The following is a 56,342-nucleotide window of genomic DNA, read 5'->3' as shown; positions in this document are numbered from 1 at the left end:
CGGCGAGGCGGGGCTCGAGGCCCTGCTGGGCCAGGTGATGAGCCTGGTGCTGCTGCTGCCGGATACCCCGGCCACCCAGCGTCTGATCGATGCCCGGGCCCTGGCGTGCCTGCCGGCGGGAGCCAGCCTGATCAATCCCGGCCGCGGCAGCCTGATCGACGAGGCGGCGCTGCTCGACGCCCTGGGTCCCGGCGACGCCGAGGGGCGGCTGCGCGGCGCCCTGCTCGATGCCTTCCCGAAGGAGCCGCTGCCCGCGGATAGCCCGTTCTGGACGCATCCGCGGGTCTGGGTGACCCCGCATATGGCCGGCCCCACCCCCCTGGGCGCGGCCCTGGACCAGGTCGTCGAGAGCCTCGAGGCCTTCGAGGCGGGAAAGCCACAGGCGACGATCGACCCCGACGCCGGCTATTGATATCCCTTTTGCCCCTGGGCCCCTTCTGATCTCGAGGCCCGGGGCTAACCTGGGGGTAGGCACTTCGCGGAGACGCTGTGAACCCATCCATGGGCGCTCGGCATTCTCGTCCCTGATAATGACGCTCCGCTCCGGCCTACCCCCAGCGCCCCTTAGCAATTCCAGCAAGGCTGCCTCGCTTCGCCCACATCCCAAGTCGTCGCCAAAGCCCCTACACAGCCTCACCGACGCGGCGTAGGCTGATAGGTACACGCTCGGAGACTCGGGAGGCTTCCCATGACCCGCGTGACCTATGGCCCCGACAGCGCCCTGCTGGTAGTGGATATGCAGAACGACTTCTGCGAGGGCGGCGCCCTGGCCGTCGCCGGCGGCCGGGCCCTGGTGCCGACCATCAATGCCGAGATCAGCCTCGCCGCCGCGGCCGGCGCCCTGGTGGTGGCCAGCCGTGACTGGCATCCGGTGGAGCACGTCAGCTTCCGGGAGCAGGGCGGCCCCTGGCCGCCCCACTGCGTCCAGGACACCGTCGGCGCCGCCTTCCATCCCGACCTGGCCCTGCCCGAGGAGACGGTGCGGGTCAGCAAGGCCTGCGCCTTCGATGCCGACGCCTACTCCGCCTTCGACGGCACCGGCCTGGCCGGCTTCCTGCGGCGTCATGGCATTCGCCGGGTGGTGGTCTGCGGCCTGGCCCTGGATGTCTGCGTCCGCGCCACCGCCCTGGACGCCGTAGCGGCGGGCTTCGCCACCCTGCTACTGGCAGAGGCCAGCGCGGCGGTGGCGCCCACGGGCCGCCAGGCCTGCCTCGATGAGCTGCGCCAGGCCGGCGTCGAGGTGCTCGAATGAGCACGCCCCTGACGGTCTCGGAGGACGAACTGGTCCTGCTCACCGACCTCTACCAGTTGACCATGACCCAGGCCTACTGGAAGGAGGCGATGGCCGAGCGGGCCACCTTCAGCCTCTTCTTTCGCCGCCTGCCGCCGACCCGGCGCTTTATGCTGGCCTGCGGTCAGCAACACGCGGCGGCCCTGATCCCCCGGCTGCGTTTCGGCGAGGCCGAGTTGGCCCAACTGGCCGCCACCGGCCTGTTCGAGGCGGCCTTCCTCGACTGGCTCGGGGAGTGGCGCTTTTCCGGCGAGATCCGAACCCTGCCGGAGGGCACCCCGGTATTCGCCGACGAACCCCTGCTGGAAGTGGACGCCCCCATCGCCGAGGCCCAGTTGCTGGAGAGCCTGCTGATGAACCTGGTGCAGTTGGAAACGCTGCTGGCCTCCAAGGCGGTGCGCCTGGTGATCGCCGCCCGGGGTCGCCCGGTGGTGGACTTCGGCCTGCGCCGCATGCACGGCATCGATGCCGCCGTGCGCGGGGTGCGCGCCTATCGCAGCGCCGGCCTGGAAGGCACCAGCAATGTGCTGGGCGGCCTGCGCCACGACCTGCCGCTGCGCGGCACCATGGCGCACAGCTATATCCTCGCCCACGACGCCGAGGCCGAGGCCTTCGCCGCCTTCGCCCGCCACTACCCGAACACCACCCTGCTGGTGGACACCCATGACACCCTGGCCGGGGTCGACCAGGTAATCGCCCTGCTCGCGGCCGAGCCCGAGCTCTCGGTGGCGGCCATCCGCCTCGACTCCGGCGACCTGGGGGCCCTGGCCCGGGGCGCCCGGCGGCGGCTCGACGCGGCCGGCCACGGAGATGTGAAGATCATCGCCGGCAGCGGCCTGGACGAGTGGCAAATCGCCGACTTGGTGGCCGAGGGCGCGCCCATCGATGGCTTCGGCGTCGGCACCCAGCTGGGCGTCAGCGCCGATGCCCCGGTGATCGACCTCTCCTACAAGCTGGTGGCCTATGCCGGCCGGCCGCGGGTCAAGCACTCCCCCGGCAAGATCAACCTGCCCGGCCCCAAGCAGGTCTATCGACGCCGGGATGCCGAGGGCCGCCCGATCGGCGATACCCTGGCCCGCCATGACGAGACGGGCATCGAGGGCGAGCCCCTGCTGGTGCCCCTGGTGAGGGACGGGCGAATCGACGACGCCCTGATGACCCTCGCCGACTCCGCCCGGGAACGGGTCACCGCGGCGCTGGCGGCCCTGCCCGGCCCCCTCCGACGCCTCGAGCCCCGGGCGGGGCCGGAGGACGACTACCCGGTGACCCTGAGCCCCGGCCTGGCGCGGCTGCGGCGCAAGGTCGGTTGACGCTAAAAGCGTGCCGAGCGTGCGCAAGAGGGAGAGGCATGGGAACCCCGTGCCGCCGAGGGTATCTCATCATGGCCCCCATCGGCCGGGATAAGGAGTCACCATGCTATTGCTGCCACGCTATCGTCCCGCCATCTGGCTTATCTCGGCGCTACTCGCCTCGCTGGTATTGGCCCTGCTGGCTCCCGACTCGGCCCGGGCAGACCCTCGGGAGACGCCACCGCGGCCTCGCCCCTTCGTCGCCGACTATGCGCTGGAGATCAGCGGCTGGCCCGACGCCCGGGTCAGCCACCGGCTTAGCCGTCATGGCGACTGGTGGGAGAGCGAGATGCGCGCCGCCATTCGCCTGGCCTCCGGCCATGAGCGCAGCCGCTTTCGCCTAGACGATGGCGGCCCGAGCACCAGCGCCTACAGCAGCGGCTACCGCCTGCTGGGCATCGGCGGCAGCTATCGCCTGGGCCACGACGAGCTGCGCGAGTTGCCCGACCGCCAGGCGGCGCTGTTCGAACTCTCCCGCCGTGCCGCGAACGGCGACTGTCGAGCGACCCCGCCCTGCCGGCTCCGCTTCGTCGATCACAAGGGGCGCGAGGAGCGCCTCGACTATCGCCCCCTGGCGCCCATCGCCCGACGCCTGCCCGACGGCGAGTCGATCCAGGCGACTCGCCTGGAGGCCTGGGAGCCCGACAAGCCCGAGCGGCGCCTGGTCTTCGCCTTCCACCCCGAGCTGCCGGGCCTGCTGCTCGGCGTGGAGTATCGCCGCGACGGCGAGCCGACCAACCGCTTGACCCTCCAGGCCCTGACCCTGACGGAGTAGCCGGGCAGTAGCCTGGCTTATCAGGCATCAGGGGAAATCATTTCTCTTTATTTCCGCCCATCGCTAAAGTAGGCCCCCTTTTACGGATGTCACTGCGATGGAGATACCATGCTCACCGGCCTGCTGATCGTGCTGCTGCCCCTGCTGCTGGGCTACCTGGTCCCGGTACACCATGCCGGGCTGCTGAGCGGGATCAACCGCGGCGTCAATGCCTCGGTCTACGTGATCCTGCTGCTGATGGGGGTCGGCCTGGCGGGCCTGGACGACCTGGCCGGCCAGCTATCGCGGATGGGCGGCCAGGCCCTGGCGCTCTTCACGGTCACCGCCCTATGCAACCTGCCGGCCCTGTGGTGGCTCTCCCGCCGCCTGGGGCTGAGCGCCGGCAACTCCACGGTGGTGGCCGGCGCCCCCACCAGCAAGCTGGCCGCCCTCGGCGGCTCCCTGGCCCTAGTGGGCGTGGTGATCCTCGGCGTGGTGGCGGGCCTGGTGGGCGGCGCCTGGCTAGGCGAGGCGCTGTTTCTCCACGCCGAGACCCTGGCGGAGTGGGTGCTCTATGCCTTGCTGGCGTTGATCGGCTGCCAGCTCAGGAACTCCGGCATGCCGCTCAAACAGATTCTCCTCAACCGCTTCGGCCTGGCCATCGCCACCACCCTGGCGGCGAGCTCCCTGCTGGCGGGCCTGCTGGCCGCGCCCCTGCTGGGCCTGAGTTGGAGCGAGGGCCTGGCCATGACCGCCGGCTTCGGCTGGTACTCCCTCTCCGCCATCCTGATCGGCGACCAGCTCGGCCCCTTGCTCGGCGGCGTGGCCTTCTTCAACGACCTGGCCCGGGAGCTGCTGGCCTTCCTGCTGATTCCGCTGCTGATCCGCCGCCATGCGGCCCTGGCCATCGGCTATGGCGGCGCCACCTCCATGGACTTCACCCTGCCGGTGATCCAACAGCATGGCGGCGTGGCCTGCGTGCCCATCGCCGTGGTCAGCGGTTTTATCCTCTCCCTGCTCTCGCCACCGCTGATCCTGTTCTTCTTGTCGCTGTAGCCAAGCCATAATCGGCGGAAACTCCTCCGCCCGGAACGAGAAAAGCCCGCGTCCGGGGACGCGGGCAAGCTCGAAACGGTAAGCCGTGAGTCCGGCGGGCTCCCGGCCTAGAACCAGACCTCGGTCTGCACGCCAAAGCTCCACTGGCCACCGGTGAAGCCCTCGTCACCGAAGCTGCCACCGAACTCGTTCAACTCCTCGTTCCAGTCGGTGTAGGAGGCGAAGGCCCGGATCTCCGGACGCTGCCAGAAGCCACCCACCTGGGGCTTGAAGGTGGGCGCGATGGTCAGCTTGCCCCAGTGGCCGCTGACGGCGTTGCCGCCCGCGCCCTGGTCGAGATCCATGTACTGATAGCTGCCCTCGTACTGCAACTCGAAGTTCTCGGTGATCTCGTTGGCCAGGCGCAGGTTGAGGGTGGCCCACTCGTAGCGGTCGCCGGAAGCGAGGCGATCCTCGCTGGTCTCGGCCAGCAGCGCCGGGGCGATGCGCCAGTTGGAGCTCAGGTAGGTGGTGCCATAGACACCGACCCGGGTGGCAGTGGCATCCTCGGTCAGCCCACCGTTGCTGCCCAGCCCCTTGACCTCGGCCCCCAGCCCCTGGCCATGCAGCAGCGCCACCTTGAAGTTGCCCTCCCCCAGGCCGAAGAAGCTGTCGCCGTGATAGGCGATCATGGTCTGGAAGCCGCCGTCGGCCGCCGTATTGCCCTCTCCCTCCAAGACCCGCTCGTCGTTGTCGGCGGCCGAGATGCCGTTGACCATCCACTGCCAGTTACCGAAATAGTTATTGGCGGTGAGGATCAGGCTATCGGTGTCGTCGGTCAGGCCGGGGTTCTCGCGGCTGACCGGGAAGTCGCTGAAGCTGCGCCCGTAGAGCGAGAAGTTGGCGCGCCAGCTGTCGGCCAGCTGGACATCGTAGATACCCGCCCCGGTACCGGCCAGGAAGACGAAGTCGCTGTCGAGCCAGTGAATGTCGAAGTTGTCGCGATCGAAGCGCTTGCCGGCCCAGATGGAGGCGTTCTCGAAGGCGCCGGTGAAGCTCGGCAGGTCGCTGAACTCGGCATAGACCTGGCGCACGTTGAGGTTGGAGTCGCCGTTCCAGTCGTTGCTGGTGGTGGTACCGTCGGCCAGCATGGTGCGGTAGTGAGCACGGGCGCCATTATCGAAGCGCATGCGGTAGTTGAAGATCGCTTCGGCATAGGTGTCGGGCTCGTTGCCTAGCCGACCCACGGCGCCCCCCACGGAGCCCGCCGGCGTCACATAGGGCCCGCCGGGAAGGCTCTTGCGATCCTCGCCCAACAGTAGCCCGGAGCGGGCATAGACATTGAAGGAGAAGCCCTCCTCCCCGCTGGCCTGGCGCTCGACCCGGGCCAGGCGCTCCTCCACCTCCTCGGTGGTAAGACGGCCCTCGGCCTGGGCCTCGGCGAGCGTGGCACGCCGTTCGGCGGCCTCGGCCCGCTGCTCGGCGGCGGCGATACGCGCTTCCAGCTCGGCCAGGCGCCGTTCCAGGTCAGCGTCCTGGGCGGCGGCGGTTCCGGCCAGGGCGACCCCGGCGGCGGCGATGGCGATGGCGAGTGGAGCCTTGAAGGTGGCGACATTCATGTTCGTTGCTTCCCCTATTGTTATCTGTCTGGGTTCTGGGCGTACCGGGGACACGCCCCGGCGCCGGGGCCCCTGTCCGCTCCGCTCGGCGCCTGAGTCGTCTCAGCACACAAGTCGCCTCAGCGCCGAATCATCTCAGCGCCGAATCATCTCAGCGCCTGCCACTGTATCGTTTAAGTTTTGCGGCACGATCCGGCCCGCGGGCAGGCAAGGACACGGCCAAAACTTAATCGTTTAAGCTTTCTTGCTCAACGCGGCTCGAAGAAATTACGACCAATGTCTAGGAGTCGTCGCCAAATGGTGTGCCGGCACCATTCCCTAGACAAAAGTCTAGGTTGATGGGGCCGCGTTCGATGGTCTTTACTGAGCCCACGAGCTTAATCGTTTAAGACGAGCGTCCCGCACGCCCCATAACAATCCACAAGACACGCCGACGAGGACTCCAGCATATGTCGAAGCAGTCATTGATCACCGCCATCGCCCTGGGCACCGCGGCCCTGGCCGGCGGCGGCCAGGCCCTGGCGGCCGACCTGACCATCTCCTGCGGTGCGGTGGGCGTCGAACTCGAGCTCTGCGAGCAAGGCGTCAACCAGTGGGAGGAGCAGACCGGCCATAGCGTCGATATCGTCTCCACCCCCAACTCCTCCACCGAGCGCCTGTCGCTCTACCAGCAGATCCTCTCCGCCAACTCCAGCGACATCGACGTGCTGCAAATCGATGTGGTGTGGCCGGGCCTGCTGGCCAACCACCTGCTCGACCTCGGCGAGACGCTGGGCGAGGACGCCGCCGCGGGCCACTTCCCGGCCATCGTCGAGAACAACACCGTCGACGGTCGCCTGGTGGCCATGCCGTGGTTCACCGATGCCGGGGTGCTCTACTACCGCAAGGATCTCCTCGAGGAGTACGGCTTCGAGCCCCCCGAGACCTGGGAGGAGCTCACCGCGATCGCCCGCGAGATCCAGGCCGGCGAACAGGCCGCCGGCGACCGCATCTGGGGCTATGTATTCCAGGGCCGCGCCTACGAGGGCCTGACCTGCAACGCCCTGGAGTGGGTGGCCAGCCACGGCGGCGGCACCATCGTCGATGCCGAGGGCAACCTCACCGTCAACAACGCCGACGCCGCCTCGGCCCTGGACCTGGCCGCCAGTTGGATCGGCGATATCACCCCCGAGGGCGTGCTCAACTACACCGAGGAGGAGGCCCGCGGCCTGTTCCAGTCCGGCAACGCCGTGTTCATGCGCAATTGGCCCTACGCCTGGTCGCTGGCCCAGGGCGAGGAGAGCGAGGTCCGCGGCCGGGTGGGCGTGGTCAAGCTGCCCCATGGCGAAGGGGGCAATAGCGCGGCGACGCTAGGCGGCTGGAACCTGGCGGTCTCCCGCTACAGCGAGAACCCCGAGCTCGCCGCCGACCTGGTGGCCTTCCTGACCGGCGAGGCCGAGCAGAAGCGCCGCGCCATCGAGGGTTCCTACAATCCGACCCTCGAGCGCCTCTACGCGGACGAGGAGGTGCTCGCGGCGGTGCCCTTCTTCGGCACCCTCTACGATACCTTCGCCAACGCCGTGGCACGCCCCTCGGCGGCGACCGGCGAGAGCTACGGCCGCGTCTCCAACGCCTTCTTCGACACCACCCATAGCGTGCTCTCCGGCGAGATGTCGGCCACCGACGCCCTGCCCCAACTGGAAGGCCAGCTGCGTCGCCTCGAGCGTCGCTGGAAATGATCCAGGAGCCCGACATGACCACCACGACTCCCAGCGCGCCCACGAGGGCGCGCCCCTATCGCGGCACCAAGGTCCGCCGGCAGCGGGTACGCGCCGCCTGGACCTTCCTCGCCCCCATGCTCGTCGCCCTGGCCCTGGTGGCCGGCTGGCCGCTGCTGCGCACCTTCTACTTCAGCCTCACCGACGGCACCCTCTCGACACTGGGCGACGCCAGCTTCATCGGCCTGGAGAACTACCTGGTCTACGACGACGGTGCCTGGTACGGCCTGCTCACCGACCCCATGTGGTGGCGCTCGGTGTGGAATACCCTGTTCTTCGCCGTGGTCTCGGTGTCCCTGGAGGTGGTGTTCGGCGTTATCGTCGCGCTGATCCTCAACGTCGAGTTCCGGGGGCGCATGCTGGTGCGTGCCGCGGTGCTGATCCCCTGGGCGATCCCCACCATCGTCTCGGCCAAGATGTGGGCCTGGATGCTCAACGACCAGTTCGGGATCATCAACCACCTGCTGATGACGCTGGGCATCATCGACGCCCCCATCGCCTGGACCGCCAGCGCCACCTACTCCATGTGGGCGGTGATCCTGGTCGACGTCTGGAAGACCATCCCCTTCGTCGCCCTGCTCGCCCTGGCCGCCCTGCAGATGCTGCCCAAGGACTGCTATGAGGCGGCCGAAGTCGACGGCATCCATCCGGTCAGAGTGTTCTTCAAGGTGACACTGCCGTTGATCACTCCGGCGCTGATGGTGGCGGTGATCTTCCGCCTGCTCGACGCCCTGCGCGTGTTCGACGTCATCTACGTGCTGACCTCCAATGCCTCCAGCACCATGACCATGTCGATCTACGCCCGCCAGCAGTTGGTGGAGTTCCAAGACGTGGGCTACGGCAGCGCCGCCTCGACCCTGCTGTTCCTGATCATCGCCCTGGCCACGGTGGCCTACCTCTACCTGGGCCGCAACCGCCTGCAACTGGGAGGCGACTGACATGACCTCACGCCGACTCACCAAGCTCGTCGCCCGCCTCGGTTTCTGGGTGCTGGTGGCCGTGGTACTGCTCTACGCCGTTTTCCCCTTCTACTACGCCGTGATCACCTCGCTGAAGCCCTCCGGTGAGCTGTTCACCGTGAGCTACTGGGTGGATTCGCTGGACGTCTCCAACTATGTGGCGATCTTCAGCCAGAGCAGCTTCGTGCGCGCCATTTTCAACTCCCTCTTGGTATCGATCAGCGTGGTCTTCATCGCCCTGCTGCTGGGCATCACCGCCTCCTATGCCCTGGGGCGGGTACGCTTCCGCGGCCGCACCACGGTGATGCTGGTGATCCTCGGGGTGTCGATGTTCCCTCAGGTGGCGGTGCTCTCCGGCCTGTTCGAGGTGATCCGCGCGCTCAATCTCTACAACAACCCGGCCGGCCTGATCCTCAGCTACACCATCTTCACCCTGCCCTTCACCGTCTGGGTGCTGACCACCTTTATGAAGCAGTTGCCCCAGGAGCTCGAGGAGGCGGCGATCATGGACGGCGCCACCCCCTGGGTGACCATTACCCGGGTGTTCCTGCCGCTGATGTGGCCGGCCATGGCGACCACCGGACTGCTGGCCTTTATCGCCGCCTGGAACGAGTTCCTCTTCGCCCTGACCTTCACCCTCTCCGACGACCAGCGCACCGTGCCGGTGGCCATCGCCCTGATCTCCGGTGGCAGCCAGCACGAGCTGCCCTGGGGGCCGATCATGGCCGCCTCGGTGACCGTCACCGTGCCCCTGGTGGTGCTGGTGATGATCTTCCAGAAACGCATCGTCTCCGGCCTCACCGCCGGCGCCGTCAAGGGCTAACCCCATGCGATGCCACCCCAGGTGGAAAGACCAAGGGGCGCTGGGGGCAGGCCAGAGCGAAGCGTCTTTTTCAAGGATGAAAAAGTCGAGCGCCCAGGGAAGGGTTTACAGCGTCTTCGCGAGGCCTGAGCCCAGGTTAGCCCCGTCTTTCATAAGAGCACTCAGCTAGCACTGTTTTATGTCTCTCAAGGATCCCAAGATGCAAGACAACCTGACCTGGTGGCGCGGTGGCGTCATCTACCAGATCTATCCGCGCAGCTTTATGGACGCCAACGGCGACGGCATCGGCGACCTCGAGGGCATCACCGAGAAGCTCGACTACGTGGCGAGCCTCGGCGTGGACGGCATCTGGCTGTCGCCCTTCTTCACCTCGCCGATGCTCGACTTCGGCTACGACGTCAGCGACTACCGCGATGTCGACCCGATGTTCGGCACCCTGGACGACTTCAAGGCGCTGCTGGCCCGCGCCCACGAACTGGGCCTCAAGGTGATGATCGACCAGGTGATCAGCCATACCGCGGAGGCGCACCCCTGGTTCCAGGAGAGCCGCGCCGACCGCACCAATGCCAAGGCGGACTGGTACGTCTGGGCCGACCCAAAGCCGGATGGCACGCCGCCCAACAACTGGCTGTCGATCTTCGGCGGCTCGGCCTGGACCTTCGACTCCCGGCGCCGCCAGTACTACCTGCACAACTTCCTGACCAGCCAGCCGGACCTCAACTTCCACCACCCCGAGGTGCGTGCCGCCCAGCTCGACAATATGCGCTTCTGGCTGGAACTCGGCGTCGACGGCTTCCGCCTGGACACCGTCAACTTCTACTTCCACGACCCGGCGCTCACCGACAACCCCCCGGTGCCCGCCGGCGAGGCCAAGACCCTCGGCGCCCCGGACGCCAACCCCTATACCTGGCAGCGCCACGTCTATGACCTGAGCCGCCCGGAGAACCTCGACTTCCTGCGCGAGCTGCGCGCCCTGATGGACGACTTCCCCGGCACCACCACGGTGGGCGAGATTGGCGACGACAACCCGCTGGAACGCATGGCCGAGTACACCGCGGGCGGCGACAAGCTGCACATGGCCTACACCTTCGACCTGCTCAACGCGCCCCGCTCGGCGGCCTATCTCCGCGAGGTGATCGAGCGCTTCCAGCGCCTGGCCGGCGACGCCTGGCCGTGCTGGGCGCTCTCCAACCACGACGTGGTGAGAAGCGCCACGCGCTGGGGCGCGGACGAGGACCCACTCGCCTATCCCAAGGTGACCCTCGCCCTGCTCTTCTCGCTGCGCGGCAGCGTCTGTCTCTACCAGGGGGAGGAGCTCGGCCTGCCGGAAGCCGAGGTGCCCTTCGAGCGACTCCAGGACCCCTACGGCAAGGTGCTGTGGCCGGAGTTCAAGGGCCGCGACGGCTGCCGCACGCCCATGCCCTGGGAGCCTAGCGGGAATGGCGGCTTCACCGCCGAGGGCGTCGAGCCCTGGCTGCCGGTGGAGGCCCGCCAGCTGCCGCTGGCCGTCGCCCGCCAGCAGGACGACGCGGCCTCGGTACTCAACGCCACCCGTCGCCTGCTGGCCTTCCGCACCGCCCACCCGGCGCTGGTCGATGGCGACCTGAGTCTGGTCGACGTCGGCGCGGACCTGCTCGGCTTCGTTCGCGAGAAGGGCGACGAGCGGCTGCTCTGCGTCTTCAACCTGACCGGCCAGGCCCGCGAGACCCGGCTGCCGATGGCGGTCGGCGACGCGCTGGCGGGGCACGGTTTCCATGCCGAGCGGGACGGCGAGACCCTGCGCCTGCCCCCCTACCAGGCCGCCTGGTTCACCCTCTGAGCCACACTCATAACAACAGGCCGGCCCGGACGAGGCCTCCCGCTACCGGGCCGGCAAGGAGACACCCCATGGCAAGCGTCACCCTCGACAAGGTCAACAAGGTCTTCGGCCACACCCCTATCATCAAGGACGTCGACCTCGATATCGGCGACGGCGAATTCGTGGTCTTCGTCGGCCCCTCCGGCTGCGGCAAGTCGACCCTGCTGCGGCTGATCGCCGGGTTGGAATCGATCAGCGACGGCGAGCTCTCCATCGCTGGACAGGTGGTCAACGACCTGCCGCCCCGCGAGCGCGGCGTGGGCATGGTCTTCCAGTCCTATGCGCTCTATCCGCATATGACCGTCTACGAGAACATGGCCTTCGGCCTCAAGCTCGCCAAGACCGCCAAGGAGACGATCCACGAGCGGGTCATGGCCACCGCCCGCATCCTGCAACTCGAGGAACTCCTCGAGCGTAAGCCCAAGGCGCTCTCCGGCGGCCAGCGTCAGCGCGTGGCCATGGGTCGCGCCATGGCCCGAGAACCGCGCATATTGCTGTTCGACGAGCCGCTCTCCAACCTCGACGCCTCGCTGCGCGTGCAGATGCGCAACGAGATCGCCCGCCTCCATCAGCGCCTGGGCTCCACCATGATCTACGTCACCCACGACCAGGTGGAGGCCATGACCCTGGCCGACAAGATCGTGGTGCTCAACGCCGGCCGGGTCGAGCAGGTAGGCACGCCCCACGAGCTCTACCAGCGTCCGGCGACCCGCTTCGTGGCCGGCTTTATCGGCTCGCCGACCATGAACTTCCTGCCGGCGACGCTGGTGACCGGAAACGACGCGGGCTGCCGGGTGCGTGCCGCGGGTATCGGTGAGCTGGCCCTGCCCCAGGACACCGCCCAGCAGGTGGCCGGCGAGGCGCTGACCCTGGGCGTGCGCCCCGAGCACCTGCGGCTGGCCGAGGCCGCCGGCGACAACGCCTTCGAGATCGTCAACGTCGAGTACCTGGGCAACGAGGTCTATGTCTACCTGGAGCCCAAGGCCGGCGAGACCCTGCTGATCCACCGCAGCGAGGCGCCCAGCCCCTGGCGGGTCGGCCAGAAGGTGGCCCTCGTGCCCGACCCCGAGCAGGTGCACCTGTTCGACGCCGGCGACCGGGCGCTGGGCGTGGCCACCGCCCGGGCGGTGGCCTGAGGCTGGAGGTGGCGCCTCGCCGACGCGGCGCCACCCGGGGTCGCGGTGGCCAAGGGCCGGGATTGCGCCTATGATAGCGAGCTAACTGAATCGATCCAGATGGCGAAGGAAGCCCACGTGTCTACCCCCCGTCGCATGACCCTCAAGGACCTGGCCCGGGAGCTCGGTGTCTCCACCGCGACCATCTCCAACGCCTTCAATCGCCCGGACCAGCTCTCTCCCGCCCTGCGCGAGCGCATCCTCGGCGAGGCCAAGCGCCTGGGCTATCGCGGCCCCGATGCCAAGGCCCGCAGCCTGCGCACCGGGCGCTCGCGGATCATCGCGGTGGTGCTCGCCGAGAGCCTGACCTACAGCATCAACGATGCGGTAGCCAGCGAGCTGCTCTCCGGCATCGCCGAGGTCCTCGATGCCCACGGCCATACCCTGCTGCTGCTCTCCGCCCGGCAGATGCGCAGCGAACTGCCCGGCGCCGCCAGCATGGCGGATGGGTATATCGTCTATGGCCTGATGCCCAGCCAGGACCTGCTGGAGCCCCTGCCGCCCCAGTCGCCGCTGGTGGCGGTGGACTTCGATGTGGAGGGCCGCCCCTCGATTCATGTGGACGACGAGCCGGCCTGCTACGCCATCGCCCGCCACGCCCTGAGCCGCAGGGCACGCCGCCCCGCCATCATCAACCTGCGCCTTACCGCCGAGCCCTGCAACGGCCCCATCGGCGCCGACCGGCGGCTGCTCAGCGCCGACCAGACCATCACCCGCTCGCGGCTCTCCGGCTTCTATCGGGCCCTGGCCGAGGCGGGGCATGATCCCGCCGGCGTGCCCATGTGGAACGTCGAGGAGAACACCTTCGAGGTATGCGCCCCGGTGCTCGAGGCGCTCCTCGACCTGCCCGAGGACGAGCGTCCCGACCTGCTGCTGTGTATGTCCGACCGCATCGCCCTGACCGCCCTGACCCTGGCCGAGCGGCGTGGCCTGCGCGTCCCCGAGGACCTGCGCCTGACCGGCTTCGACGGCATCGCCGAGGGCCAGTACCGGGCCCCGCGGCTGACCACGGTGCGTCAGGACAGCGTCGAGAAGGGGCGCATGGCGGCGCGTATGATCCTCGGCCTGATCGAGCCCCGCTCGCATACCCTCACCACCGATCTCTGGCTCGGCGACAGCTGTCCCTGAAGGGCTTGCACATTCCCTGCATAATGGCTGACCAAAGCCTGCACCCCGGCGAGCCAGACTGGGGTGTTTCCCGCTCTCGTGTGGAGAGATCAAGATGCGGCTGCCCCGCTACCTGCTATCGCGCCTCGGCTTCAAGCTCTTCGCCGTGATCCTGGTGGTCAACGTGGCCACCTCGGCGCTGCTCTTCGTGGGCGTTTCGCGCAGCCTCGACCAGGGCTTTATCGACTACCTGGAGACCACCCAGGCCAACCGCGCCCGCCAGCTCGCCGAGGCCCTGGGCGAGGAGTGGCGCCGACGCGGCGACTGGCAGTGGCTGCGCGAGACCCACCGCGCCTGGTATCGCCTGGTGCGCCAGCAGCTATTGGCCGGTCGCGAGGACCCCCGGGGCCTGGAGCCGCCGCTCGGCAATGCGCGGGACTTCGTGCTCAACGATGCCCAGGGGCTGCCGGTGATCGGCCTGGAGCGCCGCCACGACGAGGAGGAGGCCCCGGAGCTGGTCTGGCTGCCCATCGAGAGTGACGGCGAGAAGGTCGGCTCCCTGGGCTATCGGCGTCCCGAATCGCTGATGGCGCGCATGGACCGGGTCTTCCTGGAGCGCCAGCAGCGCAACCTGAGCATCATCGTCGCCTCCCTGGTGGTGGCCTCGCTGCTGCTGGCCGGCGGCCTCTCCTGGTGGCTGGGGCGACGCACCGGCGGCATGGCCCTGGCCACCCGGCGCCTCACCGAGGGTGACTACAGCATGCGCCTGACCGAGCGCGGCCACGACGAGCTGTCGCGCCTGGCCCACGACTTCAATGTGCTGGCGGCGACCCTGGAGGCCAATCGCCAGGCCCGCAGTCGCTGGGTCGCGGATATCGCCCATGAGCTGCGCACCCCCCTGGCGGTGCTGCATGGCGAGATCGAGGCGATGCAGGACGGTATCCGTCCCCTCAACGAGACCAGCCTGCACTCCCTCGCCCAGGAGGTGGCCCAGTTGGAGCGCCTGGTGGCCGACCTGCGCCTGCTGGCGCAGAGCGATGCCGGCGCCCTGGAGGCCTCCCTGGCGCCCCTCGACCTGAGCGAGGCCCTGGCCACCCGGCTGGAGGAGGCCCGGGGCTGGCTGGAGGACCGCGGCCTGACCCTGGAAACCCATATCCAGGGCCCGGCACCGATACGCGGCGATATGCAGCGCCTGCGCCAGCTGTGGAATAACCTGCTCGACAATAGCTGCGCCTACACCGAGGCCCCGGGGCACCTGAGGGTGACCCTGAGCCACGACGCCGAGCGGGTGCGGGTGACCTGGGAAGACAGCGCCCCCGAGGTGCCCGCGGCGGCCCTGCCGCGGCTCACCGAGCGCCTCTACCGGGTCGAGGGCTCCCGCAACCGCGCCAGCGGCGGCAGCGGCCTGGGACTGGCCATCGCCAAGGCGCTGGTCACCACCCATGGCGGGCGCATGCACGCCTCCCCCTCACCGCTGGGCGGGTTATGCTGGACCCTCGAGTTCCCGCGCCTGCTGGAAGACACCCGCTAACGGAGACCACGCCATGCCCCCCGATGACACCATCCTGGTGGTGGAAGACGAGCCCAAGATCGCCCAACTGGTGGGCGACTACCTGGCGGGCAACGGCTTCGCCTGGCACCACCTCGCCCATGGCGATACGGTGATTCCCTGGCTCGGCGAGCAGACCCCGAGCCTGGTACTGCTCGACCTGATGCTGCCCGGTACCGACGGCCTGACCCTGTGCCGGGAGATCCGCGCCCGCTGGCCGGCACTGCCGGTGATCATGCTCACCGCCCGGGTCGAGGAGGTGGACCGCCTGCTGGGCCTGGAGCTGGGCGCGGACGACTATATCTGCAAGCCCTTCAGCCCCCGGGAGGTGGTGGCGCGGATCAAGGCGGTGCTGCGCCGCAGCCGCGCCCAGGATGCCCCCGTGGTGGAGAACGGCCTGAGCCTCGATGACGAGGGCTGGCGGGCCCTGGCCGACGGCCATGACCTGGAGCTGACCGCGGTGGAATTCCAACTGCTCAGGGTGATGATGCAGGCCCCGGGGCGCATCTTCTCCCGGGATCAGTTGATGGATCATATGTACCGGGATCACCGGGTGGTCTCAGAGCGCACCGTGGACAGTCATATCAAGAAGCTGCGCAAGAAGATCGCCGAGGTCTGGCCGGAGCGCGAGATCATCCGCTCGGTCTATGGGGTCGGCTATAAATACCAGCCCGAGGAATGAGCCGCATATCGGCAAGCGATGAAATAATATCCGCGCTTCCCCGAAGCTTGCACCCTCCCTGCACAAGCGGCGACGACACTGAAGGCATCGACACACCGCAAAGGAGACGTTCGATGCCGATCACCCGCAAGCTGCTGATGCCCGCCCTGCTGACCCTGGCCATCGCCCCCCTGTCGCTGACGGCCCTGGCCGATGGCCAGCGCGGCGGCCACCCCGGGGGGCACCATGACGCCGGCCCCCACCACGAGGCACTGCTCGAGCGCCTCGACCTGGATGCCGAGACCCGTGCCGCCATCGACGAGGCCCGCCGCGCGCACCAGGCGGCGCTGCGCGAGCTGCACGCCGAGCACCGCGCCGAGTTGGAGGCGCTGCTGAGTGACGAGCAGCGCCAGGCCCTCGCCGAGGCTCGTCAGGAGCAGCGCGAGCAGCGCCGTGCCGCCATGCAGGCGCGCCTGGATGCCCTGATCGACGGCTGGGAGCTCTCCGAGGAACAGCGTGAGGCCCTGACGGCCACCCGCGCCACCATCGCCGGCGACCTGGCCGAGCTCCGCGAGCGCGAGTTCGGCGACCGGGAGACCCGTCGCGACGCGCTGCGCGAGCTGCGCGCGTCGCACCACGCCGCCCTCGCCGAGATCCTCGACGAGGCCCAGCTCGCCGAGCTCCAGGAGGCCATGCGCCCCGAGCGTGGTGAGCGTCACGGCAAGGATCGCGGTCACCGCCACCACGACGCCTAACCCGCGCTTCCCTCCCCCCACGACGCCCGGCCCCTGCCGGGCGTCGTCGTTTCACGCCCTCTCCCGCCCTCTCCACCCCCCGGGTTGAAGATCCGTCGAGAAGCGCGTATTTTATTTGAACGGGCAATCAATAAAAATCCATTATGCATTAGCGATTGCCGGTCGCCTCGCCGACCGTGCCGGGGAAGCCCATCGGCTCCCCACTTGCCCCGACGCGACGCTTATCGCGTGTCTCGTATCCCGTTGCGACCTTGGCCGGCCCATAAGCAGGCAGGGCGATGAGATCACCGCTATTTTAATTGTGCGTTCAATCAAAATAACGACGATCCCAACCCCAGCACCCGGCCTCCTCGGTGCGAGACACAATATCAATAACTAGGGAGTCCCCCATGAACCAAGACAACCCGCGACGCGACCGGCTAAACCCCGCCGTCTTCCACGGCTCGGTGGCCGGTATCCTGGTCTTCCTCGTCCTGACCATGACCTTCACCGACCAGGCCGGCGCCTTCTTCGATGCCGCCCTGGCCTGGGTCAACCAGACCTTCGGCTGGTACTACATGCTGGCGGTGGTGGCCTACCTGGTCTTCGTGATTCTGATCGGCTGCTCGCGCTTCGGCAGCATCCGCCTTGGCCCCGACCATGCCCGGCCGGAATTCTCGCTGCTCTCCTGGTCGGCGATGCTGTTCGCCGCCGGTATCGGCATCGACCTGCTGTTCTTCAGCGTCGCCGAGCCGGTGGCCCACTACCTGGCGCCGCCGGACCTGACTCCGGAGAGCCAGGAGGCGATGCGCGCCGCCGTGGTGCAGACCTTTATGCACTGGGGCCTCTCCGGCTGGGGCCTCTATGTGCTGATGGGCATGGCCCTGGCCTACTTCAGCTATCGCCATCGCCTGCCGCTGGCGATCCGCAGCGCCCTCTACCCGCTGCTGGGCAAGCGCATCCATGGCCCCATCGGTCATGCGGTGGATATCACCGCGGTGATCTCCACGGTGTTCGGCATCGCCACCAGCCTGGGCATCGGGGTGATGCAGCTCAACTACGGCCTCAACTACATGTTCGACGTGCCGGAGAGCCTCTCGGTGCAGGTAATCCTGATCGTCCTGGTGGTGATCATGGCCACCATCTCGGTGGTCAGCGGCGTGGAGAAGGGCATCCGTCGCCTCTCCGAGTTCAATATGCTGCTGGCGCTGGCCCTGCTGCTGTTCGTGCTCTTCCAGGGCCACACCCTGCAACTGCTCGACAAGCTGGTGAACAACGCCGGCGACTACTTCGCCGGCTTCGTGGCCAAGAGCTTCGACACCTACGCCTTCACCGGCGAGGGCGCCAACCAGTGGAAGATGTGGTGGACCATCTTCTTCTGGGGCTGGTGGATCGCCTGGACGCCCTTCGTCGGCCTCTTCCTGGCGCGCATCTCCCGCGGGCGCACCATTCGCGAGTTCGTCGCCGGGGCCCTGGGCATCCCGCTGGCCTTTATGATGGTGTGGATGTCGGTGTTCGGTAACAGCGGCATCGAGCTGGTGGCTCAGGGCGCCGTGGAACTGGGCGAACAGGCCCTCAACACCCCCCAGACCACCATGTACACCCTGCTGGAGTCCTACCCCTGGGTGGGCCTGACCGCCGCCGTGGTGACCATCCTGGGCATCGTCTTCTTCGTCACCTCGGCGGACTCCGGGGCCCTGGTGCTGGCCAACTTCACCTCCATCCTCTCCGACGTCAACCACGACGCCCCGGTGCGCCTGCGCATCTTCTGGTCGGCGGTGATCGGCCTGGTCACCGTGGCCCTGCTGATGGCCGGCGGCCTGGCGGCCCTGCAGAGCGCCGTGGTGGTCACGGCGCTGCCCTTCTCGGTGGTGATCTTCGCCATCATGGCGGGCCTCTACCGGGCCCTGCGCATGGAGGGCGACAAGGCCGAGGCGCGGCGCCGCATCGCCGGCACCGCCCCCGGCGGCGACTGGCGCGAGCGTCTCGACCGCGCCCTGGACACCTCCACCCGGGCCGGCGCCGCCGCCACCATCGAACACGCCATTCGCCCGGCTTTGACCCAGTTCGCCGAGGAACTGGAGGGCCGCGGTCAGAGCGCCAGCGTCAGCGAGGAGCGCCTCGAGGACGAGCCCCTGCCGCGACTCACCCTGCAGGTGGACTTCGAGGAGGCCCAGAGCTTCGTCTACCAGGTGCGTCCTCATCGCCTGCGGGCACCGAGCTTCCTGCCGGCGGATGATGACTACTACCTGCGCCTGGACGTCTACCTGGCCGAGGGCGGCCTGGGGCAGGACCTCAATGGCTATACCCGCGGCCAGGTGATCGGCGACGTCCTGGCGGAGTATGAGCGTCACCTGGAGTTCCTGGCCCTGTCCCGCGCCGATAGCGCCAAGGTGCATGCCATGCCCGGCTCCATCGGCGAGCTGAGCTAACCACCACGCGCCATGCCAGCAGAACGACGGCGGCCCTTCGGGGCCGCCGTCGTCGTATGGTCCCCCCGCCCCCTCAGCGGGTATGATGGCGCTTCCCCTAGCCGAGGTACGTGATGATGTTGGATACCGCTCGCCGGCAACGCCCCTGGTCCTCCCTCCTGGCCCTGCTGCTGCTGGCCCTGCCCGGCGCCGCCCTGGCCGACGACGACTGGCCCCGGGGCCACTACCCGCTGCCGGAGCACGGCAGCCTGGTCGGCGCGCCCTATACGGTCGCGGCGAGCCACGAGCAGACCCTGCTGGATATCGCCCGGGAGCATGCCGTGGGCTACGAGGAGATCCGCAACGCCAACCCGGAGGTCAGCCTGTGGCTGCCCGGCGAGGGCACCGAGGTGGTGATCCCCGCCCAGCACCTGCTGCCGGACGCGCCCCGGGAGGGCATCGTCATCAATATCGCCGAGCTGCGACTCTACTATTATCCCGAGGTGGGCGACGGCGAGACGCCACGGGTCGAGACCTACCCCATCGGCATCGGCCGCGAGGGCTTCGATACCCCGCTCGGCACCACACGCACCACCATGAAGCTGGAAGACCCGGCCTGGTACCCTCCCGAATCGGTGCGCCAGGAAGCCGCCGCCCGGGGCGAGGAGGCTCCCGCCGTGGTGCCGCCGGGGCCGGACAACCCCCTGGGACGCCACGCCATCCTGCTGGAGATTCCCGGCTACCTGATTCATGGCACCAACCGCCCCGACGGCATCGGCATGCGTGCCAGCCGCGGCTGCATCCGCATGTTCCCGGAAGACGTGGAGGCGCTGTTCCGCTCGGTGCCGGTGGATACCCCGGTCAACCTGATCGACCAGCCCTTCAAGGCCGCCTGGCAGGACGGCACCCTCTACGCCCAGTCCTTCGCCACCCCCGAGGTGGAGGAGCGGGCCCTGAGCCACCGCCTCGAGGCCCTGGCTACGCTGGAAGCGCTCAAGGCCGAGGCGCAGGTCGCCATCGACTATGCCGTGCTAAGCGAGGCCCTGGATGCCGCCCCGGGACGGATCGTCGGCCTCTCCCCCGGCGCCTGATTGCTTCCCGGAGCTATCCAGCTCGGAGCCATCCAGCCCGGAGCTATCCTCATAAGAAACCCAGGAGGATAGCCCCATGACGCCGTCTCCCGAGTGGCAGGTCTCACGATGGCTGAATAGCGAGCGCCCCCTGACCCTCGCCGGGCTCAGGGGGCGGGTGGTCCTGCTCCACGCCTTCCAGATGCTGTGCCCCGGCTGCGTGCTGCATGGCCTGCCCCAGACCCAGCGGGTGGCGCGGCTGCTGGCCGGCACGCCGCTGACGGTGGTGGGTCTGCATACCGTCTTCGAGCATCACGCGGTGATGGGGCCCGAGGCCCTGGCGGTGTTTCTCGCCGAGCATCGCTACGACTTTCCGGTGGGCATCGACGCCCCCGGCCCCGCCGGCGCCCCCCTGCCTCGCACCATGCGAGCCTATGGCCTGGAGGGCACCCCCAGCACCCTGCTCTTCGATGCCCGGGGGCGACTACGCTATCGCCACTTCGGCGTCGAGGAGGACCTGCGGCTGGGTGCCCAGCTAGGGCTGCTGCTGCAGGAGGCGGAGACCCCCTAACGACGGCGGGGGCGCCATGGCGCCCCCGCGGCTGTCGCTCCCCGAAGGGATCAGAAGAAACCCAGCGGGTTGATGTCGTAGCTGACCAGCAGGTTCTTGGTCTGCTGGTAGTGCTCGAGGGCCACCTTGTGGGTCTCGCGGCCGACGCCAGACTTCTTGTAGCCGCCGAAGGCGGCATGCGCCGGATACTGGTGGTAGCAGTTGGTCCAGACGCGACCGGCCTGGATGCCGCGCCCCATGCGGAAGGCGACGTTGATATCGCGGCTCCAGACCCCGGCGCCCAGGCCGAACTCGGTGTCGTTGGCGATGGCCAGCGCCTCGGCCTCGTCCTTGAAGGTGGTCACCGCCACCACCGGGCCGAAGATCTCCTCCTGGAAGACGCGCATCTTGTTATGGCCCTTCACCAGGGTCGGCTGGATGTAGTAGCCCTGGTCGATGCCCGCCTCGAGGCTCTCCTTGTCGCCACCGGTGAGGAACTCGGCGCCCTCCTCCCTGGCGATCTCCATATAGGACAGGATCTTGTCGAACTGCTCCTGGGAGGCCTGAGCGCCCACCTGCACCTCGGTGTCCAGGGGGTTGCCGCGCTTGATCTGGCTGACCTTGTCCATGACCCGGGCCATGAAAGCGTCGTACATGGACTCCTGGATCAGCGCCCGGGACGGGCAGGTACACACCTCGCCCTGATTGAAGAAGGCCAGCACCAGCCCCTCGGCGGCCTTGTCGATGAATGCCGGCTCGGCGTTCATGATGTCGGCGAAGTAGATGTTCGGCGACTTGCCGCCCAGCTCCACGGTGGAGGGGATGATGTTGTCGGCGGCGCACTTGAGGATATGCGCGCCCACCGGGGTGGAGCCGGTAAAGGCGATCTTGGCGATGCGCTTGCTGGTGGCCAGCGCCTGGCCGGCCTCGGCACCGTAGCCGTTGACGATATTGACCACCCCCGGCGGCAGCAGGTCACCGATCACTTCCATCAGCTTGAGGATCGAGGCCGGGGTCTGCTCGGCGGGTTTCATCACCACGCAGTTGCCGGCGGCCAGCGCCGGGGCCAGCTTCCAGGTGGCCATCAGCAGCGGGAAGTTCCAGGGGATGATCTGCCCCACCACGCCCAGCGGCTCGTGGAAGTGGTAGGCCACGGTATTGGCGTCGATATCGGCGGCGGTGCCCTCCTGGGCGCGCAGGCAGCCGGCGAAGTAACGGAAGTGGTCGATGGCCAGCGGCAGGTCGGCGTTGAGGGTCTCGCGCACCGCCTTGCCGTTGTCCCAGGTCTCGGCCACGGCCAGGGCCTCGAGGTTCTGCTCGATGCGATCGGCGATCTTCAGCAGGAGATTGCTGCGCTCGGCAGCGGCGGTCTTGCCCCAGGCCGGGGCAGCCCGGTGGGCGGCGTCCAGGGCCAGCTCAATATCCTCGGCACCCGAGCGCGGGATCTCGCAGAACACCTGGCCATTGACCGGGCTGACGTTGTCGAAGTACTGGCCCTTCACCGGTGGCACGAACTCGCCGCCGATATAGTTGCCATAACGGGACTCGAAGCCGACCACCGCGCCGGGCTGACCGGGATTGGCGTAGATCATGGCGTATCTCCTGAAATTATCGTTGTCGAATCGGACACCTCCCAGTGTTGGCCAACGGCGACAGTCGGGGCATCATGCCATGGCAGGAGGAGGCCTCCTCCTTTGGGAGGAGGCGACTATCGACAACGAGGAGCGTCCATGCATAGGTTGCTGGTGGCCGACGACCATCCCCTGTTTCGCGAAGCGATTAGCGGCGTGATCGCCGCCGGCCTCGAGGCCAGCGAGGTCCTCGAGGCGGCCAGTCTCACCGAGGCACTGCGGCTGGCCGCGACCCATGAGGCCCTGGACCTGGTGCTACTCGACCTGGGACTGCCGGACGCCGACGGCCTGAGCGGCCTGGCCCGGCTGCGCGAGGCGGCGCCGGAGCTGGCGGTGGTGATCGTCTCCGCCGAACAGCAGCGGGCCACCGTGCTCGAGGCCCTGGAGCTGGGCGCCGTGGGCTATATCCCCAAGTCGACGCCCCGGGAGACGCTGATCGACGCCCTGCGCCAGGTGCTCGACGGCCAGGTCTATCTGCCGCCGACCATCATGCGCGCCCCGCCCGCCCCCGCCCCGTCGCCTGCTCCCCTCGGGGAGAGTCCCCTGACGGGGCTGACCGACAAGCAGCGCGAGGTGCTGGCGCATATGGTGCGGGGGGAGTCCAACAAGATGATCGCCTACCGCCTGGCCATCGCCGAGACCACCGTCAAGACCCATGTCTCGGCGATCCTGCGCAAGCTCAGGGTCAGCAGCCGGGTCCAAGCGATCCTGCTGGCCAGCGACTGGCAGCGGCGCGACTGACTCGGCGGCGCGGCTGACTCAGCGCCGCCGCAGGCCGAGCATGGCCATCTTGAGGCGCAGCGGCTTGACCGGCTTGAGCAGATAGCCGTAGCCCCGGGCCCGTGCCGCCGCCTTGAGCTCGGCATCGTGATAGGCGGTGATCAGGATCACCGGCAGCTCGGGCCACTCCCGGCGCAATCGCGCCGCCACCGCCAGGCCATCCGTCTCGCCCAGGTGATAATCGACGATCAACAGGTCCGCCCTCTCGCCGCGCTCCAGGTCGTCGACTCCGGTCGCGGTCACGGCGTCGCACCCCCAGCCTTCGAGCAGGGCCCGCATGCCAATGCAGATCTCCGGGTCGTTATCGATCACCCAGGCGGTCAGCCCCCTCAGCGGCGCCTCCGCCCCGACCTCCGGCGGCGGCGCCGGATAGGCCCGCCCATAGGGGATCCGGATCGAGAACCGGGAGCCCCGCCCGGGCCGCGAGACCAGCCCCAGGGGATGATCGAGCAGGCCGGCGATGCGCTCGACGATGGCCAGCCCCAGGCCCAGGCCGCGGTCGAGCCGGCCCCGCTCGGCGGGGCCGCGGCGAAACTCCTCGAAGATCGTCCGCTGCTGGTCCTCGGCGATGCCGCTGCCGCTGTCGACCACCCAGATCTCGAGCCCCTCGGCGCGACGCCGGCAGCCCAGCAACACCCGCCCCGACGTCGTATAGCGGATGGCATTGCCGAGCAGGTTGCGCACCACCCGGGCCAGCAGGGTCAGGTCGGAGTCGATGACCGCCCGGCTCGGCACATAGTGGAAGTCGAGCCCTTCGGCGGCGGCCAGCTGGCGATGCTCCTCGGCCAGCACATCGAGCAGCTCTCCGACCGCGAAGCTGCCGCGATCGGGCGTCAGCACCCCGGCATCCAGCCGCGAGATATCCACCAGGGTGCCCAGCAGCGTCTCCACGTCCTGCAGGGAACGCCCGATATGCCGCACCAGGCGCCGCGGCTCCTCGCCCAGGTCCTGGGACTCCAGGGCACTGCTGAACAGGCGTGCCGCATTGAGGGGCTGCAGCAGGTCGTGGCTGACCGCGGCCAGGAACTTGCTCTTGGAGAGGTTGGCCGCCTCGGCCTCCGCCTTGGCCTCGCGCAGCGCCTCCAGGGTGTGGCGCAGGGTCTCGGTGCGCTCGCGCACCTGTTCGGCCAGCACCACCGTATGCTCGAAGGCGGCATAGGGGGCGGTGCCCGGTTGGGCGCTGGACTCCACCCGCTCGATCAGGGCGGCACAGATGCGCCGCAGGCGGGCGTTCTCCTCGGCCAGCGCCGCCTGGCTCTGGCCCGGCTCAACCCCTGGCAGATCCAAGGGCGACGCCGGTGAAGGTCTGGTTGATATGTCGACCATGGTGCTGCTCCCCATAGGTATTGAAGCCGATCACCCGACGCTCCCGCAGCAGCCGGGAAGCCGCCTGCTGCTGTCCCAGGGCCTCGATCTCCAGGCGCCGCAGGAAGCAGTCGCAACCGATGATCAGGCTCGGCGGGCCCAAACGACTGGCCAGGGCATCCAGGGTGGTGGCCAGGTCCTCGAGGATCGGCGCCGGGGTCATGGCGGTCAGCACGATGCCAGTCTCCACCGCACAGTAGAAGCTCAGGCTGCCATCCGCATTGACTCGCTGAATGGAGCGCACGAAGTAATCCTCGCCGATGCGTACCGCCAGGGGATGGCGAGCGAAGACCCCGGCGTCCAGGGCCTCGGGGGCCAGTCCCACCAGCCGGGCATAGGCCTCGACGGCGGGGACGCCGTTGAGCTCCAACACCCGGCGTCGCTCCCGGTCGGCGCGGGTGACCACCAGCTTCTCGACCCGCGGGCGCAGGTGGTGGGTGCTGAAGACCTCGAAGGGCAGCCGGGTATTGACGGCCACCACCACCGCCGCCTCGCCATGGAAGCGCCCCTCGCAGAACACATGGGTATGGGCCAGGTGATTGTCGTCCCCCGCCGAGCCCCCGAAGCTGGGGATGCTGCCCAGGGCCGCGTCCAGGGTCGCCAGGACCTGCTCCTCGCGGCTGGAAAGGCCGTCCAGCAGGGTCATCACGAAGGTCTGCTCGGCGATGGGCGCCAGGGCGTGCCGCCGGCAGTCGGCCAGCAGGTCGTCGCAGAGGCGCTGGGCCTGGACCAGGTCGAAGGCCTCCAGGTCGGTGACCAGGCCCAGGGAGACCGCGAAGTGACGAGCATCGAAGCCGATGGCGACCACTCGTCCCCGGCCATAACCCTCGGTGGTGATCTCCCCGGCAGTGGTGCAGCCGGCGACGGGCACCTCGCCGAAGGCGGCGGTCAAGGCCTCGCCCAGCGCCGCCAGGGGATACTCGGCGCTGCAGAAGAACAGCACCAGGCCCAGGTGGGGATGGCGCAGCGCCGCCGCCAGCTCGGCGGCGGCGGTCTCGGGGTCTCGGGCCCGGCTATCGGCCTGGCACAAAGGCGGGGCGACGGTATCGCGCATGGCAGGGCATCCTTCTCGATCTGCGGCCAGTCTAGCAGCCCGAGAAACGCCGGGATAAGCCGCCACTTGCTAGGAATCAGGCCCTAAGCTGGTGCCAGAAGCGTGCCAGGCGCCCTCTGTTGGTGCGGCCGGGGCGGGCAGTGAGCCAGGGCGCCAGCCAGCGGGTCACCAAAGGGATGAACAGGAACACCATCACCGGAGTCAGCATCAGGGTGGTGGCCAACACCTTGAGCACCAGGGGCAGGCTCGCCAAGGCCTCGCCAAATAGCCATTGATGGCCCAGGGAGACCGGGAAGAAGGCCAGCCAGATGGCCACCGCCTGCTTCCAGCGCGGCGGAGTCTGGCCGCCGGCCTCGCGGAACCAGCTATCGAGGCCGGTGGCGCGGTGCGCGTGGGGCGCCAGGTAGAGGCCCTCGCCGCGTTCGAGCCAGGCGCGCCGGGAGGCGGAGTGCTCCCAGGCGTCGAGGGTCTCGGCATCGCTGAAGCGGAAGATGATCTGGTACTCGTCGTCGCCGGGGGGCGGCGCCAGCACACCGGAGCCCAGGTAACCACGGAAGTCGGCGGCGAGCTCGCGGCCCTCGTCGAGCCAGGCCATAAAGTCGGGGTAGCGGCCGCGGGCCACGCGGCGGGCCACCATCAGGGTGACGGGTGACATCGTGTATCTCCTCGATCCACACGGCGCCCCGGGTAGGGTCGCCTCGGCAGTCGGGGCCGGGTAAGGCCCCCTGCATGGGGGATGCAAAAAGTACACCATTTCTCGGCGCGTCTCTACCACCGCGCAGAGAGGGAATGGCTAAGGAGCGCTGGGGACACGCCCCTCGGCCATTCTCCAACGATAAGCCCTCCCAAAAAGAGATTCTGCTCAGACTTAGCGTAAAACCACGACATGGCAGATCTCCGGCTTGCTGTTGTGGGAACTCGGCTATGCCGAGTGATGGGTCAGACCCCCCAGGGCGCCTGGCGGCGCCAATCGCTCGGAAGAATCCGAGCTCCCACAGCAACCACGGTGGCGGTTTGGGGGGCAGCATAGAATCTTCCAGCATGGCATTCACGCCAGAGTGCGAAGAACCTAACAAAAAGGGCATGGCCATCATGGCCATGCCCTTGGCTTGCGCGCCGCGCGGGTCGCTCAGGCGGCCACCGCCACCGGGGCGGCGCCGCGCTTGATCATGGCATAGCCCAGGCCGGTGATCAGCGAGCCGATCACGATGGCGCCCAGGTAGAGCAGCGCCGGGGTGATGGCGTTGGGAATCAGCAGCACGAAGATGCCGCCGTGGGGAGCCATCAGCTTGGCGCCCACCAGCATGGAGAGGGCCCCGGTCACCGCGCCCCCCAGCATGCAGGCAGGAATCACCCGCAGCGGGTCCTTGGCGGCGAAGGGGATGGCGCCCTCGCTGATAAAGCAGAAGCCCAGCACGAAGGAGGCCTTGCCCGCCTCCCGCTCCGGCTCGGAGAACTTGTTACGGGCCACGAAGCTGGCGATGCCCATGCCGATGGCCGGTACCATGCCGGCGGCCATGATCGCCGCCATGGGACCATAGGTCTCGGAGGCCAGCAGGCCGACGCCGAAGGTGTAGGCGGCCTTGTTGACCGGACCGCCCAGGTCGAAACACATCATCGAGCCGAGCAGGATGCCCAGCAGCACGGCGTTGGTGGACCCCATGCCCTCGAGGAAGGTGGTCAGGGCGGAGAGCACGGCCGCCACCGGCTCGCCGACGATATAGATCATCGTCAGGCCGGTGACCAGGCTGGCCACCAGGGGGATGATCAGGATCGGCTTGAGGGACTCGACGCTCGGGGGCAGCTTGACGTGGCGCGCCACGGCCAGCGCCACATAGCCGGCCAGGAAGCCGGCGAGGATGCCGCCGATAAAGCCGGCGCCGATATTGGCCGCCAGCATGCCGCCGATCATGCCGGGGGCGATGCCGGGGCGGTCGGCGATGGAGTAGGCGATATAGCCGGCCAGCACCGGGATCATCAGCGCGAAGGCGGTGCCGCCGCCGATCTGCATCAGCGCCGCGGCCAGCGTCCCCTCCTCCTGGAAGGCCTCGATGCCGAACACGAAGGAAAGCGCGATCAGCAGGCCCCCGGCCACCACCATGGGCAGCATAAAGGAGACCCCGGTGAGCAGGTGCTTGTAGACGCCCTTCTCCTTGATGCCCTTCTTCGCCTCGCCCGTGCCCGAGGATGTGGCGCCGCCGGCGCTCTCCACCTCGGCGTGCTCCAGCGCCGCCATAATGGTGGCCTGGGCCTTCTTCAAGGCGTTACCGGTGGAGGTGCGGTAGACCCGCTTGCCGGCGAAGCGGGTGGGATCCACCTCGATATCGCAGGCCAGGATCACCACCTCGGCGGCGGCGATCTCCGCCTCGGTGAGCTGGTCCTGGGCGCCCACCGAGCCCTGGGTCTCGACGCGGATCTCGTGGCCCAGCGCCTTGCCCGCCTCACTCAGGGCCTCCGCCGCCATAAAGGTATGCGCCACCCCGGTGGGACAGGCGGTCACCGCCACGATGCGCGTGGCGCCGGCGGAAGCCGCCGGGGCCTCGGCGGCCGGGGCGGTGAAGTCGCTGGCGTCCCGCTCGGCCCGTGCCAGGAAGGCCGCGGGGTCGGCCAGGGCCTCGGCCAGCGGGGCCTGGAAGAGGCGCTTGCCGGCGAAGCGTGCCGGCTCCGGTACCCGCTCCGCGGCCACCACCACCAGATCGGCGGCGGCGATCTGCTCCTCCGTCAGGGGGGTGACGGGTTCGAGCTGGCTATGCATCTCCACCCGGGCCTGCCAGCCGAGCCGGCCGGCGGCCTGCTCCAGGCGGCGGGCGGCGAGGAAGGTGGTGGCCATGCCGCTGGGGCAGGCGGTCACGAGGACGACGTTCATGCGAGGGCTCCCCCCGCGTCCACGTCGTTGAGACGACGCACGCGGGTCTGTTGTTGGAGTTGATGGAGGTCAGGGGCCTGGGGATTCCCCACCCCGAGATGGCGGACCGCCTCGGCGGAGAGGGCCGTGGCCAGGCGTAGGGTGCGCTCGGCGGGCCAGTCGGCCAGCACCCCATGCAGCATGGCGGCGACCAGGGTGTCGCCGGCGCCCACGGTGCTGGCCACGTCCACGGCGGGGGGGAGCGCCTGCCAGGCGCCGCGCCGGCCCACCCAGAGCACGCCCTCGGCGCCGGCAGAGATCACCGCCTCGTCGACGCCGGCGGCGTGCAGGCGCAGGCCGGCACGCCGCCGGGCCGCCGGCGAGTCGAGGGACTCGCCGGCCCAGGCGGCCAGTTCCTCCTCGTTGGGCTTGACCGCGGCGGGGCCGGCGGCGATGGCAGCATCGAGCGCCTCACCGCTGGTGTCCACCCAGAGCGGCAGGCCATGAGTCTTGAGGCGGGTGATCAGCCCGGCCAGGTCCGCCGGGGCCAGGCCCGGTGGCAGGCTGCCGGCGATCACCAGGGCGTCGGGGCGCCGCGCGGGATCGCTCAGGCGCGCCGCCAGCTCCGCTTCCAGGTCCGCCAGGTCGCCGGCGGTGAGGGAAAGTCCCGGGCCATTGATATCGGTGACCCGGCCATCCGCCTCGGCCAGCTTGGCGTTGATGCGGGTCTCGCCGGGACGACGCAAGCAGGCGTCCTCCACCCCCAGGGCCTGGAAGGCGCGCAGAAAGGGGCCGTCGTTGTCGGCGCCGAGGAAGCCCGCCACGGCGACCTCATGGCCGAGGCCCACCAGCACCCGGGCGACGTTGACGCCCTTGCCGGCGGCCTCGAGATGGGTCTCTCGGGTGCGGTTGACCTCGCCGGGGACTAGGCGCTCGAGGCGCAGCGACAGGTCCAGGGCGGGATTCAGGGTCAGGGTCAGGATCTTGGCCATCTCAGCGCGCCTCCAGGGCGTCGCGCACCGCCTCGGCGGTGGCCTGGGCTAGGGCCAGCTCGGCCCGGGCGCGGGCCTCGTCGAGATCGAACTCGCGCAGCCGCGCCTTGACCAGCGGTACCTGGCGGGCGCTCACCGAGAGCTCGTCGACGCCCAGGCCCACCAGCACCGGCACGGCGGCGGCATCCGAGGCCAGCTCGCCGCACACCCCGACCCACTTGCCTTGAGCATGGGCGGCGCTCACGGTCATCTCGATCAGCCGCAGCACCGCCGGGTGCAGGCCGTCGGCCTGGGCGGAGAGCTCCGGATGGCCACGGTCGATGGCCAGGGTGTACTGGGTCAGGTCGTTGGTGCCCACCGAGAAGAAGTCCACCTCGGCGGCCAGGCTCGGCGCCAGCAGCGCCGCCGAGGGCACCTCGATCATCACCCCCAACTGGACGTCGGTGGCCCGCTCGGCCTCGGGCAGCGCCTCCAGCAGGCGATCGAAGAGGGCACGCACGGTGCGGAACTCGGCGACGTCCTTGACCATCGGCAGCATGATACGCAGCGGTCGGCCGACACCGGCCATCAGCAGCGCCCGGAGCTGGGTCTCCAGCACCTCGGGACGAGTCAGCGCCAGGCGGATGCCGCGCAGGCCCAGGAAGGGGTTGTCCTCCTGGGGCACCGGCCAGTAGGCCAGCGGCTTGTCGCCACCCACGTCCAGGGTGCGGGCCACCAGGGGGCGACCATCGAGGGCGTCCAGGGCCTCCCGGTACTCGGCGATCTGGGCCTCCAGGTCCGGCGCCTGGGCATGGGCCATGAAGATGAATTCGGTGCGCAGCAGGCCCACCCCCTCGGCGCCACGCTCCACGGCATCGGCGGCATGGGCGGTGTTGCCCAGGTTGGCGGCCACCTCGACCCGGTGACCGTCGGCGGTGGCGGCGGGCTCGAAGCGGGCCGCCCAGGCCGCCTTCTCGCGGGCCTGGGCCTCCTTGAGGCGCAGCTCGGCGCGATCGCGGCGCTCCTGGGAGGGACGCGGGATCACCTGGCCCCGCTCGCCGTCGAGGATCAGCTCGTCGCCATTCTCCAGGGTCAGCACCCGCTCCCCGGCCCCCACCACGGCGGGGATGCCCAGCGCCCGGGCGAGGATGGCGCTATGGGCGGTGGCGCCGCCGCGGGCGGTCAGCAGGCCACGCACCCGGGCGGTATCCAGGCGCGCCACGTCGGAGGGGCCCAGGTCGTCGGCCACCAGGATATAGGGGTGTGCCGGCGGCTCGGGCAGTGCCACCTCACAGAGGATGCCCAATACCCGGCGCCCCACGTCACGCAGATCGGCGGCACGCTCGGCCAGCAGGCGGTCGGCCAGGGCCTCCTGGGCCCGGGCGGCGGTCTCGATCGCTTCCCACCAGGCGGCCTCGGCGGAGGCGCCGTCGCGGATGCCCTCCAGGGCGGCCTGATAGAGCTCCGGGTCCTCCAACATCTCCTCGTGCATGGAGAGGATCTCCGCCACCTCGCCACCCCGGGCCTGGGTCACCAGGGCCTCGAGCTGCTCGGCGCCCTCGCGGATCGCCGCCCCCAGGCGCCGCTCCTGCTCGGCGGCGTCCGCGGCCCGGGCCGGGTAGTCGAAGCGCGGGGTGCGCATCACGAACAGCGGCGCGATGGCTAGCCCTGGGGAGGCGGCTACCGCCGGATGGGGACGATCCGCCGCCAGCGGCTCCAGGACCGGGGCCGGCGCTTCGGCGGCGATGGCATCGCGACCCTCGTCGAAGGGGGTGACCCGCTCGCCGAGGCCGTCACGCACCGCCCGGTCGATGGCGACCAGGGCCTCCCCGGCCCCCTCGCCCTCGGCGAAGAAGACCAGCCGCTGGCCGCGGCGGGCCCCCAGGCCGATCACCTTGGTGAGGCTGGTGGCGGCCACCGCCTCGCCGCCCTCGGCCAGGCGCACCTTGATCGTCAGGCCCTGGGCCCGGGCCACCTGGATCAGCTGCTTGGCGGGGCGCGCGTGCAGGCCGTGGGCATTGAGGACCCGCACGGTCAGGGTCTCGGCCCCGGCGCCCTCGCCGGCCAGACGCGCCAGCACGGTCTGGAGCGAGGCGCCGACGAGCTCGCCGCCCTGCCCCGTTTCCAGCAGGGCATGGAGCCGCTCCAGCAGGCCGCGGTGGGCATCGCCCTGGGCGGCCAGGCAGAAGACCCCGTTGACGGCGCCGGCCTCGGCGGGGGTGGCCAGGGCCAGGGCCGGGGTGGCGACCTCGCGATGGCTATGGGCCAGCCACAGCCCCTGGCCCAGAGACAGCGGCGGCTGCTCGGCGATGGCCGCGACGAAGCCCGGGGCCACGCAGCCGGCCTGGCGCAGCCTAGCCGCGGCGGCCAGCGCCAGCTCCTCGGCGGAGTGGGCCGGGAAGCCCAGGCACAGGGTCTCGGCATCCAGGCGCGCCTCCACCACCGTCTTGGAGAGCAAGGCGGCCACCTGAGCCGGGGAGTCCGCGGCGGCCAGGCGTTCGCCGACGCCGTCGCGGTCCAGCACATGGGTCAGCTGACGCAGGATATCCAGGTGCTCGTCACTCTGGGCGGCGATGGTCACCAGCACATGCACCCGCTGGCCGTCGTGCCAGTCGAGGCCGCGGGGAAACTGCAGCACCCGCACGCCGGTCTGCTTGACGTGGCGGCGGCTCTCGGGGGTGCCGTGGGGAATGGCGATGGCATTGCCCAGGTAGGTGGAAGACTGCGCCTCCCGGGCGTGCAGGCCCTGGCGATAGTCGGCCTCGACCAGGCCCGCCGCCTGCAGCGCCTCGGCGGCATGGTCGAGGGCCGCCTGCCAGTCGCTGGCCTCGCAGCCCAGCAGGATGTCCTCCTGGCGTAACGTGAGCATAGGGTGCCTCCTGTGGTGGGCGCGCCTACCGCCCTGAGTCGAGTCTAGCCGGCCCAGCCGGTGGCCAGGCTCGTGACAAATCGAGTGAGTTAGCTTAGATGAATCGTGTCACCTATGGTTTGATATAAGGCTGGATCGTGTCACCTTAATAATCAAGCGGCTTGTTATTCGACTTTCGCAGGGGGCGGGTCGCCTCGCCATGACGTAGAATCGTGTCAGCCGCAAGGAGAGCCCCATGACACTCGCCGAAATCGCCCGTCTGGCGGGGGTATCCCGTACCACCGCCAGCTATGTCATCAATGGCCAGGCCCGGGCGCGACGCATCAGCCAGGAGACCGTGGACAAGGTCATGGCGGTGGTGGAGAAGCACCACTACCGCATCGACGCCCAGGCCGCGGCCCTGCGCCGTGGTGCCAGCCATACCCTGGGGCTGATCATCCCCGACCTGGAGAACGCCAGCTATGCGCGCCTGGCCAAGCGCCTGGAGCGGGGCGCCCGGGCCCAGGGCTATCAGCTGCTGATCGCAGGCTCCGACGACGACCCGGACAGCGAGCGGGAACTGGCCCGGGCGCTGCGCGCCCAGCGCTGCGAGGCGCTGATCACCGCCAGCTGCCTGCCCGAGGAGGACCCCCTCTATGCCGAGCTGATGGCCGCCGGCCTGCCGGTGATCGCCGTCGACCGGGCCCTAGACCCGTCACGCTTCGTCAGCGTGGTCAGCAATAACCGCGAGGCCGCGCGTCAGTTGAGCGCCTCGGTACTGGGCCCCAGGGTCGAGCGGGTGGTGTGGTTCGATGCGGTGGCCGAGCTCTCCATCACCCGGGCGCGCCGCGCCGGCTTCCGTGCGGCGGTGGCCGAGGGGGACTATCGTAGCGAGATCGCCTGCGCCTCCCGCTATGACCGGGATCAGGGCGCGGCGCTGATGCGCGAACTGCTGGCCGGCCCGGGGCTGCCGGACGCCCTGATCACCGCCTCCTTCACCCTGCTGGACGGGGTCCTGGACGCGCTGCTGGAGGAGGGGGGCCTGCCCCCCTCGCTGCGCCTGGCCACCTTCGGCGACGATCGCCTACTGGACTTCCTGCCGCTGCCGGTCAATGCACTGCCCCAGGATCACGACCGCATCGCCGAGATGACCCTGTCCCGGGCCCTGGACGCGGCCCGCGGCCACTATGCCCCCGGGCAGGTGCTGGTGGAGCGCCGCCTGCATCGTCGCCTGCCCCTGGCCGCCTCCGACCGCCTGATATAAGATATTCAACACTTGTTTTTCTAATCTCCCCAACTATCGGGAAACTTTGCCTCGGATAACGAGAAGTCGCTATCCGAGGCCGAGTCGTCGGTGAAAAAATGCAACCAACCCTCGAGCAACGTACTCTCAAGCTCTCCATCGTCATGACCCTCTCGGTGGCCAGCCTGGGAGTGCTCTTCGGGCTGCTCTCCGGCTCGCAATCGATCCTCTTCGACGGCGTCTTTTCGACCATCGATGCCGGCATGTCGCTGCTCTCGCTATGGGTATCGCGACTGCTGATGCGCGAATCCAGCCCGCGCTTCCAGCACGGCTACTGGCACCTGGAGCCGCTGGTGGCGGCCCTCAACGGTGCCATCCTCACCCTGCTGTGCTTCTACGCCTTCCTCAATGCCCTGCGCGGCCTGATGGAGGGGGGCCGGGTGCTGGCCTTCGACCTGGCCATCGTCTATGCGCTGGTGGTGGCCGTGGTCTGCTTCGCCATGGCCGCCTACCAGCGCCGGGTCAATCGCCGGGTGGGCTCGGAGTTCCTGCGCATCGACGCCCAGGGCTGGCTGATGGCCGGGCTGATCACCGCCGCCCTACTGCTGGCCTTCGTGATCGCCCTGCTACTGGAGGGAAGTGCCGCCGCGTCCTGGATCCCCTATATCGACTCCCTGCTGCTGGCGTGCCTGACCCTGGCCTTCCTGCCGGTGCCCATCGGCATCGTGCGCCGCGCCATGAAGGAAGTGCTGATGGTGGCGCCCAGCGCCCTGGATCGGGAGGTGCGAGGCGTGATGGAAGAGGTGATGCGCCGCGATGGCCTGCTCGCCTACCATAGCCATGTGGCCAAGACCGGGCGCGTCTCGGTGATCGAGATCCATATCGTCACCCGCCCCAACTTCGCCGCCGAGGCCGGGGTGGCGGCGCTAGACGAGATTCGCCGGGAAATCGACGCCGGCCTGAGCATTCCCGCTGAGAAGCGCTGGTTTACCCTGGCCTTTACCGCCGATCCACGCTGGGCCTAAGCGGCCACTCAGCTCCCCCGCCCCTGGGCCACCGGCCCAGGCCGCGACACCTTCACCGCCGAGACCAGCCTAGTCAGGTCAGGCATCCGCTTCCGGCAGCGCCTCCAGCCATGCCTCTGGAGTGCCGCCTTCACCGCCGAGACCAGCCTAGTCAGGTCAGGCATCCGCTTCCGGCAGCGCCTCCAGCCATGCCTGAAGGGCCGCCTGCAACGGGGCCCGCGCCGCCTCCAGGGCGGTCATGGCCTCCCCCATGGCCGCCTCGTTGGCGTCCCGGGCCTCGCGCTCCAGCTCGCCGGCCAGCCAGGCCAGTCGACAGGCCCCGACGCTGGCCGACTCGCCCTTGAGCAGGTGCGCCAGCTGCATGGTCTCGCGGGCTTCCCCGGCCCTGACTCGGCGCGCCAGGGTGGCCAGGCGGTCGGGGAGCTGACGGCCATAGAGGCTGACCAGGGAGCGCACCCCGGGAGTGCCGAGACTCTCGCGTAGCTCCTCCAGGGTGGCGGCCTCCAGGTCCTGGGTCGGCGGCGCCGCGGCGAGGGCCGGCGTCGGCGCCTCGGCGCCCCCCAGGTGATGGGAAAGCAGGGCCACCAGCTCGTTGCGATAGAAGGGCTTGGTCAGGTAGTCGCTCATGCCGGCGGCCAGGCAGCGCTGGCGTTCGTCATCCATCCCCCCGGCGGTCATGGCGACGATCGGCACCTCGGCCAGCCAGCCGCCCCGAGCACGCAGTCGGCGCGTGGCCTCCAGCCCATCCATGTCGGGCATCTGGAGATCCATAAAGATCAGCGCGAAGTCCTGCTCCTCGACCCGGCTCAGCGCCTCATGGCCGCCTTCTGCCAGCACCACGCGGCAGCCCAGGGACTCCAGCATGGCCCGCGCCACCTGCTGATTGACCGGGTTGTCCTCCACCACCAGCAGGTTGGCCTCATAGCGTGGCTCGCTCCTTGTGCCCTCGCTGGTGTCCGGCACTGGCGTGGCCGGCAGCGCGGACACCGCCGCCAGGGGGACCTCGATCCAGAAGCGGCTGCCCTCCCCCGGACGGCTCGCGAAGCCGATCTCGCCGCCCATCGCCTCCGCCAGGCGACGGCTGATCGCCAGCCCCAGGCCGGTACCACCGAAACGCCGGGCGGTGGAGGGGTCGCCCTGCCGGAAGGGTTCGAAGAGGCGGGACTGGGCGGCCTCGGGGATGCCGCAACCGGTATCGATCACCTCCAATCGCAGCCGCGAGCCGTCCCGCCACTGCCCCTTCAGCCGCACCTCGCCGCGCTCGGTGAACTTGATGGCGTTGGAGAGCAAGTTGAGCAGGACCTGACGCAGGCGACCGGGGTCCCCCAGCAGGCGACGCGGCAACTCGGGCGCCAGGTCACAGCCCAGGGCCAGGCCCCGGGAGCGGGCCCGAGGGGCGAAGAGGGTCAGGGCATTCTGGATCACCTCCCGCGGGTCGAAGGGCACTCGCTCCAACTCCAAGCGCCCCGCTTCGATCTTGGAGAAGTCGAGGATGTCATTGATCAGGTTGAGCAGCAGCCCCGCACTGTCGTGAATGGTGGTGGCGTAGCGATGCGCCGCGGCGTCCAGGGGGCGTCCCAGCAGCAGGTCGCTCATGCCGATCACCCCGTTGAGGGGGGTGCGGATCTCGTGACTGACGGTGGCCAGGAACTCCGACTTGGCCTGGCTGGCGGCCCGGGCCTGGCTGGCGGAGACTTCCAGCTCCCGGCTGAGCCGCTCCAGGGAGTCCCGGGCCCGGGCATGGGCGCGGGCCTCGCGAAACAGGAAGAGCGCCACCAGGCCCCCGGCCAGGCTAAGCAGCAGGATCATCGCCAGCAGCAGGCTGTAGAGCCCCTGGAGATTACGCCGCTCCTGGTGGGCGTTATCCGCCAGATAGCCGTTGATGATCACCACTAGCCGCTCGGTATTGTGGCCCAGGGCGACCAGTTGCTCATCGAGACGCTGGCGCAGGCCATCATCGAGTGCGGCGGCGGCGTAGAAGCGCTGATCCAGGGCCTCGATCTGGGTCTCCAGGGTCGGCAACATCTGGCGGGCGGCGGGGATCGACTCCAGCAGCGCCCCCAGTTCGCCGCGGCGCAGCACGTTGAGGCGACTGTAGAGCAGCTCCAGGCGCAGGCGCAGGGTCTCCATGTCGGCATCCTGGGCCAGCTCGTTGCGTAACTGCACCGTCTCTCGATCGAGCTTGTAGGCGGCCCAGGTGGTATCGACGCCCACGCTCTGGGCCAGGCTCTCCTGGCGCCACAACACCAAGCCGGTGACGATCACCGCCGCCGAGAAGAAGGCCAGGGTGGCGAAGACCCCCAGCTTGAAGCGAACCGGATAGCGCAGCATCGGTGGAGGCCTCCCTGCCTGGCGGACTAGCGCACCGTCACCTGGTGAACCTGCCACACCGAACGAAAACGGATCGTCTCGTTGCGCAGCTCGGGATGCTGGTCGAAGGGGTAGAGCACGAAGAGCGGCCCATAGTCGCGAATGCGCATCGGGTCGCCGTCCCGCTCCATGGCCAGGATGACATCATGACGCCGGAAGTCACTGACGGGAATTTCGGCCATGAAGTTATTGAGGGCGGTGACCTCGAGGCTATCGCCGCGGGCCCCCACGGCCTCCAGCAGGGCTCGAGCCAGGGGGCCACGATAGCGGCTGACCCCATCGGTCCAGGGCGTCGTGGTCTCGATGCTACGCCAGGGCAGGGCCTCGAGCATGCGCCGATCGAAGTGGGCTTCGTTGCCCCGATTGGTATGAGTAATGTCCCCCGAGACGATCAGCAGCACCGGCCCCTCGGGATCACGCAGCTCATGGGCCGCGGCCAGGGTGGGCAAGAACAGGCAGGCGCACAACAGCGAACGCCAGGCAATGGCAAGCTTTCTCATGGACTCATGTTTCGCTAGGGCGCCGCTCCCTGTCCCAGGGAGGACCACCGGTTGAGACGGCACTCGGACTCCCTATGCCGTCGGGCCAGGCTATCAGGTCTCGCGCCACGCAGCAGTTCTCCCTTGGGCGATGCCCATCGGACCGAGCAACCATATTAACGCAGTCTCATATATCACCGACACCCTGCCGGGGCCATTATGAAAAAAGGGGGCCGAGGCCCCCCGCTCCCCTTCCACGCGCTAGCCCTATTCGGCCTGCCCGGGGTGCTCGATGCGCACCAGGTCCTCGTAGGCGTGCCAGCTAGCATGCCCCAGTACCGGCAGGATCAGCGCCAGGCCGATATAGAAGGTCATCACCCCTACCAGCACGCAACCGGTGAGCATGACCGCCCACAGCAGCATGGGCCGGAAATTGCGTGCCACCGACCGGATACTGGCCTCGATGCCCTCCATAAAGGTGAGGTCCTGATCCATCAGGGTGGGAATCGCCACCACGCTGATGGTAAAGGCCCCAAAGGCCAGGACGGCGCCGATGGCAGTACCCACGGCGAGCATGCCGAGCCCCTCGGGGGTGGTCAGCAGCGCCGAATAGAGGGCACCAGGGCTGGGCACCTCAAAACCGAAGAAGAGCGCGAAAAGCAGGGTGGCCAGGCGGATCCAGGCGAGGAAGAAGATCATCATCATCACGCCCATCATCGCCAGCTGGCCGGTATGAGCGGTCCAGGCGCCGAAGGCATCGCCGAGGGTCGGCGCTCGACCCGCCTCCAGGGCGCGGCTGATGCCGTAGGAGCCCACCGCCACCAGGGGCCCGAGGAACATGAAGCCCGCCACCAGCGGCAACAGCCAGTGCCAATAGCCCAGGGTAAAGGCCCCCGCGGTCACGGCGATGCTCAGGCCGACCCAGAACAGGCCATAGGCCAGGCTGACCGCCGTGGCCTGGCGAAAATCCTGGAAGCCGGCGGCCAACCAGGCCTTGGGCCGGTCCATGCCCACCGGACTGATGGAGATCTTTACCACGGCATCGGTGGGTTTTTGATTCTTGGATGCTGCTGCATTCATGGAACAACCCCTTATCCCGCGAACGGAAAACAGAGCCTGGGTCAGGCGCCGCGACACCCAGGTCGTGGAGGAGACAAGGCTGGATGCCTCTACATTGCTAACTGTAGTCAAGGGCCTCGGGGCGTGCTTCGCCCATCTTCAACGGCCGGTGCGCGGAGCCTTCCCGAGCCCACAGCGCCTCGAGGCGCGGCAGCTCCGCGGGGCGATCCAGATCCCAGACCGTCGCCGGCTCGCTCCAGCGCCAGCCGAGGCCGGTCAGCGCCTGACGGGTGGCGACCATCACCGCGTCACCGCCCCAGGGCATATCGGCGAACAGGGCCGCATCGCGTCGCCACAGGCCGATCAGCCCATAGCCACCATCCTCGGCGGGCAGGAAGACGGCGTCCCGCTCGGCCAGGGCCGTCCAGCAACGCATCACCAACTCCGGCGTCACGGCGGGACAGTCGCTGCCCAGCAGTAGCCGTGGAGCGGGACAGGCGGGCTCGGCGAAGGCCGCCGCCATGCGCCTCCCCAGGTCTCCCTCCGGCTGGGGCGCTAGCTCGATATCGAAGGCTCGCCGACACTCGGCGAAGAAGGGGTGGTGGTGATCCAGCGCCGTCCACAGGCGTACCGGGCCGAGGCCCAGGCGCCGCGAGGCCTCGCTGGTCGTCGCCAGGGCCCGCCAGACCAGGCGGCGATGCAGGGACGCCGCCCCCGCGGCGCCCAGGGCCGGGATCAAGCGGGTCTTGGCCTGACCCGGGAGGGGCGCCTTGGCGAACAGCTGGATCATGTCAGGGCCCCGCCGCAGCTGCTGCCCTGGCCGGCGGTACAGCCATAGCAGTGGTCGGCGATACGGATAGGAGCCCCCTCCAGGTCATGCTCCAGCAGCTCGCGCAGGTGTACCTGCCGCGGGCTATCGCCCAGGGGCATGCGCAGTTGCTGGTTGAAATCGCAATCGTGCACCCGGCCCTGGTAGTCCACCGACAGGGTCGAGCGGCACATCAGCCCTTCCCGGGTAGCGGCGTTGTAACTGGCCTTGAGTAGCGCCAGGTAGTCATCGAACTGCCCCCTGGAGATCAGGGTGCTGCCGAAGCGCTGGATGGGCATATTGGCCAGGGTGAAGAGCCGGTTGAAGCGAATACCGAAGTGCTCCCACAGTTCGCGGTGGTAGGCCGCCTCCAGCGGCGCCTGGGGCGGCGGCAGGCTGGGCCCCTGGGGGTTGTAGACCAGATTCAGCACCAGGTCGCCGTCCGGGGCACCATAGCCCAGGGCATTGAGCCGCCGGAGCCCCGCGATGCTGGCCTCGAAGACGCCATCGCCGCGCTGGGCATCGACGTTGCCAGCACTGTAGCAAGGTAGCGAGGCCACCACCTCGACCGCCTGCGCGGCCAGGAAGTCGGCCAGGCTCTCCTGCCCCGGCTCCTCGAGGATGGTCAGGTTGCAGCGATCGATCACCGTGACGCCGAGGGCCCGAGCCTCGCGCACCAGGCGACGAAAATACGGATTGAGCTCCGGCGCCCCGCCGGTCAGGTCCAGGGTGGCGATGCCCTGGCGACGGATGAACTCCAGCATCAATGCCATGGTCGGCCACGCCATCGCCTCCTGGCGTCGGGGGCTCGCCGCCACATGGCAGTGCAGACAGGACTGGTTGCAGCGGTAGGTGAGGTTGGCCTGCAGGGTCGTGAGGCGCGCGCGCCTCAGCGGCGGGAAATCGGTGGCGATCAGGCGTGGCAGGGTCGCATGCATGGCGGCTCCTCGGTGATAGCGGCGGGGCTCTCCTTGAGTCGTGGCCGGACCTTCGACCTTACAGGAGGTACGCGGTTTCTATGCCAACGGATGCCAACGGATACCAACGACGACGCCCACCGCAGGGGTGGGCGTCGTCGAACCCCGCGGCGGCGCCTCAGCGCACGATCATCACCGAGATCTTGCTGTGATGCACCACATGCTCCGCGTTGGGGCCCAGCACATAGTCGACGAACTTGCGCTTGTTATGGGAGGCCATCACGATCAGGTCCACCTCGAGCTTCTTGGCGGCCTTGATGATCGCCTCCCAGGGCGAGCCCTCGACGATGGTCCGGTGCACCTCGATATCCTCGGGCACCCGATCCTTGATGAACTGCTTCTGGGCCTCGCCCAGGGAGTGGTGGGCCTTCTCGGTGAAGTCCTCGGGAAAGTAGGCCCCCACCATCGGCATGCGGAAGTCGGGCATCACCGTCACCACATGCAGGGAGGCGCCGAAGCTGCGACACAGGGTCACCGCCGTGGGCAGGGCCTTCTTCCAGGAGGCCTCCTCGTTGAGGTCCACCGGCAGCAGGATCTTCTTGTACATGGGTCATTCCCCCTTAGCTGGCCGCCGGGGCGGCCGTGGCGTCGCGGCGGCGACGCTGCATGACGACGATCAGGCCGAACACCAGGAAGGCCGGAATCCACATCAGCTCCTTGGGCCAGCGATCCACCGGCGCCATCACCGAGAGGATCTGCTGGTCGAAGAAGAGTGCCTCGAAGCCGATCTGTTCCGCCTGGCTGCCGAAGGCCACGTTGTCCACGAAGGTACTCCCGTCCTCCTCGCTGCGCAGGCTCAGGCCCAGGGCCTCCATGCGCGCGGTACCGTTCTCGCCATCCGGCACCGGCACCAGCAGGTAGCGAGTTAACTGGTCACCGAACTCATCCTCGTCGAGGATCTCCACCCGCAGGTTGCTGCCCTCGTCCACCATGCCCAACGCCTGGGCGAACTCTGCCGGCGGCACCGACTGGTAGGGATCATGGATACGATCCATCCAGAAGCCGGGACGGAACAGGGTAAAGGCGATCAACAGCAGCAGCAGCGACTCGTACCAGCGGTTGCGGGCGACCATAAAGCCCTGGGACCCGGCGGCGAAGATCAGCATGGCGATGGTCGCCACCACGAAGATCAGCAGGCCCTGCCAGAGCCCCACCTCGATCAGCAGCAGGTCGGTATTGAAGATGAACAGGAAGGGCAGCGCCGCGGTGCGCAGGCTGTAGTAGAAGGCCTGGAAGCCGGTGCGAATGGGATCGCCCCCGGAGACCGCCGCGGCGGCGAAGGAGGCCAGCCCCACCGGCGGCGTCACGTCCGCCATGATGCCGAAGTAGAAGACGAAGAGGTGCACGGCGATCAGCGGCACGATCAGGCCGTTCTGCTGCCCCAGCAGCACGATCACCGGGGCCATCAGCGACGACACCACGATATAGTTGGCGGTGGTGGGCAGCCCCATGCCGAGGATCAGGCTGAGCACCGCGGTGAGCAGCAGGATCAGCATCAGGTTGCCCATGGAGAGCACCTCCACCACGTCCGCCAGCACCAGGCCGACGCCGGTCTGGGAGACGGCGCCGACGATGATGCCGGCGGTGGCGGTGGCGATACCGATGCCGATCATGTTGCGGGCCCCGGTGACCAGGCCATCCCAGAGATCGAGGAAGCCCTCCTTGATGTCCTCGGCCAGGCGACTGCGCCCGCGGAAGAGCGCGGTGATCGGGCGCTGGGTGATCATGATGGCGATCATGAAGACCGTGGCCCAGAAGGCCGAGAGCCCGGGCGACAGGCGCTCCACCATCAGACACCAGACCAGCACGATCACCGGCAGGATAAAGTGCAGCCCGACCATCACCGTGGGCCGCGTCTGCGGCAGCTTGATCACCTCGGAATTGGGGTCGTCCAGCTCCAACTCCGGATAGTTGGCGCCGACCTTGAGCAGTGCCACGTAGACCACCGCCAGCACCACCGCCACCACCCAGGGGGTGGCGGCGCCGAGCAGCGGCTTGAGCCAGCCCAGGCCGTAGTAGACGCCGAAGGAGAGCGCCATCAGCGCCAGCAGGCCGGTGAGGAAGCCGATCATCTTGTTGAGGAAGGGGCGCGCCGGGTTGCTGGAGGGCAGCCCCGACATGCCGGCCTTGAGGGCCTCCAGGTGGACGATATAGATCAGGGCGATATAGGAGATCAGCGCCGGCAGGAAGGCGTGCTTGATCACCTCCACATAGGAGATGCCCACATACTCCACCATCAGGAAGGCCGCGGCCCCCATCACCGGCGGCATGATCTGGCCATTCACCGAGGAGGAGACCTCCACCGCCCCGGCCTTGTTGGCGGAGAAGCCGACCCGCTTCATCATCGGGATGGTGAAGGTGCCGGTGGTCACGGTATTAGCGATGGAGGAGCCGGAGATCAGCCCGGTCATGCCCGAGGCCACCACCGCCGCCTTGGCGGGGCCGCCGCGGTAGTGGCCCAGCAGCGAGAAGGCCACCTTGATGAAGTAGTTACCGGCCCCGGCCTTGTCGAGCAGGGCACCGAACAGCACGAAGAGGAAGACGAAGCTGGTGGAGACCCCCAAAGCGATGCCGAAGACCCCCTGGGTCGTCAGCCACTGGTGATTGATCAGGCCATCGACACTGACCCCGCGGTGGGCGAGGATGCCGGGCATATGGGGGCCGAACAGCGAATAGACGATGAATACCAGGGCCACGATCATCAGCGGTGGCCCCAGGGCCCGACGGGTCGCCTCCAGCAGCAGCAGAATGCCGACCACGCCTACTACCACGTCCTGGGTGATGGGCGCCCCGGGGCGCTCGGCCAGGTCGGCATAGAAGAGGAACATATAGGCGCCGCAGAAGGCGGCCACCCCGGCAAACAGCCAGTCCTGCAGGGGAATCCGCTCGCGGGGCGAGCGCTTCAGCGCCGGGTAGGCCATAAAGGCCAGGAAGAGCGCAAAGGCCAGGTGGATGGAGCGTGCCTCGGTGGCATTGAAGACCCCGACGCCGGCCAGGTAGGGCAGCGGCGAGGCAATCCACAGCTGGAACAGCGACCAGACGGCGGCGATGCTCACCAGCAGCTTGCCGGGCACCCCCAGCGGCTTGCGCGCCCCGGAGTCGCTGGAGGCGACCATCTCCTCCAGATCGACCTCCGAGCCCTGAGGTCTCTGCGTATCGTTAGTCATAAGCGATTCCTGCCTGTTTGATCGAGCCACCGAGTCAAGAATTTGGCCATGGTATCGAGTCGTTCCCTGAAAATGCGGAGCCGAAAACCAGGATGCGCGACTCCGGGGGGGAGTCGCGCATCCAAGGAGCGGAAGGGCGAACCCTCCTCCGTTACCGTTGCTGGATCACTCGATCCAGCCGCGCTCGCGGTAGTAGCGCTCGGCGCCTTCATGCAGCGGCGCGGTGAGGCCTTCGGAGATCATGCTGGCCTCATCGAGGTTCTCGAAGGCCGGGTGCAGACGGGTGAAGCGATCGAAGTTCTCGAACACCGCCTTGACGGTCTCATAGACGATATCCGCGTCGACATCTTCATGCGTGACGAAGGTGGCGGCGACGCCGAAGGTCTCCACGTCCTCATCGTTGCCGCGATACATGCCCCCGGGAATCACCGCTCGGGTGTAGTAGGGGAACTCCTCGATCAGGCCATCGATCTCGGGACCGGTCACCGGCACCAGGCGAGCGTCCACGGTGGTGGTAGCCTCCTGGATGGAGCCATTCGGATGGCCCACCACATAGACCATGGCATCGATATTGTTGTCGGACAGCGCCGCGGCCTGCTCGGCGGCGTCCAGCTCGGAGGCCAGGGAGAAGACATCGGTATCCCAGCCCATGGCGTCCATCACCACGTTCATGGTGTTGCGCTGGCCGGAGCCCGGGTTACCGATATTGACCCGATGGCCGGGGAAGTCGGAGATATGCTCGATGCCGGAGTCGGCCCGGGCCACCACGGTGAGGGGCTCGCCGTGCATGGTGAAGACGGCACGCATCCCTTCCCAGGCACCGTCATCCTCGAAATTGGCCTCGCCATGGTAGGCACGATACTGGACGTCGGACTGCACCACGCCCATATCCAGCTCGCCGCTCTTCATGCCGTTGACGTTGGCCACGGAGCCACCGGTGGAGGGGGCATTACAGCGGATATTGTGCTCGTCGCTACCGCGATTGACCATCCGGCAGACCGACTGCCCGACCACATAATAGACCCCGGTCTGGCCCCCGGTGCCGATGGTGATAAAGCGATCCTGAGCCACCGCCGGTGCGGAAAAGGCGGCCGCGCCCAGCAACATTCCGGAAACGGCGGCGGCGGAGAAGACATGACGTTTCATCTAGACACCTCTTGGCATGGTTGGTCCCCTGGGGCGTGCCCGAGCACTGGTGCCCGAGCCTCGCACTCGCTTCGGGGTTCAGCATGAAGATAGTTCAGCCTCGGCGGAGGTGCAGCCCTCTGGCCTTACCCCGGTTCAACGTCGCTCCCGCGAAGAAGCGCCACGCCGGCCAAAAGCTCTCTTTACTAAAGCCTAATTTTACACTGAGTCAAACGTTTAACGCACGTTTGAAGCGCGAGAGCCATGATGCCAACCTCGAGGCCTCCCGCCGAATCGACCCGCGGGAGGTGCCAGCAATAAGCGAGCCAAATAGGGGGAAAGCCACTAGGCGAAGGGTTTCTTGAGAAAATAGCGGGTGCGATGCTCACCGGGTACCGGCAATTCGCCGAAGCACTCATAGCCGAGCCGGCGGTAGAAGTCGGGCGCCTGAAACCCGAAGGTATAGAGCCACACGCCGGCACAGCCCTTCTCCCGGGCCAGGGCCTCGGCGCGCCGCATCAGCTCGGCCCCCTGCCCGCCCCCACGCAGCGTCTCGGGCACGTAGAGCAGGTCGACATAAAGCCACTCATGGAAGATATCGCCCCACAGGCCGCCGAGGGTTTCGCCCCGTTCATTCTTCAGGAAGAAGGCGAAGGGCTCGGAGCGGGACGGCGGCGCGGCGTGGCGATTGAACTCGACCAGGGGGCGCAGGATAGCCTCCCGCTCCTCTGGGCGAGGCGCCGCACAGTATTCGATGATCACAGGAAATTCCTCGTTATTGGGGGGAGATAAAGACGGCCAATGGCGAAACTCCCAAGCGTTAAATATAATCACCATTATGTCAATTAATTGGCCCGGCTTTTCTCTCCTAAACACGAACGCCGCCACCGATGGCTCGGCGACGGCGTCTCCCGGACCGGATATCCAGGTTGTCGGGCCTAGGCCTTGGTAATCAGCGCCTGCTTCTTATCCTTCATGGCCGCAAATTCCCCCTCATAGAAGAACTCGCTCTCCCCCAGCGCCGGTTCCAGGTGGTTGAGCCAGGTGGCGGCCTCGTCGTACTTGGCGAAGAAGGGACGCTGCACCCAGTCACCATCGCGGCCCTGGATAAAGCGCAACACGAAGACCTTCTCGCCCTGGATCTCCGTCACCCCCTGGATCTCCACCTTGCCCGGGTCGGCGGACATCGACGGGCCGCGGGCGGTGCGCGCCAGGCCGGGCACCTGCTTCATCGCCTCGCGATAGATCTCCCAGGCCCGCACCAGTGGCACCTCGAAGTAGTGGCGGGCGCCGGTGTCGCGCTCGACGAACATGTAGTAGGGAATCATCCCCAGGCGCACCTGGGTGGTCCACATGCGTGCCCATTGGTCGGCATCGTCGTTGATATGCTTGAGCAGCGGCGCCTGGGTGCGGATCTCGGCCCCGGTGGCACGGATGCGGCGGATCGCCTCGCGGCAGATGGGGGTGTCCATCTCCTTCCAGTGGTTGAAGTGCGCCATAAAGGCCACGTGCTTGCCGGCCGCCGTCAGCTCGCGGAACAGCTCGAGGATATCCTCGGCGTCCGGATCGGTGACGAAGCGATACGGCCAGAAGGTCAGGCTCTTGGAGCCGATGCGGATATCCTGGACATGGTCCAGCTCCGGCGCCATCAGCCCCTCCAGGTACATCCGCAGGTGCTTGGCCTTCATCACCATGGGGTCGCCGCCGGTCATCAGCAGGTCGGTGACCTCGGTGTGCTCGGCCAGGTAGCGGTGCAGGGAGTCGGCCTCACTGGAGGCGAACTTCAGGTCCTTGTCGCCGACGAACTGCGCCCAGCGGAAGCAGAAGGTGCAGTAGCTGTGGCACACCTGGCCCTGGCTGGGGAAGAAGAGCACCGTCTCGCGGTACTTGTGCTGCATGCCGGGCAGCGGCTCGCCGTCGAGCAGCGGCAGGTTGAGGTCCATCTGCCCCGCCGGGTGGGGATTGAGCTCGCCGCGGATGCGCTCCACCACCGGCTTGAGCTCGGCGGCGGAAGCGTCGCGGCGCATCAGGGCGGCGACCTCGTCGAAGTGCTCGGGGCGCAGCATGCCGCGCTGGGGAAAGGTGAGCTGGAAGACCGGGTCCTCGGGCACCGCGTCCCAGTCGATCAACTCGTCGATCACGTACTCGTTGACCCGGAACGGCAGCACCTGGCTGACCACTTTCATATCGAAGCGCAGTGCCTCGGGCAGCGCCTGGATCGCCGCGATCTTGTCCAGCTGGCGATGGGTATAGACCTTGAACTGGCGGGCCTCGAAGGCCTCGGCCTCGGGACTGCCGAGTTCGATGTTCACACGCTGGTTCATGCCTTCTCCTCTTTGTCTGTCACGGCCGGGCCGCCTCGACGAAGGCGCGGGGCGGCCGTCTCGCCTCATACAAGGGAGGCAGACAGGCCATGGCGTCACGGGGGAGGGCTATTGATACAGACTTGCGCCGAGGCTTGCAAATTTCCGCATCATTTTGCAACAAATGTCACGACAAGGCGGCACTTTCGCCACATTTCGTTCATCGCGATGGGTGTCGAATCAGCCAGGCGGCGAAACGCTGCAGTCGCGGCGCCCCGATCAGGATCAGCGTGAAAGCGATGGGCCAGGCGATATAGAGGGCGCGCCACCAGCGTTCCAGGAACCCCTCGTCGAAACCGGTATTGATGGCGGTGATCAGACAGGTCATCAGGACACTCATATAGATCGACATCAATACCGAGAAGACCAGGGGGGCATAACGGGGCGGAAAGAGCATCCAACGTCTCCGAAGTCGTTAACCGGCTCATGATTAGACCAAAAGCCTTGCCGCCTGAACAGCCACCTTGCGCCGGCGAGAGGGGGCACACCACACTGTATCGAGTGGTCCGCGTGATCGAGGTGTCCATGCTGAAGATCGAGTGTCGTCAGGGCGATATTACCCGGCAACCCGATATCGACGCGGTGGTCAATGCCGCCAATGCCCAGCTACGCCCCGGCGGTGGCGTGGCCGGGGCCCTGCATCGTGCCGCCGGCCCCGAGCTGGAGGCGGCCTGTCGCCCCCTGGCCCCCATCCGTCCGGGCCAGGCGGTGATCACTCCGGCCTTCGCCCTGCCCAACCGCTATGTCATTCACTGCCTGGGGCCGGTCTATGGCGTCGATGAACCCTCCGACGAGCTGCTCGCCGATGCCTATCGCAACGCCATGGCGCTGGCCGAGGCCCAGGGGCTGAGCTCCCTGGCCTTCCCCGCCCTCTCCACCGGTGCCTTCGGCTACCCCATGGCCGAGGCCGCCCGCATCGCCCTGACCACGGTAACGGAGCGCGGACATCAGTGCGCGCATCTTGGCCTGGTCCGCTTCGTGCTCTTCGACGCCGCCACGGCCGAGCTTCACCAACGCCTCCTCGATAAGCCGATGCCGTCGCCCTGATCCCCCCTGTCGCACTTCCCTGCGCCGCCCCTCCCTTCGGGGCGGCGATCGTCTATCACGCCCAGTCCTCTCGAGCGGCCGCGCTATCAAGAACCCTGATATGGGCTATGGCGCCCCATGCCTTGAGGTGACGGCGGTGCTTCCCTATAAGTGTATACACTTCGTGTCGTTCACATTTTCGCCACGTCGTTGTCACTTTTCGACTAGCTACCGTATACAAGATCGGGAGCCCCCGCCTCGGGTCCGGCTCCCGGAATAACACCAAGACTGGAGCTGACTGATGCATAATCACAAGAAACTCGCCCTCGCCGCCGCCGCTTCGACGCTGCTGATAAGCCAGGCCGCCTCCGCCGCCCTCTACAGCACCACCAAGGTAGAGGCGCTCTATGGCTGGGACTACGAGGCCCAGGCCGGCGCCGGCTTTACCATCGACACCGAGGAGCACGCCATCCTCACCGTCGCCAATGCCACCGGCTGGACCCATGGCGACAGCTTCTTCTTCGTCGACTTCACCAACCTGGATCAGGGCACCCAGGACGAGCAGGATCGTGGCAGCGCCCACGCCGAGTGGAGCCTGCGCGGCAACCTCGGTTCGCTGACCGGCCTCGACCTCTCCGCCGGCCCGCTGACCGATGTCTATGCCATCGGCCAGCTCGACCTGGATCGCAACTCCTCGACCCGCAAGACCACCCACCTGGCCGGCCTGAGCTTCGACTTCGACGTGCCCGGCTTCAGCTTCGTCAAGCTGCATGCCATGTACCGCAATGACGAGAGCGCGGCCGCACGCGGCAGCTCCGAGCAGTACACCCTGGTGTGGAACGCGCCCTTCACCATCGGCTCCGCCGACTTCACCTTCGAAGGCTTCATGGACTACATCACCGAGGAGGGCGACCTGGAGTCCCAGCTGCTGACCCAGCCGCAGCTGGTCTGGCACGCCACCCCCAACTTCGGTATCGGCCTCGAGTACCAGTACTGGGAGAACAAGTTCGGCCTCGACGGCACCGACGAGTCCCTCCCGCAGCTGATGGTTCGCTGGACGTTCTAAGGCTCGCACCCTCGATACTGTCCGATCGGCGGCCCCCCCCTACGGCGGGTGCCGCCGTGGCGTTTCCTGCCCCCGACGCCAGGGCACCGCTATGCTAGAGTGATTCGCTCACTCACTATCGAGAAAACGGCGTGCCCCTTCGCGACTTACTGCTGGGCCTGGCGGTCATCGTCATCTGGGCCCTGAATATCATCGTTATCAAGCTGGGGGTCGACGACCTGCCGCCACTGCTGCTGACCACCTTGCGCTTTATGCTGGTGGCCGCACTACTGGTGCCCTTCCATCCGGTGGCGCGACACCAGCTGCCCTTCCTGGCCCTGCTGTCGATGACCTTCGGCAGCCTGCACTTTGCCCTGCTGTTTATCGGCCTGGGTCAGGCCGAAGCGGGGACCGGCGCCCTGCTGGTGCAGATGGGCACCCCCTTCGCCACCCTGCTCGCCGTGATCTTTCTCAAGGAGCGCCTGGGGCCGCGACGCCTGGCGGGGCTGGCGCTCTCCTTCGCCGGCATCGTGGTACTGGCCGGCGGCCCCACCCTGCCCTCGCCGCTGCCGCTGGCCATCCTGCTGCTCAGCGCCCTCGGCTGGGCCATCTCCCAGCTGCTGATCAAGCAGGGACCCACGATCCCGCCCCTGGCCCTGGCCGGCTGGGTGGCGCTCTTCGCCATTCCCCAGGTGGCGCTGGGCTCCTGGCTCTTCGAGAGCGATCACCTGGAGGCCCTGCGCGGGGCCGGCTGGGCGGGCTGGGGCGCGGTCTTCTATACCGCAGTGATGTCATCCATCGTCGCCTACGGCGTCTGGTACGGACTGCTGCGCCGCCACCCGGTCAATCGGGTAGTGCCACTGACCCTGCTGGTGCCGGTCATGGCGGTCTTCCTGGGGGCCTGGCTGCTGGACGATAGCCTGGGGATCCATAAGCTGGCCGGCGGCGGCCTGGTCATCGCCGGTATCGCCCTGATCGTCGTGAAATTCGGCAGCGGCAAGAAGAAGGCAACGACCCGCCGCCAGCGGCGGACTAACGCCTAGCGCCCTGATCGCCCTGATCGCCCTCAAGTTCGGCAGTAACAAAAAGAGCGCCAAGGCCCGTGCCCAACGGCGCCGGGCCGATTACCCCTCGGCGGCACAACTGGCGGCGGCCCCGGGCCAGCTGACGCAGTCGCCGATGCCGACGCCCCGGGCGGCGAAGTAGCCGGCATTGACTTCCAGGGCCGCCCGGTAGGTCACCCCGGCCGGGTAGGCACGGCACTGGCTGGGGTCCTCGCCGTCGCAGGGGCTCATGCTGTGAATGGCGGCGATACGCCCGGCGGCATCGATAAAGGCGATATCCAGGGGAATGCCCGTGCGATACATCCAGAAACCGCTCTCCGGGGACTGCAGGCCGTCGTAGAGAAACAGCATGCCGGCCTCGGCGTCCAGGTGGTCGCGCCCCATCAGGCCCCGGCGCCGCTCGGCCGGGGTCTCGGCCAGCTCCACCTCGAGCCGCCGCGGGCCGTCCCCGGTATGAATGGCCAGGGTGACCCGCGCCCGACCGGCCTCCTCGGCCCGGGCGACTCGTCCCCCCAGGGTCGGCACCAGGCCCAGTGCCGGCAGCAGCGCCAGCCCCTTGATTACCTCACGACGGTTGGTCGTCATCGCTCTCTCCTTGTGATTTCCGCGGCATCGGATGCAGGCCCGCCGCCAGTAACGACACCGTCACCGCCTCGCCCCGGGCCAGGCCGTTGCGCCGCGCCGCATGGGTGGCGATCTCGAAGCGCAGGCTGTCGCGGGTATGCGGGAAGCTCAGGGTGATCAGGGTGATTCCCCCCAGTACCACCATCTCGCTGACGCTGCCCTCCACCGGATTCTCCCGCTCGCCCCGGGAGGGACGGTCACGACGGTGCAGCAGCACATCCGAGGGAGGAATATACCAGTGAACGGGACCGCGCACCGCCGGCGGCGTGGCCAGGCGCAGCCGCCATGGCCCCCACTGCAGCCAGGCATCACCCGCGGCCTCGCGTATCTCGCCCTCGAAGACATTGTGCTTGTCGAGCAATCGCGCCACCTCCGGCGAGGCCGGCCGGCGAAAGAGCCGCTCCGGCGGCGCACTCTGCAGGCTACGACCGTTGTGCAGCACGCAGAGGCGGTCGGCCAGGGCCGCGGCCTCGTCCAGGTCGTGGGTGACCAGCACGATGGGGATCTCGATGGACTCCCGCAGCAGGGCCAGCTCCCGCTGCAGGCGTCGGCGGGTGACCTGATCCACCGCCGAGAAGGGCTCGTCGAGCAGCAGCGCCCGGGGCTCCCGGGCCAGGGCCCGGGCCACCGCGACTCGCTGCTTCTGGCCCCCGGAGAGCTGCGCCGGGTAGCGATTCTCCAGTCCCGCCAGGCGTACCCGCGCCAGCCACTCCCGGGCCAGGGCCTCGCGCTCGCCGGCGCCGCGATGGCCCATGGCCAGCATCACGTTTTGCAGGGCGCTGAGGTGAGGAAAGAGCGCATAGTCCTGAAAGACCAGGCCGATGCGCCGCCGCTGGGGACTCAGGCAGACCCCGGCCTCGGTATCCAGCCAGGTCTCGCCGGCACAGCGGATACGCCCCCCCGCCGGACGGTAGAGGCCGGCGAGGGCCCGCAGCAGGGTGGTCTTGCCACTGCCGGAGGGCCCCACCAGGGCGAGCAGTTCCCCGGGCGCACAGTGCAGATCCACCGCCAGGGGGATCGGCGCGGCCTGCTCCAGGCGCACCAATAGCCCGGACTCCGCCATGGCCTCACTCATAGGTCCCTCCTCGACGCCGGGCCAGTCCATAGACCACGCCGATGGTGACGAAGGAGACCGCCAGCAGCATGGCCGACATCACCGCCGCCCCGGACTCATCGAAGGCCTGCACCCGATCGTAGATGGCGATGGCCAGGGTGCGGGTCTCACCATCGATGGCGCCCCCGACCATCAGGATCACCCCGAACTCTCCCAGGGTATGGGCGAAGGTCAGGGCCAGGGCCGAGATCACCCCGGGCCAGACCAGCGGCAACTCGATGCGCCATAGGGTCTGCCAGGGCGACAGGCCGCTGCACCAGGCCGCCTCGCGAAGGTGGGTCGGCACCCCCTCGAAGGCACGCTGGATGGGCTGCACCGCGAAGGGCAGGTTGACCACCAGGGAGGCCAGCAGGATGCCGCCGAAGGTGAAGTTGAGGCCGCTCCCGGTCAGGCGCTGCCAGAAGGCACCGAAAGGCGCCTCGGCGCCAAAGGCCAACAGCAGGTAGAAGCCCAGCACCGTGGGCGGCATCACCAGGGGCAGGGCCACCAGGGCCTCACACAGCGCCTTGCCGCGGAAACGCCGGGTGGCCAGGGCACGCCCCAGCCAGAGCCCCAGGGGCAACAGCAGCAGGCAGGTGGCCAGGGCCAGTCGTAGGGATACGCCGAGCGCCGTCCACTCCATCAGCGGCCCTCACCCGGCGGCGCGGCGAAGCCATGCGCGGCGAGAATCGCCCGGGCCTCGGCGCCCTGCAGCCAGGCATAGAAGGCCCGGGCCGTATCCCCGGCGCCCTGGACCAGGGCCATGCGCTGGTTCAGGGGCGCATGCCAGGCCTCGGGGATCAGCACATGCTCACCGCGCTCCGCCAGTGCCGGCGCCAGGACCAGGGAGTAGGCCACCAGGCCGCCCCGGGCCTCGGCGGCGAGGGCGAACTGGGCGGCCTGGGAGACGTTTTCGCCGAAGATGCGTAGCGGCTCGCTGGGCGCCCACAGGCCAGCCCGCTCGAGGGCCTCACGGGCCGCCACCCCATAGGGGGCGTGTTGCGGATTGGCCAGGGCCAGTCGCGCCCGGCCCTGGCCGCCCCGATGGGCGTCGATGGCCTGGCGCACCCCGGCCAGGGGGTCCTCCGGGCCAGGCAGATCGCCGCGTCCCGGGCGCTGCAGCCAGGCCAGGCGACCGCGGGCATAGACCACGCCGCGATCCTCGGTCAGGCCTTCCGCATGCAGGGCCAGGACCTTGGCCTCATCCGCCGAGAGGAAGAGCTCGAAAGGGGCGCCCTGGGCGATCTGTCGCTGCAGGTTACCGGAGGCGCCGAAGTTCAGGCGCAGCGGCTGACCGGTCTCGGCACCGAAGCGCTCGGCGGCCTCGGTCAGGGCGAACTGCAGGGAGGAGGCCGCCGCCACGATCGGACCCGCCGAGCCCAAGGCCGAGACGGGTGGCAGGATCAGCATGACCAACAACAGCAAGCGTTTGAGACGCATCGTTTCTCTCCCGAAGTAAGCGACCACCCAAGACTTGACCAATCGGTCAAGACAGTCAAGCCAGGCCCCGATCCCATCGGGCTAGCGCGGCGACACCGACCAGGAGGCAGTGCCGACAGGACACCGCGCCCCGGCCCTCCGCAACGCCCGCCATGATGCCATGTCGCGGCTGGCTTCGCCCATGTCGCCATCAGGGCGCGTCGTCACGGCCAGGCCGTTTGGGGCGAGAACTAATCGGGCGTCGGTTGATCCGCGGCGGGGTCATCGGCCTCGCGACTCCAGGGCTGCAGCAGCATGCGATCCAGGCGCAGCCAGCGCGGGTCGCGGAAGGCGTGCAGGCCGATGGTCATGCCCTGATGGCCGTCCCGGGGCTGGGCACGGTAGGTGCCGAAGAGGCGGTCCCACCAGGGCAGGTTGAAACCGAAATTGCTGTCGGTCTCGTCGCGATGCCAGGAGTGGTGGACCCGGTGCATGTCCGGGGTCACCACCACCAGGCGCAGCCGGCGATCGAGCCGGGGCGGCAGGCGCACATTGCCGTGATTGAACAGCGAGGTGGCATTGAGCAGCACCTCGAAGAGCAGCACCGCCACCGCGGGGGCCCCCAGCGCCAGGATCGCCAGCACCTTGATGCCCATCGACAGCAGGATCTCCAGGGGATGGAAGCGCAGCCCGGTGGTCACGTCGATGTCCGGATCGGCATGGTGCATGCGATGCAGCCGCCATAACAGGGGCACCTTGTGAAAGGCCCAATGCTGGGCCCAGATCACCCCGTCCAGCACTACCACCGCCACCAGCAGCGTGACCCAGAAGGGCAGCCCAAGCCAGCCCAGCAGCCCCCAGCCCTGGTCCTCGACCCAGGCACCCAGGGCCACCGCCCCGGCGGGGAACAGCAGCCGCACCAGCAGGGAATCCAGGGCCACTACCCCGACATTGTTAAGCCAGCGCCACGCCTTGCCCACGCTCGGGGCCCGCCGCGGGGCCCACAACTCCCAAGCCGCCATGACCATCAGCACGGCGAGGAAACTGGCCAGACGAATCCACGGCTCCTGCCCCAACAGTGTCTCTGCGCTCATGCCTTGCCTCCTGCGACCCGGGCCTTGGAACCCGGGGACGAGCGAGAATTCCCCGGGCGGCGGCGAGGGGGTAGGATACCCCTCCACCGAGCAGACGAGCGACTCGACCATGAAATACCTTGGCGCCCATGTCAGTGCCGCCGGCGGCGTCGAACGGGCGGTGGCCCGCGCCGTGGAGATCGGCGCCGATGCCTTCGCCCTCTTCACCAAGAACCAGCGCCAGTGGCGGGCCAAGCCCCTGGAGGAAGCGACCATTGCCGCCTTCCGGCGCGCCTGCCGCGAGCATGGCTTCGCGCCCAAGCAGATCCTTCCCCACGACAGCTACCTGATCAACCTGGGCCACCCAGACCCGGAGGGGCTACGCAAGTCGCGGGAGGCCTTTGTCGACGAGTTCCGGCGCTGCGAGCAGCTCGGCCTGAGCCTGCTCAACTTCCACCCCGGCAGCCACCTCAAGAAGATCAGCGAGGCGGAGTGCCTGAGCCGCATCGCCGAGTCCATCAACGAGGCCCTGAGTCATACCCGGGGCGTCACCGCGGTGATCGAGAATACCGCGGGCCAGGGCACCAACCTGGGCTGGCGCTTCGAGCACCTGGCGGAGATCATCGCCCAGGTGGAGGACAAATCGCGGGTCGGGGTCTGCCTGGACACCTGCCACGCCTTCGCCGCCGGCTACGACCTGCGGAGCGCCGCGACCTGTACCGCCACCCTCGATGAGTTCGAGGCGGTGGTGGGCTTTCAGTACCTGCGCGGCATGCACCTCAACGACGCCAAGAGCGCCTTCGCCAGCCGCGTCGACCGTCACCACAGCCTGGGCCAGGGCCATATCGGCCTGGAGGCCTTCACCACCATCATGCGCGACCCACGCATCGACGAGATCCCGCTGATCCTCGAGACCATCGAACCGGCGATCTGGCCCGAGGAGATCGCCTGGCTACGCGCCCAGGCCGCCTGAGGGGCGCTCCACTATAGTGGGGGAAAGCGTCCCGCCAGCGGAGCCCCCATGCCAACGCCCCCCAGCCCCGAGCACGACGCCTATCAGCCGCAGCAGATCGCTCGCCGGGTGCAGGCGCTGGGAGTCACCAAGGCCCAGGCCGATGCCCCCACCCTGCTGGTGCTGGGGGTGCTGGCCGGGGCCTTTATCTCCCTGGGCGCCCTCTTCTTCGCGGTGGTGGTCACCGGTTCCGAACTGGGCTTCGGTCCGACCCGCTGGCTCGGCGGCCTGGCCTTCTGCCTGGGCCTGGCCCTGGTGGTCATCGCCGGCGCCGAGCTCTTTACCGGCAACAACCTGCTGGCCATGGCCTGGGCCAGCCGCCTGATCACCACCCGCCGCCTGCTGCGCCACTGGGGGCTGGTCTACCTGGGCAATCTGCTGGGCTGCCTAGGCACCGTGGCGCTGGCCTGGCTCGCCGACAGCGCCAGCCTCGCCGAGGGCCGGCTGGGCGAGACCCTGGTCGCCATCGCCACCGCCAAGGTCGGGCTGAGCCCCCTGGAAGCCTTCGCCCGGGGCGTGCTGTGCAATGTGCTGGTCTGCCTGGCGGTCTGGCTGGCCATGGGCGGCCATAGCGTCACCGACAAGCTGCTGGCCATCGTGCTGCCGATCAGCGCCTTCGTGGCCCTCGGCTTCGAGCACTCCATCGCCAATGGCTTCTTCCTGCCCATGGGCCGGTTGCTGGATCCCGCGGCGGTACCCCTGGGCGCGGCCCTGGCCAATCTTGGCTGGGTCACCCTGGGCAACCTGGTGGGCGGCACCCTGCTGGTGGCCGGGGTCTACTGGCTGGCCTACCTGCGCCCTCCAAGGACACCCCCGTGATGGCCTATACTGGGGCCCTTCCCATCAAGGAGCGATGCCCATGATTCGCTGGTTAAGCTGTCTCGCGGTCCTGCCGCTGTTCAGCGGCTGTGCCCTGCCCCTCCAGCCCGCCGACGGTAAGTCGCCGCCGAGCGCCCACTATCGCTGCGACGACGGCAGCGACTTCACCATCGCCTTTATGGGCAAGGGGGCGCGCCTGACTCGCGACGGCGAAACGCTGGTGCTGACCGACCGCCGCCCCGCCTCCGGCATGTGGTACGCCTCCGAGACCCATGAATTCCGCGGCAAGGGCGAGGCGGCCACCTGGCGGACGGGGCACCGAGCGCCGCTCACCTGCCGGGTCAGCCACGACTGA

At 68.5% G+C, this 56,342-nt stretch carries 50 protein-coding genes (1 of these 50 running past the window's edge); 26 read left to right on the top strand and 24 right to left on the bottom strand.

The window, feature by feature from the left end; translation table 11 throughout:
* From HPA02_RS09520 to HPA02_RS09500, 5 genes are all read left to right on the top strand, one after another.
* Positions 1-412, top strand: the end of a protein-coding gene (locus HPA02_RS09520; protein WP_146802949.1) for a 2-hydroxyacid dehydrogenase. The gene continues 524 nt to the left of window position 1, outside the view; 412 of the gene's 936 nt are visible here — the last part of the coding sequence; the start codon falls outside the window, past its left edge; its stop codon occupies positions 410-412.
* A gap of 276 nt (positions 413-688) precedes the next feature.
* Positions 689-1,252: a nicotinamidase gene (locus HPA02_RS09515; RefSeq protein WP_146802948.1), complete on the top strand. Its 564-nt coding sequence runs from the start codon at positions 689-691 to the stop codon at positions 1,250-1,252.
* Entirely contained in the window at positions 1,249-2,601 is a 1,353-nt protein-coding gene (locus tag HPA02_RS09510) for a nicotinate phosphoribosyltransferase (protein ID WP_146802947.1), read from the top strand. The genes HPA02_RS09515 and HPA02_RS09510 overlap by 4 nt, the downstream gene beginning before the upstream one ends.
* 103 nt (positions 2,602-2,704) lie before the next feature.
* Positions 2,705-3,415 (top strand): hypothetical protein, encoded by a 711-nt coding sequence (locus tag HPA02_RS09505; protein WP_244945899.1) that lies wholly within the window; start codon positions 2,705-2,707, stop codon positions 3,413-3,415.
* A 108-nt stretch (positions 3,416-3,523) separates the two neighbouring features.
* Complete coding sequence (locus HPA02_RS09500) at positions 3,524-4,450, top strand: LysO family transporter (RefSeq protein ID WP_146802946.1); 927 nt, start codon at positions 3,524-3,526, stop codon at positions 4,448-4,450.
* Between the two features lie 107 nt (positions 4,451-4,557).
* On the opposite strand, the gene HPA02_RS09495 is transcribed toward HPA02_RS09500, so the two are convergent.
* A complete protein-coding gene (locus tag HPA02_RS09495; protein ID WP_146802945.1) occupies positions 4,558-6,048 on the bottom strand; it encodes a carbohydrate porin in 1,491 nt (496 codons plus the stop codon).
* Positions 6,049-6,497: 449 nt separating this feature from the next.
* Between HPA02_RS09495 and HPA02_RS09490 the strand changes: the two genes are divergently transcribed.
* From HPA02_RS09490 to HPA02_RS09435, 12 genes are all read left to right on the top strand, one after another.
* A complete protein-coding gene (locus HPA02_RS09490; protein WP_146802944.1) occupies positions 6,498-7,766 on the top strand; it encodes an ABC transporter substrate-binding protein in 1,269 nt (422 codons plus the stop codon).
* A gap of 14 nt (positions 7,767-7,780) precedes the next feature.
* Positions 7,781-8,743 carry a carbohydrate ABC transporter permease gene (locus HPA02_RS09485; RefSeq protein WP_146802943.1) on the top strand — a complete coding sequence of 321 codons (963 nt, stop codon included), beginning with the start codon at positions 7,781-7,783 and terminating at the stop codon, positions 8,741-8,743.
* Position 8,744: 1 nt separating this feature from the next.
* Positions 8,745-9,587, top strand: a complete 843-nt coding sequence (locus HPA02_RS09480) for a carbohydrate ABC transporter permease (RefSeq protein ID WP_146802942.1) — start codon at positions 8,745-8,747, stop codon at positions 9,585-9,587.
* Between the two features lie 199 nt (positions 9,588-9,786).
* Positions 9,787-11,406, top strand: a complete 1,620-nt coding sequence (locus HPA02_RS09475; protein ID WP_146802941.1) for an alpha-glucosidase family protein — start codon at positions 9,787-9,789, stop codon at positions 11,404-11,406.
* A gap of 68 nt (positions 11,407-11,474) precedes the next feature.
* Entirely contained in the window at positions 11,475-12,581 is a 1,107-nt protein-coding gene (locus HPA02_RS09470; protein ID WP_146802940.1) for an ABC transporter ATP-binding protein, read from the top strand.
* 117 nt (positions 12,582-12,698) lie between these two features.
* Complete coding sequence (locus HPA02_RS09465) at positions 12,699-13,748, top strand: LacI family DNA-binding transcriptional regulator (RefSeq protein WP_186809964.1); 1,050 nt, start codon at positions 12,699-12,701, stop codon at positions 13,746-13,748.
* 94 nt (positions 13,749-13,842) lie between these two features.
* Positions 13,843-15,258: an ATP-binding protein gene (locus tag HPA02_RS09460; RefSeq protein ID WP_146802939.1), complete on the top strand. Its 1,416-nt coding sequence runs from the start codon at positions 13,843-13,845 to the stop codon at positions 15,256-15,258.
* Positions 15,259-15,271: 13 nt separating this feature from the next.
* Complete coding sequence (locus HPA02_RS09455) at positions 15,272-15,958, top strand: response regulator (RefSeq protein WP_146802938.1); 687 nt, start codon at positions 15,272-15,274, stop codon at positions 15,956-15,958.
* A 113-nt stretch (positions 15,959-16,071) separates the two neighbouring features.
* Positions 16,072-16,692 carry a hypothetical protein gene (locus HPA02_RS09450; protein WP_146802937.1) on the top strand — a complete coding sequence of 207 codons (621 nt, stop codon included), beginning with the start codon at positions 16,072-16,074 and terminating at the stop codon, positions 16,690-16,692.
* Positions 16,693-17,081: 389 nt separating this feature from the next.
* Positions 17,082-19,103, top strand: a complete 2,022-nt coding sequence (gene betT, locus HPA02_RS09445) for a choline BCCT transporter BetT (RefSeq protein ID WP_146802936.1) — start codon at positions 17,082-17,084, stop codon at positions 19,101-19,103.
* A 113-nt stretch (positions 19,104-19,216) separates the two neighbouring features.
* Positions 19,217-20,173, top strand: a complete 957-nt coding sequence (locus HPA02_RS09440; protein ID WP_146802935.1) for a L,D-transpeptidase family protein — start codon at positions 19,217-19,219, stop codon at positions 20,171-20,173.
* Between the two features lie 76 nt (positions 20,174-20,249).
* A complete protein-coding gene (locus HPA02_RS09435; RefSeq protein ID WP_146802934.1) occupies positions 20,250-20,723 on the top strand; it encodes a TlpA disulfide reductase family protein in 474 nt (157 codons plus the stop codon).
* A gap of 50 nt (positions 20,724-20,773) precedes the next feature.
* On the opposite strand, the gene exaC is transcribed toward HPA02_RS09435, so the two are convergent.
* Positions 20,774-22,294, bottom strand: a complete 1,521-nt coding sequence (exaC, locus tag HPA02_RS09430; protein ID WP_146802933.1) for an acetaldehyde dehydrogenase ExaC — start codon at positions 22,292-22,294, stop codon at positions 20,774-20,776.
* Between the two features lie 138 nt (positions 22,295-22,432).
* On the opposite strand from exaC, the gene HPA02_RS09425 reads away from it, so the two are divergent.
* Positions 22,433-23,074 (top strand): response regulator, encoded by a 642-nt coding sequence (locus HPA02_RS09425; RefSeq protein ID WP_146802932.1) that lies wholly within the window; start codon positions 22,433-22,435, stop codon positions 23,072-23,074.
* A gap of 18 nt (positions 23,075-23,092) precedes the next feature.
* Here HPA02_RS09425 and HPA02_RS09420 read toward each other — a convergent pair whose 3' ends face one another.
* From HPA02_RS09420 to ptsP, 6 genes are all read right to left on the bottom strand, one after another.
* On the bottom strand, positions 23,093-24,400 hold the full coding sequence (locus HPA02_RS09420; RefSeq protein ID WP_232340962.1) for a hybrid sensor histidine kinase/response regulator: 1,308 nt from the start codon (positions 24,398-24,400) through the stop codon (positions 23,093-23,095).
* Entirely contained in the window at positions 24,381-25,532 is a 1,152-nt protein-coding gene (gene nosP / locus HPA02_RS09415) for a nitric oxide-sensing protein NosP (protein WP_146802930.1), read from the bottom strand. Before nosP ends, HPA02_RS09420 begins: the two co-directional genes overlap by 20 nt.
* A 76-nt stretch (positions 25,533-25,608) precedes the next feature.
* On the bottom strand, positions 25,609-26,187 hold the full coding sequence (locus HPA02_RS09410; RefSeq protein WP_222593988.1) for an antibiotic biosynthesis monooxygenase: 579 nt from the start codon (positions 26,185-26,187) through the stop codon (positions 25,609-25,611).
* Positions 26,188-26,661: 474 nt separating this feature from the next.
* On the bottom strand, positions 26,662-28,398 hold the full coding sequence (locus tag HPA02_RS09405; protein ID WP_146802929.1) for a PTS fructose-like transporter subunit IIB: 1,737 nt from the start codon (positions 28,396-28,398) through the stop codon (positions 26,662-26,664).
* Positions 28,395-29,369: a 1-phosphofructokinase gene (gene pfkB / locus HPA02_RS09400; RefSeq protein ID WP_146802928.1), complete on the bottom strand. Its 975-nt coding sequence runs from the start codon at positions 29,367-29,369 to the stop codon at positions 28,395-28,397. The genes HPA02_RS09405 and pfkB overlap by 4 nt, the downstream gene beginning before the upstream one ends.
* Position 29,370: 1 nt before the next feature.
* Complete coding sequence (gene ptsP, locus HPA02_RS09395) at positions 29,371-32,217, bottom strand: phosphoenolpyruvate--protein phosphotransferase (RefSeq protein ID WP_146802927.1); 2,847 nt, start codon at positions 32,215-32,217, stop codon at positions 29,371-29,373.
* A 235-nt stretch (positions 32,218-32,452) separates the two neighbouring features.
* Here ptsP and cra point away from each other — a divergent pair, with 235 nt between their 5' ends.
* Together cra and HPA02_RS09385 are read left to right on the top strand one after the other, a co-directional pair.
* Positions 32,453-33,460 carry a catabolite repressor/activator gene (gene cra, locus HPA02_RS09390; RefSeq protein WP_146802926.1) on the top strand — a complete coding sequence of 336 codons (1,008 nt, stop codon included), beginning with the start codon at positions 32,453-32,455 and terminating at the stop codon, positions 33,458-33,460.
* A gap of 98 nt (positions 33,461-33,558) precedes the next feature.
* Entirely contained in the window at positions 33,559-34,464 is a 906-nt protein-coding gene (locus HPA02_RS09385; protein ID WP_146802925.1) for a cation diffusion facilitator family transporter, read from the top strand.
* A gap of 156 nt (positions 34,465-34,620) precedes the next feature.
* Here HPA02_RS09385 and HPA02_RS09380 read toward each other — a convergent pair whose 3' ends face one another.
* The 11 genes from HPA02_RS09380 to HPA02_RS09330 form a co-directional block, all read right to left on the bottom strand.
* Positions 34,621-36,795 carry an ATP-binding protein gene (locus HPA02_RS09380; RefSeq protein WP_146802924.1) on the bottom strand — a complete coding sequence of 725 codons (2,175 nt, stop codon included), beginning with the start codon at positions 36,793-36,795 and terminating at the stop codon, positions 34,621-34,623.
* 26 nt (positions 36,796-36,821) lie between these two features.
* Entirely contained in the window at positions 36,822-37,334 is a 513-nt protein-coding gene (locus HPA02_RS09375) for a putative pterin-binding protein (RefSeq protein ID WP_232340961.1), read from the bottom strand.
* A 246-nt stretch (positions 37,335-37,580) separates the two neighbouring features.
* Positions 37,581-38,393 (bottom strand): DUF2189 domain-containing protein, encoded by an 813-nt coding sequence (locus tag HPA02_RS09370; protein WP_146802923.1) that lies wholly within the window; start codon positions 38,391-38,393, stop codon positions 37,581-37,583.
* A gap of 97 nt (positions 38,394-38,490) precedes the next feature.
* The gene (locus HPA02_RS09365) at positions 38,491-39,162 is read right to left on the bottom strand and encodes a TIGR04282 family arsenosugar biosynthesis glycosyltransferase (RefSeq protein ID WP_146802922.1); all 672 of its coding nucleotides are present in this window, start codon (positions 39,160-39,162) and stop codon (positions 38,491-38,493) included.
* On the bottom strand, positions 39,159-40,118 hold the full coding sequence (gene arsS / locus HPA02_RS09360; protein WP_146802921.1) for an arsenosugar biosynthesis radical SAM (seleno)protein ArsS: 960 nt from the start codon (positions 40,116-40,118) through the stop codon (positions 39,159-39,161). The genes HPA02_RS09365 and arsS overlap by 4 nt, the downstream gene beginning before the upstream one ends.
* 157 nt (positions 40,119-40,275) lie before the next feature.
* Entirely contained in the window at positions 40,276-40,704 is a 429-nt protein-coding gene (locus tag HPA02_RS09355) for a universal stress protein (RefSeq protein ID WP_146802920.1), read from the bottom strand.
* 13 nt (positions 40,705-40,717) lie between these two features.
* Positions 40,718-43,324, bottom strand: a complete 2,607-nt coding sequence (locus tag HPA02_RS09350; protein ID WP_146802919.1) for a TRAP transporter permease — start codon at positions 43,322-43,324, stop codon at positions 40,718-40,720.
* Between the two features lie 165 nt (positions 43,325-43,489).
* Positions 43,490-44,470, bottom strand: a complete 981-nt coding sequence (locus tag HPA02_RS09345; protein ID WP_146802918.1) for a TAXI family TRAP transporter solute-binding subunit — start codon at positions 44,468-44,470, stop codon at positions 43,490-43,492.
* A 324-nt stretch (positions 44,471-44,794) separates the two neighbouring features.
* Positions 44,795-45,211, bottom strand: coding sequence for a GNAT family N-acetyltransferase (locus HPA02_RS09340; protein ID WP_198057182.1), 417 nt, complete (start codon positions 45,209-45,211; stop codon positions 44,795-44,797).
* 176 nt (positions 45,212-45,387) lie between these two features.
* The gene (locus HPA02_RS09335; protein WP_146802916.1) at positions 45,388-46,773 is read right to left on the bottom strand and encodes a KamA family radical SAM protein; all 1,386 of its coding nucleotides are present in this window, start codon (positions 46,771-46,773) and stop codon (positions 45,388-45,390) included.
* 199 nt (positions 46,774-46,972) lie between these two features.
* The gene (locus HPA02_RS09330; RefSeq protein WP_146802915.1) at positions 46,973-47,209 is read right to left on the bottom strand and encodes a DUF2798 domain-containing protein; all 237 of its coding nucleotides are present in this window, start codon (positions 47,207-47,209) and stop codon (positions 46,973-46,975) included.
* 128 nt (positions 47,210-47,337) lie between these two features.
* On the opposite strand from HPA02_RS09330, the gene HPA02_RS09325 reads away from it, so the two are divergent.
* The 3 genes from HPA02_RS09325 to HPA02_RS09315 all read left to right on the top strand — a co-directional run bounded on the left by HPA02_RS09325 (position 47,338) and on the right by HPA02_RS09315 (position 49,926).
* Complete coding sequence (locus HPA02_RS09325; protein ID WP_146802914.1) at positions 47,338-47,859, top strand: macro domain-containing protein; 522 nt, start codon at positions 47,338-47,340, stop codon at positions 47,857-47,859.
* A gap of 280 nt (positions 47,860-48,139) precedes the next feature.
* A complete protein-coding gene (locus tag HPA02_RS09320) occupies positions 48,140-48,904 on the top strand; it encodes an outer membrane protein OmpK (protein WP_146802913.1) in 765 nt (254 codons plus the stop codon).
* 131 nt (positions 48,905-49,035) lie between these two features.
* A complete protein-coding gene (locus HPA02_RS09315) occupies positions 49,036-49,926 on the top strand; it encodes a DMT family transporter (protein WP_146802912.1) in 891 nt (296 codons plus the stop codon).
* Between the two features lie 81 nt (positions 49,927-50,007).
* Here HPA02_RS09315 and HPA02_RS09310 read toward each other — a convergent pair whose 3' ends face one another.
* From HPA02_RS09310 to HPA02_RS09290, 5 genes are all read right to left on the bottom strand, one after another.
* Positions 50,008-50,532: a DUF192 domain-containing protein gene (locus HPA02_RS09310; RefSeq protein WP_146802911.1), complete on the bottom strand. Its 525-nt coding sequence runs from the start codon at positions 50,530-50,532 to the stop codon at positions 50,008-50,010.
* Positions 50,513-51,646 (bottom strand): ABC transporter ATP-binding protein, encoded by a 1,134-nt coding sequence (locus HPA02_RS09305; protein ID WP_244945898.1) that lies wholly within the window; start codon positions 51,644-51,646, stop codon positions 50,513-50,515. Before HPA02_RS09305 ends, HPA02_RS09310 begins: the two co-directional genes overlap by 20 nt.
* On the bottom strand, positions 51,639-52,307 hold the full coding sequence (gene modB / locus HPA02_RS09300; protein WP_146802910.1) for a molybdate ABC transporter permease subunit: 669 nt from the start codon (positions 52,305-52,307) through the stop codon (positions 51,639-51,641). The genes HPA02_RS09305 and modB overlap by 8 nt, the downstream gene beginning before the upstream one ends.
* Entirely contained in the window at positions 52,307-53,104 is a 798-nt protein-coding gene (gene modA / locus HPA02_RS09295) for a molybdate ABC transporter substrate-binding protein (protein ID WP_146802909.1), read from the bottom strand. The genes modB and modA overlap by 1 nt, the downstream gene beginning before the upstream one ends.
* 230 nt (positions 53,105-53,334) lie before the next feature.
* Positions 53,335-54,177 (bottom strand): sterol desaturase family protein, encoded by an 843-nt coding sequence (locus HPA02_RS09290; RefSeq protein ID WP_146802908.1) that lies wholly within the window; start codon positions 54,175-54,177, stop codon positions 53,335-53,337.
* Positions 54,178-54,286: 109 nt separating this feature from the next.
* On the opposite strand from HPA02_RS09290, the gene nfo reads away from it, so the two are divergent.
* From nfo to HPA02_RS09275, 3 genes are read left to right on the top strand one after another with little or no spacing between them, the layout of a single operon-like run.
* Positions 54,287-55,129: a deoxyribonuclease IV gene (gene nfo / locus HPA02_RS09285; RefSeq protein ID WP_146802907.1), complete on the top strand. Its 843-nt coding sequence runs from the start codon at positions 54,287-54,289 to the stop codon at positions 55,127-55,129.
* Between the two features lie 48 nt (positions 55,130-55,177).
* Positions 55,178-55,987: a formate/nitrite transporter family protein gene (locus tag HPA02_RS09280; protein ID WP_146802906.1), complete on the top strand. Its 810-nt coding sequence runs from the start codon at positions 55,178-55,180 to the stop codon at positions 55,985-55,987.
* Between the two features lie 40 nt (positions 55,988-56,027).
* On the top strand, positions 56,028-56,342 hold the full coding sequence (locus HPA02_RS09275) for an MliC family protein (RefSeq protein WP_186809963.1): 315 nt from the start codon (positions 56,028-56,030) through the stop codon (positions 56,340-56,342).

It is taken from the genome of Bisbaumannia pacifica, from assembly GCF_007989625.1.
In the GTDB taxonomy this organism is placed as follows: domain Bacteria; phylum Pseudomonadota; class Gammaproteobacteria; order Pseudomonadales; family Halomonadaceae; genus Bisbaumannia; species Bisbaumannia pacifica.
This window is presented reverse-complemented; position numbering and strand designations above follow the sequence as displayed.

What these genes read in the sequence shown, in the direction of transcription:
- HPA02_RS09490 (WP_146802944.1), top strand. Translation starts at nt 6,498, where the DNA reads ATGTCGAAGCAGTCATTGATCACCGCCATCGCCCTGGGCACCGCGGCC.
- HPA02_RS09355 (WP_146802920.1), bottom strand. Translation starts at nt 40,704, where the DNA reads ATGTACAAGAAGATCCTGCTGCCGGTGGACCTCAACGAGGAGGCCTCC.
- HPA02_RS09380 (WP_146802924.1), bottom strand. Translation starts at nt 36,795, where the DNA reads ATGCTGCGCTATCCGGTTCGCTTCAAGCTGGGGGTCTTCGCCACCCTG.
- HPA02_RS09280 (WP_146802906.1), top strand. Translation starts at nt 55,178, where the DNA reads ATGCCAACGCCCCCCAGCCCCGAGCACGACGCCTATCAGCCGCAGCAG.
- HPA02_RS09345 (WP_146802918.1), bottom strand. Translation starts at nt 44,470, where the DNA reads ATGAAACGTCATGTCTTCTCCGCCGCCGCCGTTTCCGGAATGTTGCTG.
- exaC (WP_146802933.1), bottom strand. Translation starts at nt 22,294, where the DNA reads ATGATCTACGCCAATCCCGGTCAGCCCGGCGCGGTGGTCGGCTTCGAG.
- HPA02_RS09370 (WP_146802923.1), bottom strand. Translation starts at nt 38,393, where the DNA reads ATGAATGCAGCAGCATCCAAGAATCAAAAACCCACCGATGCCGTGGTA.
- HPA02_RS09365 (WP_146802922.1), bottom strand. Translation starts at nt 39,162, where the DNA reads ATGATCCAGCTGTTCGCCAAGGCGCCCCTCCCGGGTCAGGCCAAGACC.
- HPA02_RS09425 (WP_146802932.1), top strand. Translation starts at nt 22,433, where the DNA reads ATGCATAGGTTGCTGGTGGCCGACGACCATCCCCTGTTTCGCGAAGCG.
- HPA02_RS09275 (WP_186809963.1), top strand. Translation starts at nt 56,028, where the DNA reads ATGATTCGCTGGTTAAGCTGTCTCGCGGTCCTGCCGCTGTTCAGCGGC.
- HPA02_RS09385 (WP_146802925.1), top strand. Translation starts at nt 33,559, where the DNA reads ATGCAACCAACCCTCGAGCAACGTACTCTCAAGCTCTCCATCGTCATG.
- arsS (WP_146802921.1), bottom strand. Translation starts at nt 40,118, where the DNA reads ATGCATGCGACCCTGCCACGCCTGATCGCCACCGATTTCCCGCCGCTG.
- betT (WP_146802936.1), top strand. Translation starts at nt 17,082, where the DNA reads ATGAACCAAGACAACCCGCGACGCGACCGGCTAAACCCCGCCGTCTTC.
- modB (WP_146802910.1), bottom strand. Translation starts at nt 52,307, where the DNA reads ATGGAGTGGACGGCGCTCGGCGTATCCCTACGACTGGCCCTGGCCACC.
- HPA02_RS09325 (WP_146802914.1), top strand. Translation starts at nt 47,338, where the DNA reads ATGCTGAAGATCGAGTGTCGTCAGGGCGATATTACCCGGCAACCCGAT.
- HPA02_RS09480 (WP_146802942.1), top strand. Translation starts at nt 8,745, where the DNA reads ATGACCTCACGCCGACTCACCAAGCTCGTCGCCCGCCTCGGTTTCTGG.
- nosP (WP_146802930.1), bottom strand. Translation starts at nt 25,532, where the DNA reads ATGCGCGATACCGTCGCCCCGCCTTTGTGCCAGGCCGATAGCCGGGCC.
- HPA02_RS09505 (WP_244945899.1), top strand. Translation starts at nt 2,705, where the DNA reads ATGCTATTGCTGCCACGCTATCGTCCCGCCATCTGGCTTATCTCGGCG.
- HPA02_RS09455 (WP_146802938.1), top strand. Translation starts at nt 15,272, where the DNA reads ATGCCCCCCGATGACACCATCCTGGTGGTGGAAGACGAGCCCAAGATC.
- HPA02_RS09450 (WP_146802937.1), top strand. Translation starts at nt 16,072, where the DNA reads ATGCCGATCACCCGCAAGCTGCTGATGCCCGCCCTGCTGACCCTGGCC.
- HPA02_RS09350 (WP_146802919.1), bottom strand. Translation starts at nt 43,324, where the DNA reads ATGACTAACGATACGCAGAGACCTCAGGGCTCGGAGGTCGATCTGGAG.
- ptsP (WP_146802927.1), bottom strand. Translation starts at nt 32,217, where the DNA reads ATGCTCACGTTACGCCAGGAGGACATCCTGCTGGGCTGCGAGGCCAGC.
- modA (WP_146802909.1), bottom strand. Translation starts at nt 53,104, where the DNA reads ATGCGTCTCAAACGCTTGCTGTTGTTGGTCATGCTGATCCTGCCACCC.
- HPA02_RS09335 (WP_146802916.1), bottom strand. Translation starts at nt 46,773, where the DNA reads ATGAACCAGCGTGTGAACATCGAACTCGGCAGTCCCGAGGCCGAGGCC.
- HPA02_RS09515 (WP_146802948.1), top strand. Translation starts at nt 689, where the DNA reads ATGACCCGCGTGACCTATGGCCCCGACAGCGCCCTGCTGGTAGTGGAT.
- HPA02_RS09310 (WP_146802911.1), bottom strand. Translation starts at nt 50,532, where the DNA reads ATGACGACCAACCGTCGTGAGGTAATCAAGGGGCTGGCGCTGCTGCCG.
- pfkB (WP_146802928.1), bottom strand. Translation starts at nt 29,369, where the DNA reads ATGGCCAAGATCCTGACCCTGACCCTGAATCCCGCCCTGGACCTGTCG.
- HPA02_RS09290 (WP_146802908.1), bottom strand. Translation starts at nt 54,177, where the DNA reads ATGAGCGCAGAGACACTGTTGGGGCAGGAGCCGTGGATTCGTCTGGCC.
- HPA02_RS09485 (WP_146802943.1), top strand. Translation starts at nt 7,781, where the DNA reads ATGACCACCACGACTCCCAGCGCGCCCACGAGGGCGCGCCCCTATCGC.
- nfo (WP_146802907.1), top strand. Translation starts at nt 54,287, where the DNA reads ATGAAATACCTTGGCGCCCATGTCAGTGCCGCCGGCGGCGTCGAACGG.
- HPA02_RS09410 (WP_222593988.1), bottom strand. Translation starts at nt 26,187, where the DNA reads ATGTCACCCGTCACCCTGATGGTGGCCCGCCGCGTGGCCCGCGGCCGC.
- HPA02_RS09475 (WP_146802941.1), top strand. Translation starts at nt 9,787, where the DNA reads ATGCAAGACAACCTGACCTGGTGGCGCGGTGGCGTCATCTACCAGATC.
- HPA02_RS09510 (WP_146802947.1), top strand. Translation starts at nt 1,249, where the DNA reads ATGAGCACGCCCCTGACGGTCTCGGAGGACGAACTGGTCCTGCTCACC.
- cra (WP_146802926.1), top strand. Translation starts at nt 32,453, where the DNA reads ATGACACTCGCCGAAATCGCCCGTCTGGCGGGGGTATCCCGTACCACC.
- HPA02_RS09330 (WP_146802915.1), bottom strand. Translation starts at nt 47,209, where the DNA reads ATGCTCTTTCCGCCCCGTTATGCCCCCCTGGTCTTCTCGGTATTGATG.
- HPA02_RS09470 (WP_146802940.1), top strand. Translation starts at nt 11,475, where the DNA reads ATGGCAAGCGTCACCCTCGACAAGGTCAACAAGGTCTTCGGCCACACC.
- HPA02_RS09460 (WP_146802939.1), top strand. Translation starts at nt 13,843, where the DNA reads ATGCGGCTGCCCCGCTACCTGCTATCGCGCCTCGGCTTCAAGCTCTTC.
- HPA02_RS09435 (WP_146802934.1), top strand. Translation starts at nt 20,250, where the DNA reads ATGACGCCGTCTCCCGAGTGGCAGGTCTCACGATGGCTGAATAGCGAG.
- HPA02_RS09500 (WP_146802946.1), top strand. Translation starts at nt 3,524, where the DNA reads ATGCTCACCGGCCTGCTGATCGTGCTGCTGCCCCTGCTGCTGGGCTAC.
- HPA02_RS09440 (WP_146802935.1), top strand. Translation starts at nt 19,217, where the DNA reads ATGATGTTGGATACCGCTCGCCGGCAACGCCCCTGGTCCTCCCTCCTG.
- HPA02_RS09405 (WP_146802929.1), bottom strand. Translation starts at nt 28,398, where the DNA reads ATGAACGTCGTCCTCGTGACCGCCTGCCCCAGCGGCATGGCCACCACC.
- HPA02_RS09305 (WP_244945898.1), bottom strand. Translation starts at nt 51,646, where the DNA reads ATGAGTGAGGCCATGGCGGAGTCCGGGCTATTGGTGCGCCTGGAGCAG.
- HPA02_RS09320 (WP_146802913.1), top strand. Translation starts at nt 48,140, where the DNA reads ATGCATAATCACAAGAAACTCGCCCTCGCCGCCGCCGCTTCGACGCTG.
- HPA02_RS09375 (WP_232340961.1), bottom strand. Translation starts at nt 37,334, where the DNA reads ATGAGAAAGCTTGCCATTGCCTGGCGTTCGCTGTTGTGCGCCTGCCTG.
- HPA02_RS09495 (WP_146802945.1), bottom strand. Translation starts at nt 6,048, where the DNA reads ATGAATGTCGCCACCTTCAAGGCTCCACTCGCCATCGCCATCGCCGCC.